The organism is Maribacter halichondriae (genome assembly GCF_027474825.1).
GTDB classification, from domain to species: Bacteria; Bacteroidota; Bacteroidia; order Flavobacteriales; family Flavobacteriaceae; genus Meishania; species Meishania halichondriae.
Window position 1 is genome coordinate 4,176,713 of record NZ_CP107030.1, and the last position, 57,671, is coordinate 4,234,383.

The following is a 57,671-nucleotide window of genomic DNA, read 5'->3' on the forward strand; positions in this document are numbered from 1 at the left end:
TGGATTATTTTTATTGCGCTTATCATTGTGTTCTTAGCACTTGACCTTGGCGTTTTCCATAAAGAAGAACATGTTATCAAAAGTAAAGAGGCCGGTATCTGGACGGCCATTTGGGTAACCATAGCCTTGTCTTTTAGTGGTGTTATTTATTGGTTGTTTTCCAGTTGGCTTATCGAAAACCCTACCGGTCTGACCCCTAACAATGCCGTACTAAAATATATAACGGGTTATTTGATTGAACTCTCATTGAGCGTAGATAATGTTTTTGTTATCGCGGTCATATTTGCGGCCTTCAAGATTCCTCCAATTTATCAACATCGCGTTTTGTTTTGGGGTATTCTAGGTGCCATCGTATTTAGGGCCTTGATGATTTTATTCGGCGTTGCGCTTATAACCCGTTTCGAATGGATCATTTACGTTTTCGGGGTTTTCTTGCTATATACGGCCTTTAAAATGCTTAAAGGAGACGAGCATGAATTTAATCCCAAAAACTCTTGGGTATTTCGGCAGATAAAAAAAGTGTACCCTATAACAAATTCGATTCAAGGGCATGATTTTTTTGTAAAGCGGATGGGCGTAAAAGCCGCCACTCCCCTCTTCGTAGCCCTTATTGTTATCGAGTTGACCGATATTCTTTTCGCGCTGGATAGTATTCCCGCAATTTTGGCGATAACAGCAGATCCTTTTATCGTCTTTAGTTCAAATATCTTGGCGATATTGGGTCTACGTTCCATGTATTTCTTGATTTCAAGAATGTTGGATAAATTCCGGTTTATCAATTATAGCCTTGTCGTGATTCTTGCTTTTGTGGGACTCAAAATGCTATTTTCACACTATGTCCATTTACCCGAATGGGTTTCGTTATCGGTAATCTCCGTAGCATTGATTGGAGGAATAGTAGCCTCTTTGGTCATCCCAGAAAAAGAAGAATCGGTTTCTGAAGAGTAAGATTCGGCTACCCAGGTTCTTGGTTAAACAGTAGGCGGTAAATTTTCCCAACGCCCCAATTACCTAACGGAAAGTAAAGGGCGAAGAACAACGCCATAGCAAGTCCGAAAGAGCGCTGCCCCACAATGGTTTCCAAAATATTTCCCGGATAAGCGTAGGAAGTCTCAAGGGCATATCCAAAGAACTCCAAAAGGCACATGGCAATTAAACCGTAGGCGTATTGTTTATGGAAAGGAAAGTTTCTCAATAACAGTGAAATGGGAACCATGTACAGAATATAGCACGTGATGACTTGCCACCAATAGGTAAATTTGGCGATTTCCATTTGGGTGCCGAACCAGTTCATGCCCAATCCCCAAAGAAAATATATGACACAATAAATTACTATCAGATGTCGATCTACCTTGAGCTTCGCCTTGGCCCACTGAATAAACTCGGTCATTATTTGGAGGAAAGTTTAAGTTCGATTATTTCCAGTGCATTTTTGACAGTCTGCATTTGGTCCATATCGTCATTTTCAAGGGTGATATCAAAAGCATCTTCAACATCGAGAATGATGTCCACCAAATTGGCCGAATTGATGTTAAGTTCATTAATAAAATGACTTTCTTCGGAAATATCGCCTACCGAAACATCTTCAGGAAGGTAAATTTTAATAATATCCTTTAATTTTTGGTAGCGTTCTTCTTTATCCATAAAAATAGATTTCCTTCAATATTCACCGGCGTGTTATGCTAAGCTAAAACACTAAACTTCTCGAAGCATCAGTCGTTAAAAGCACCAAAAATAACACATGCATTGACATCGCCAAAACCAAAACTTGCCTTGGCCAATATTCTCGGTCGATACGCCCTTGTTTTTTGAGGAATTCGGGATGCATCGACAATTTTCACTATTTCTGGATGAAGATCTTGACAGTTTAGGTTTCCGAATAGTTCTTTCTTCCCAAATTGTAAAAGGGAAGCAACACTTTCGATGCTTCCAGCGGCGGCCAGACAATGTCCGAAGTGCCCTTTAAAGGAATTTACAAAAGGGAAATCCGTTCCCTGTCTGTCCAATGCCTCGCTCCAATTCTTTATTTCAACGGTATCTTTTGCGGTTGCGGTCAAATGTCCGTTGATGACATCTACCTCCGATTTTGATATGCCCGCATTTTCGAGGGCATCTACAATACAACGTTGTACCCCTTCGCTGTTCGGTGCAGTCATACTACCTTCTCCCCGTTGTCCCCCACTGTTTACGGCACCACCCAATACTTCGGCATAAATTTTGGCCCCACGCTCCAAAGCACATTCCAAGGATTCTAAAACCAGAGCTCCTGCCCCACTCCCAGGTACAAAACCTGAAGCCGTGGCACTCATTGGACGGCTGGCAGCGGGTGGATTTTCATTATACTGTCTGGGCAGAATTCGCATGGCATCGAAACCGCCCCACACATAAGGGCCGCTATCGCTGCAGCTGCCAGTCAAAATTCGTTTTGCCTTACCGGAAACAATTCGTTCATAGGCCATCAAGATTCCCTCGGTGCCTGTGGTACAGGCCGAAGAGTTGGTGGTCACTTGATTACCACAGCCTAGAATACCGCCCAAATAGGCACTAATGCCGCTGGCCATGGTCTGTAAAACTGTAGTGCTCCCCAATCGTCGAACACTTTTATCATCCACCAAATGAATGGACTCCCGAAACTTGTCTACACCCAAAATACCTGTGCCGAAAATGATACCGCTCTCCCAGTCCGGGGATTCTTTTGGAGAAATGGGCAGTCCGGCATCCTTCCAAGCATCTGTTCCGGCAATGACCCCATAGACGATTCCACTGGCATTTAGGCCCCGAAGTTGCAATGGGGTAAAGTATTGTTCCACCAGATTATCCTTTATTAAGGGTTCCCCTGCGATTTGGCAGCCGAATTCAAGTTCTTTTAATTTGGGTTGAAAACGAATGCCGCTTTTGCCATGTTGCATAGCATATGTAAAATCAGTCAGCCCCACTCCGTTTGGAGCACAAACGCCAAGTCCCGTAATGACAACACGTTTACGCATTTTGGTTGTTTTTTATCATTCCCGCAATGGTACCCTTGCACACCAATTTATCTTCAGCATTGTACATTTTTACGTTACATTTCAGCTTATGGAATCGAAAATAAAGTTTTTCCGCACGCACTGTCACAATTTCTCCCGGAGGTACAGGTAATAAAAATTCCATTTCAGAGGAACTGAGACCAATTTTTAAATTTTCCTTTTCTAGGATTTTATCCTGCGAAAGTAGAAATAGACCGAGACAGACCACACCGATTTGGGCGCAGCATTCAGTAAGTAGAACGCCTGGTGTTACAGGATTGCTTTTGAAGTGACCCTTATAAAAATCTGAATCTTTGGAGAAAGTATAGGTACCTTCGACGGTCTTTTCATCAATATGTATAAGTTCATCTACAAAAAGGAAGGGTTCTGTATAGGGAAGTTTTTCAAGTATTTCGGATGTCATACTGAGCCTGTCGAAGTGTTTTTTATAGGTATTTTGTGCTAATTGAGGTAGTTTATCATAGTCTCCGGAAATTAAGGCTTCTTTCTTTTTCCTACTCCAACCCTTAATTTGTTTTTCTCTAGTTATGGCCTCATCTGGAGTAAGAAATTTTTGAGACCATTTTAATTGAACAGGTCTTCGCTTGAAAGTATAGGCTTTTTGATCAATTCCAATGTTGTGCTGTTCTATTCTAAAATCAATATTGTTGGTAATTCCAACATAATAGGTTGAATCGGAACATTGAACAATATAGACGTAGTAAACTTTCATAAGTGCATAATACTTAAATAGGCATTACTTCAATAGTACTTTGGCCACACTTCGACAGGCTCAGTGTGACATCTTAATTAGGTATTTGTAAATTCATAGTAAGCTTTCTCCGCCATCAACTTTAATGATTGATCCCGTTATCCATTGCGCCTCGTCGGTTGTTAACAGATAGACCACATTGGCGACATCTTCGGGGGTGGTCAATCGTCCGTTCGGATTCCGCTCCAGGGCATTTTTCTTTAAAGTTTCGCTTCCCGAATCATGGAAAACGCTTGGGTCTCGGTAGCTCCTGCCTGAATACAGTTTGCTTTTATTCCCAACGGGGCAAATTCGAGAGCTATGTTACGGGTGATTGCCTCAAGGGTCACTTTCGCTGCGGATACAGCTGCATAACCAGGCCAAGCTCTGGTGTTTCCTTCACTGGTAAACGATATTATTCTTGTATCCTCAGCGAAGAGATGGGCATCCTTTGTTTCTTTTACCCAATCATAAAGGCTAAGGGCCATAGCATTCAGGGTGATAGTAAAATCTTGATGGTTCAATGTAGCCTCGGTTTCCGATTGCATAGGTTTCATGCTTCCTTTGGCGATACTATGCACCAAAACCCCTATTCGTTCGTCTTGGCTCAAACAGGATTTGATTTCATTAAGAGCTGACCGCCTTTTTTCAGGGTTAGCAGCATCGATGTTATAGCTTTTCACGTTGACATTTTCCGTCGAACGGATTTGTTCGAACGCTGTCTCAATTATTGGCAAATTGACCCTGGCATCACGATGCACGAGAATAAGATTAAAGCCATGACGAGCCAACTTCTTTGCGGTTGCCAGACCAAGGCCGCTGCTTCCGCCCAATATCAATGCCCAAAGTCTTTTTTTAATTATTTTTTTCGAACTCATGTTCCGTACTTGATATTTCGTCCCTCGTCCTTTGATTTACCATTCCAAAAGCACTCGTTGTGCGGAGAACCCGGGACCGAAACTCAATATTAGTCCCTCTTCTCCACGTTCCATATTTTTTTCCAAAAAACGCTCCAAGACATAGAGTACGGTTGCACTACTCATATTTCCATAAAGCCGAAGAGTCTCCCGGGTATCGTCAATATTCTTCCCTAAACTACCAAAAAGTTCCTCAACGGTCTGCACGATCTTTCTTCCACCAGGGTGAAAAATCAGATGGTCGACGTTTTCAATGCTAGTTCCATATTTAGCTAAAAAAGGATGTACAATTTCTGGGAAATGTTCTGATATCGTCTCTGGAACCGCGGGATCCAAGATCATTTTCAATCCGTGGTTGGTCAAATCGAAGCCCATCAGATGGGTCGCATCGGTAAAGTGGTACATCTCTTCCCCCTTTATTTTCGGACCGGCAGCATTTTCTTCCGAGGATAAGAGTACACATGCCGCACCATCGCCAAAGATGGCCGCACTCACCATATTGGCCATAGAAAAATCGTTCAATTGAAACGTAGCCGTCGGACTTTCCACGGCAACCACCGCCGCCCTCTTCCCGGGATTGGATTTTAAAAAGTTACTGGCATAGATAAGTCCTGAAACACCTGCGGCACATCCCATCTCCGTAACCGGTAATCGGACGATGTCTCGACGCAGCCCAATATCATTAATCAAATAGGCATCCAAAGAAGGAATCATAATACCAGTGCAACTGACCGTAATAATATAATCGAGGGACTCGACAGACCAATTGCTTTGTGAAAGGGCTTTTTGAAGCACTTTGTTGCCCAGCAACTTCACTTCACGGACATAAATCGCATTCTTATCTTTGAACGAGGTTGCGGTAAATACCTCTTCGATATTCATGATTCCGTAGCGTGTATCGACACCGGCGCCCTCAAAAATCTTGGTGACCTTTCTTCGAAACCGTTCGTCTTGATCGGCGAGCCATAGTTCAACGAAGGGGAGAATATCCTTTGTTTTTCGACAATAGGCAGGCAATACTTTCGCAACTTCGGTAATGTGAACGTCGTTCATAGATTCAGCTTAGTGGGTTATGCCGCATGACCCATACATAGCGATAGGCCCATTTCCATCGGATATCATGTGAAACAGACGGGAGTCTTTGGGAATATTCCTTCAATTCGCTTTTTATAAAGCCTTTTCGAATGGAAATCAATCCGTCAATTTTAGCAACTTTTGTTTTGATAAAAATACGACTAAAGCCCCTAAAAAGATAGTAGGCCCAGCGACTTCTTTGCAAATCGTTGATTACTACACCGATGCTGGTCAGTTCTATAAACTTTTGAAGAAAAATGAGCAATTGTGCATTGGTAAAATGATGCATGGTCAGCGTAGTCAATACGATATCGCATTCAAAATTTGATGGGTCCAATGCTACTATATCTTCGACCACATAAGAAATTTCCGGATAGTCCAACGATTCTCGCCCAGCAATTTGTAAAGCTTCCTTATTAAGGTCGATACCTATAAAACGGACGTTCAGCTTCTGTTTTCGGCAATAATCGGCCAATTCACGAAGCATAGCCCCATCACCACATCCCATATCGACAATAACATACGCTTCTTTCGGATTTTCATGGAAAAGTTTTGCGACGGCCTGTACGGTAATGGCATTGCCGCCCAGCATTCTGTTTACTCGATTTATGTCATCAAAGACCATGGGGAGGTTTTCAAAACCTTCCTGCATATTATCCATGATTTCCAATTGTGCACTACGGCGGCTAAAATCTATCATTAAATTCGATTTCCATGGGTCATTTTTATCAAGTTACGCAACAAGAACGGGGAATTTGTTATCCCCGTGAGCGCTATGTTTGAGAGTGTTTCGTTCAATAAAAGGTTTTGCAACAATCTACCCGTTTTAATGCGCTTTCCGAAAAGGTGATTCCATTCTCGTTGATAAGAGCTTTCGAGTTTTGAGCGGTCGCTATTTTCTTCCCTATAATATCGATGAATATGTTCAGAAACTACTTTGGCACTATGTATAGCCATCGCCATACCATTCCCACAAAGCGGATGTATCAATCCCGCCGAATCGCCACACATCAGAATATGGTTCTCTACGGCTGCCTTTTTTATGAAATGATATTTGTGCGATACTCAATGGTTCTTCAAAAATCGGTTTTGCATCTTTTAAAAATGTACGTAAATGTGGATTTTGGGAAATAACGTTTTCATTGAACTCCTGAACACTTTTATACTTCTGAAAACTTTTATAAGTCGCTAAATAGCAAAAGTTCAAGGCCCCACTTTCGGTCTTTGATAATCCTCCGTAACCTCCTTTAAATGTATGCAGCGCTACCAAATCATCTGGAAAATCATCATAAACATAATGTGATTTTATACCCAGCCAATGTGATTTTCTTTTAATGAAAGCTCTATCGAGCGACTTATCAATATTGCTTCTTTTGCCGAAAGCCCCGATAACAAATTTTGACGTGAACGCTCTATTTATATTCGTAAATACCTTAAAACCATTATTTTGAAACGAAATGGATGCAACTTTTTGAAATAAGAAGTTCGCCCCCAATGAAACTGCCTTTTGGTATAATAAATTATCAAAGGTATAACGGCTAATACCAAAACCGCCCAAGGGTAGTTTTGTTTTTACAGATTTACCTTTGCCGGTAGAAAGTAGTAGCGTATTTATGGAAATAGGCCGAACTTCCTCAAGGCCAACCCCCAAATGATCTAGATAATCGTGTACCTCGTTTGAAACATACTCTCCACAGACCTTGTGTCTTGGAAAAGTGTCTTTTTCAATGACTAAAACACTATGTTTTTTCAAGGTCAAATCGAGGGCTGCGGTCAGTCCGGCCAAACCGGCTCCGACAATAATAATGTCATAGTGTTCCACCAACGAAAGATAGCGATTAAAACAAAGAATCCCGATGCCAAAGCATCGGGATTCCTGGTACAATTAGAAAACAGTTATTCTAGTTTCCCGTTTTTTCCTTGGCCTCTTCCTTGAGTTCTTCATTGGCTACAATCGCCAGCTCTACCCTTCGGTTCTTTGCTTTTCCCTCGGAGGTATCATTACTCTCTCGAGGTTGACTTTCCCCGTACCATTTGGTGGTAAAACGCCCTGCAGTAATTCCTTTGGCTACCAAATACTGTGTCACGGATTCCGCACGTTGTTGCGAAAGCATCATGTTGTAGTCGTCTGGCCCGGCACTATCGGTATGGCCTTCTACCAAAATATACGATTTCGGATACTCTTTGAAAATACCTGCCAATTTATCCAAAGTAGTAGCCGATGTTCCTTTGACTCCCGATTTATTGGTATCAAAATAGACACCGGCATCTTCATTGAAGATTACGTTAATTCCTTCTCCGACCCGAGTTACCTCCGCACCAGGAATTTCTTCTTCGATACGTTCCGCCTGACGATCCATGCGGTCGCCAATATAGCCACCGGCAACACCGCCTACTACTGCGCCGATTATTGCACCTAAAGCGGTATTATTGCCTTTACCGACATTATTACCGAGAACACCACCAATTACGGCACCGCTAGTCGCGCCCACGGTAGCTCCTCGTTGTTTATGACTTGAGTTCTTTACTGCTTTGCAGCTCGTTAGCAAAGCAAATGATAGTAATACATAAATACTTTTTCTTATTAGATTTTTCATGGGGATTTTGTTTATGATTTTTTAGTAAAGGAATAAACAACGTTGACTACTTTGCCATCAACGGTAGCATTTGACTTTAAGGTCATTTCTGTTTCCGTAAGATTGGTTATGTTCAAACGATAACCGAGTCCTCCGGAAATATCCTTATTCTTCTCATCGATCATTTTGAATTGCAATTGACTGGAATAATTGGCAGAAGGTTCCACAACCGACCAGCGGATAAAGCGATCACCGCCATTACATAATGTAGACGGAGCAATCGTGTATCTTCCGGTACTGTTATTGTCCCTAAAGAACCATTCACTGCCCTCGAAACAAATGTCTTCCGCATCATTGAATAAGACGGATTTGAAGTTCCCAGTGGCATTTTCGTACGAAACATCGTTTAGGGTCCATGTGCCGCTCAAAAGATTCCGTTTGCCTCGGGCGTCTTTAGAAACAGAACATGAAGCAGTCAATAAGACCAAGGAAATAACAATTAAAAGGTGTTTTCTCATCATCAATACTATTTGGGGTTTGATTATATACGATACGAATCGAAATTTCGATGTTCATACTAACGTTCAAATATCAATTATATGATGCAAGGTGCAATATTTATGATGCGGACATGTGTGGAAAGAAATCAAATAATAACGCTATCACTTAATAGGCTAAAAGGTCGAGCAAATCGCTCTCAAATCGTTGTTTTGGCAAGTAGTTATCTTCTAAAGTCTTAGCGAATGGAATAGGTGTTTCCAAACTAGCCACTCGTTTTATGGGACCATCGAGATACTCAAAGCAATGTTCCATGACCAACGCGGAAATATCACTGGCGATTCCGCCAAAAAGGCTATCCTCTTGTAGAACAATAAGTTTGCCCGTCTTTTTTACGGATGAATAAATGGATTCCATATCCAAAGGCATCAAAGTTCGCAGATCAATAAGTTCGGCTGAAATCTCGGGATGTTTTTGAAGTGTTTCCAACGCCCAATGCACTCCTGCCCCATAGGAAACGATGGTAATCGCATCCCCTTCTTTTAGAATACTTGCTTTTCCAAAAGGCAGTGTATAATAATCGGTGGGCACCTCTTGATAGATACTGCGATACAAACCTTTGTGTTCAAAAAACAGTACAGGGTTCGGGTCATTGATAGCGGTTGCGAGCAATCCCTTGGCATCGTGTGGAAAAGCGGGATAGGCCACCTTGAGTCCCGGAGTTTTTGTAAACCAAGCTTCATTGGTCTGTGAATGAAAAGGTCCGGCCCCTACGCCACCTCCACAGGGCATACGAATCACCACATCGGCCTTTTCGGCCCAGCGATAATGTGATTTTGCCAAGTAATTAACAATAGGATTAAAACCTGTACTCACAAAATCGGCGAACTGCATCTCCATCACGGCCTTCATGCCATTGATGGAAAGACCCATGGCCGCTGCAACCACAGCTGATTCACATATCGGGGTATTACGAACCCTTTCTTTGCCGAAGGCCTCGACGAAACCGTCGGTTATTTTAAAGACACCACCGTAATCGGCAATGTCTTGACCCATGATGACGAGATCGTCATGTTTTTCCATAGACTGCTTTAAACCCTGTGAAATGGCATCGACCAGACGTATGTTGTCTTTTTTATCATTAGGAACAACTTCATCATATTCGAACGAATGGAACACTTCGGCCAATTCTTTGTTCAAATTCGGTTCAACCTCAGGTTCATCAAAGGCTAATTGTAAGTTCTCGTCAATCTCGTGAATGATTCCTTTTTTGATTTCAACCTCTTTCTCTTCCGAAAGTATATTTTCATTGCGCAAGAACTCCAAATAGTTTTCCAAGGGATCTTTGGCGGCCCATTTATCCATCAAATCTTGGGGTACATATTTTGTTCCACTGGCCTCTTCATGGCCCCTCATCCGAAACGTATCGAAAATTAATAAAACCGGCGCGGGTTTTTGGCGTATTCGTTTGCAAATGGCATCGACCATGCTATAAACCTCTAGAATATTGTTGCCGTCAATCGTATACGATTCCATTCCGTACCCAATGCCTTTGTCCGCAAGTTTTTTACAGGCATACTGTTCATTTGTAGGTGTTGACAGACCATATCCATTATTCTCGATACAGAAAAGAACAGGTAAATTCCAGACAGATGCAATGTTTAGCGCCTCGTGAAAGTCACCTTCGCTGGTACCCCCTTCCCCCGAAAAAACGGCGGTGACTTTTTTCCTATTCTTGAGCACATCGGCCAGGGCAATGCCATCGGCCACTCCCAATTGCGGACCAAGATGCGAAATCATACCTACGATTTTGTAGTCTTGGGTCCCGAAGTGAAAACTTCGGTCTCGGCCTTTTGTAAATCCATTTTCTTTACCCTGCCATTGTGCGAACAATCGGTCGAGGGGAATATTTCTCGTGGTAAACACCCCTAAGTTTCGGTGCATGGGAAGCACATATTCATCGGCTTCCAAGGCGCTCGTTACGCCAACTGAAATAGCTTCTTGACCTATACCACTGAACCATTTTGAAATCTTGCCCTGACGTAGTAGAATCAACATTTTTTCTTCTATCATTCGCGGTTTGAGCATCCTTTCATAGAGAGAAATCTGCGTTTTGGTATCAATGCCCTTGTTGTTGAATTGCATGAAGTATGTCTAATGTAGCATCAAAAGTAACAAAAATGCGACCAATATCGATGCATTTTGACCTGCACCATACCCGTATATTTTATTAACTTTGAACAAACCCTAAATAGGAAGTTATGAGTGCCATACCCAGTGTAGATTTAACAGATTTTGTATCGGAATATGAAGGTAGAAAAGAAAAATTCACCAAAGAAATTGGAAAAGCATTCGAAGAAATCGGTTTTGTTGCCCTAAGCGGACATTTCCTATCGGAAGAACTGGTCGAAGACCTCTATGCCGAGATTAAAAAGTTTTTCGATTTACCTCAAGAAGTCAAGAACAACTATGAAATAGAAGGAATAGGAGGTCAAAGGGGATATACCTCGTTTGGGAAAGAACACGCTAAAGGAAGAAAAGAGGGCGATTTGAAAGAATTTTGGCATTTCGGGCAATATGTAGGAGGCGATGCCAAACTAGCGGCCGAATATCCGGATAATGTAATAGTTTCCGAACTCCCCAAGTTCAACGAAGTTGGTAAGGAAGCTTACAAAATGTTGGAAAAGACCGCGAAATATGTACTTCGAGCCTTGGCATTACATTTAGGTCTCGAGGAGAACTATTTTGATGAATATATCAAAAATGGCAATTCCATTTTACGGCCTATACACTACCCGCCTATCACCTCGGAACCAAAGAACGCTGTAAGGGCCGCAGCGCACGGCGACATCAATTTGATAACCTTGTTGATGGGCGCTCATGGCCGGGGACTCCAGGTCAAAAACCATAATGGGGAATGGGTCGATGCCATCGCTCGGCCCGATCAACTGATGATCAATGTGGGCGACATGCTATCACGACTGACCAACAATAAACTAAAGTCAACTATCCATCAGGTCGTGAACCCTCCACGAGAGCTTTGGGGCACTTCACGTTATTCCATACCGTTTTTTATGCACCCCATTAGTGAGATGTTACTGAATTGCTTAGGGGAATGTGTAGATGCCGAACATCCCAAACAGTTTAAGGACATAACCGCAGGGGAATTTTTGCATGAACGATTGATTGAGCTTGGGTTAAAAAAAGCCTGATTTAACGGCATTTCTTCTTTTATCTCTGCAACAATAAGGGAAGTGTGTCGTTTTCTTAATAATTCGATTTGAGGAATCAAACGACAAAACCCCGAACTAACCACCATGAAAAATCTATCTTTTGTTGTAGTTGCTTTGTTATTTTTTACCAATATTAATGCCCAAATCAACTTTGAACCGGCTTATTTTATTAATAATACAGATGTTAAAACGGATTGTTTCATCCGAAATGTGGATTGGAAAAACAACCCAACAAGTTTTGAATACAAGCTTGGCAAAGATGACGATTCAAGAATAGCTTCCCTTTCAGATATCAAAGAATTTAAGGTAAACAACGAATCCCGATATGTAAGGGCCAAGGTAAGAATGAACCGTGCCACGGATAATAATAATGCCTTGGATACTAATAAAGATATCGTTTTCAAAGAAGAAGAAGTTTTTCTAAAAACACTTAGCGAAGGCGATGCGTTACTCTACTATTTTGAGGATAATAATTTACGAAAGTTTTTTTATCAGGTCGATAACTCCAATATCGAACCCCTAATATACAAGAGATATCGAAAGTCGTTAACTGAAATAGCAAGTATAAACACTTTCAGGCAACAGTTATGGAACGAATTGAAATGTGATGAAATATCAAGGAATTTTGTGAACTCGGTCAACTACAAAATTGACGACTTGATCGATATATTTGAGAAATACAATGAATGCAAGGATCCGACCTATGCCAATGATCAAAAAGGAAGACAAAACCTGGGTTCAACTTATCCGTAAGACCCGGAATCGACTATACCTCTCTTTCAATTACCAACACCAATGCAAGAACCAGAAATGTTGATTTTGATGCAGAAATGAACTTCAGATTAGGAGTCGAATTGGAAGGCATATTGCCCTTTAACAAAAATAAATGGAGTATGTTCATTGAGCCGACCTTTCACTCCTATTCCTCAGAGAAGCAAACGGAACCGACTGCGTTCAACTCGAATACGAGCCTGGCAACCGTTGATTACAAATCAATTGAGATTCCCATGGGTTTTAGGCACTATATGTTTTTAAACGATAACGCCAAGCTTTTTGCAAATGTTGGGTATGTCGTAGATATCCCGTTAAATGCAAGTGTTGCATACGAAAGTAATTTTGGCACTACTCGTATTGAGTTTGGGTCAAATGGTAGTTTTGTCTTCGGGGTAGGCTTCAAGTATAACAATAAAATAGGTATTGAAGCTAGATATATAGGAAAGAGGGAAATTTTTGGCAACGGGGCTTTCGTCTCCTACTTTTCGGATTATCAGGGATATTCCCTTATTTTTGGATATACATTATTCTAATCATGGATTTAAAGGACCAACTCAAAAATTTATTTCCAGAACATATTTCCGAAGAACAGGAAGCTCCGACATCGAAAAGCGATATTTGGTTACAAGAAGAACCTATAATTTGCAAATACGAAAAGCGAAACGGGAAACCGATTACCATTTTGGAAAACTATAATGGCACCGATGCTGATTTTAAGAAATTGACCAAAGAGCTCAAGACCAAACTAAGTGTTGGAGGTACCTTTAAAGAAGGTAAAATCATCATTCAAGGAGATTATCGCGACCGTATCATGGCCCTTTTACAAGAAAAAGGATTTTCAACAAAGCGTGTTGGTGGATAACTAAAACAATATTGCAAAAATTAAAATGAAAAGGTTGCGCACTTTTCTGTTAATTTTTTTGTTTTTTTCGATTAAATGTTACTTTTAGAAGCCAAAACACAAACAGCCTCGCCCATGAGTTCCCTTTTGCACATTACCAACGGTGATAGTTTTACAGAAAAGCTCAAAGAATTAAATTTAAAAGGGGACATTATCACATGGCGGGAAATGCTTTGTGAGGGCAGAACGGAGACCAATGTGGGAAGCGAATCCTTTTGGAAAACACGCTTCGAATTTCTTCACAAGAACTACAAGGTTACCAAATCTATCTTCATTGAAAAGACTTTAAAAGAGTACCGATCTTTGTGCAATCATAAACAACAAGATCAAATCGTCCTCTGGTTCGAATATGACCTATTTTGTCAGGTTAATATGTTGGCCGTGCTCAGTTGGTTAAAAGCCAACCGAAAATATGCCGAAATATCTTTGGTTTGTAGCGGTAAAGAAGATGACACGGACAAATTATACGGTTTGAGCGAACTTAACAACGAACAATTGCTCAAACTATACGAGAATCGTATTGTGTTGACCCAAGATGATGTTGAATATGCCGACTATGTTTGGCAACTATATTGTAGCGATAACCCCATTCGATTGGAAAATCTTCGAGACTTCGGTCAGTTTCAATTTGAATATCTTTCCGAAGCTATCAAAGCACATCTTCAACGATTTCCTACGATTAAAAATGGTTTGAATGCTTTAGAAAACCACGTATTGGACTTTTCATTCTCCAAAAAACCAAAATCAAAAGTAGAATTGCTTGGCGGATTGCTAAAGAACCAAGGCAATTATGGTTTTGGAGACACGCAGTTCGATAGAATTCTGACCACGCTGAAACCTCTGTATACTTCGTTTAATCCGGTAAAATTATCCAAAAAAGGAAAGGATATTTTGGAAGGAAAAACAAACTACTACTCGCATATTCGAGATAATGAAGCCTACTTAGGCGGCGCACTCAAATATAACTACCTCTACAATACCACTTCGAACAGAATATTAAAATTATAATATGGGGCTTGGGCCTTCGGAGCTTATCCTAAATGCCGACGGCAGCATTTACCATCTCAACCTGTTACCCAAAGATATCGCCGATACTATTATTACGGTTGGCGACCCTGATCGCGTTGTGGATGTTTCAAAATATTTTGATTCCATCCAGGTAAAAAAAGGAAAACGGGAATTTCATACCCATACCGGAATACTAAATGGACGGCGCCTTACTGTTATTTCGACCGGTATAGGAACCGACAATATCGATATCGTACTGAACGAGCTTGATGCCTTGGCAAACATTGATTTCAAGGATAGAACCGTAAAGAAAAATCATATACGATTACGCATTGTCAGAATTGGGACTTCCGGTGCAATTCAACCTGAAATTCCAGTCGATTCTTTCGTTTTGAGCGAATATGCTTTAGGACTTGATGGGCTTCTTCATTTTTATAAAAGCGATTCAATACAGGAAAAAATGATTTCAGATCACTTCGTGAAGCACTCGGGTTGGGAAACGAAAAAGGCAGCTCCATACGTCGTCAAATGTGATGAAGAATTGGCCCGAATTTTCAACTCAAATCATATACGATTTGGAGTGACTGCAACAAACGCCGGTTTTTACGGCCCGCAAGGTAGAAAGTTAAGATTGCCCCCCGACAATGAGCGAATGAATCAAAACCTTTCCACTTTTATCTTCGAGAATATGAAAATCACAAATTTAGAAATGGAGACAGCAGGAATTTACGGGCTAGCAAAACTTATGGGGCACCAAGCGATTTCCTTAAATTGTATTCTGGCCAATCGTGCCACAGGTACATTTTCTAAAAACCCTTCAAATTCCACGGAAGAACTCATTAAATTTACCTTGGACAAGTTAACTTCTTAAATTTTCAATCCCAAAAATCCGTCTGTACAATTCCTGAATTTCAAAAATAGCAATTGGAATTTGGAATTTGTTTTTTGGAATTTACTATTCTTGTATGAGGTTTTCAAAATCCAAATTTCTAATTTTTACAAGCAAGTTGATCCATGAAAAAGGTAAAAATAGTCGGCGTTCCTGAGCATTTCAATCTGCCTTGGCATATGGCCATCGAAGAAGGAGCTTTTGAAGAACGTGGAATCGATTTGCAATGGAAAGATATTCCGGAAGGCACGGGAAAAATGTGCCAGATGCTTATGGATAACGAGACCGATCTCGCCATTATTCTTACCGAGGGCATTGTCAAGAGTATTACAGAGGGTAATCCTGTGAAAATTATTCAGGAATATATTGCCACTCCACTACAATGGGGCATACATGTTGGGGCAAAAAGCAATTTTAAATCCATTCCCGATTTGGAAAACGCCACGGCGGCCATTAGTCGCTTTGGAAGCGGAAGCCATCTTATGGCCTATGTCAATGCCCAGAACCAAGGATGGAATACCGAGCATCTTGAGTTTAAAGTCATTAATAACCTAAAAGGGGCTGTCGAAGCCTTGACAAAAGGCGAGGCCGATTACTTTATGTGGGAACACTTTACGACCAAACCTTTGGTCGATAAGGGCGTTTTTAGAAGACTGGATGACTGCCCTACCCCATGGCCTTGTTTCGTAATTGCCGGTACTGATAGTTTTTTAGCGGAACACAAGGGAATTTTAGACCATATTCTCGAAGTCATTAATGGTTATACTTCGGAGTTCAAACAAATACCTAGTATTGATAGAACTTTGGCCAATCGCTATGGTCAACGGTTGGTCGATATTCAAGAATGGCTATCGTTGACGCGCTGGAGCCAAGAAAGATTAGATCCACAAATACTGAATTTGGTGCAGGAGACACTGCTGGACCCTGCATTGATTAAGAAAAAGTTAAATCCTGAAGAAATTTTAGCATCTTTTGACAAATAAAGTATTTCGTAGGTCTACCCTATGCATCAAAAATGAGTTTCAGCTAATATTAGCGAGGTATTCGTGTGGTAAGAAACTACCATTGAATGGGCGTTCGCCCTTGGTTTTTTAAAAATGTATTTGCTCGGCTAAAATGCTTGTTGCCGAACCAAAACCCTCGATTGGCACTGAGAGGCGAAGGGTGGCCTGAGGTCAATATATGGTGTTTGGTTTTATCGATCAATACGGACTTCTTCTTGGCAAATCCGCCCCATAGCAGGAATATAAGACCCTTCTTTTCCTCTGAAAGTTTGTGGATCACGGCATCGGTAAAAGTTTCCCAGCCTTTGTTTTGATGGCTTCCGGCTTGGTGTGCGCGAACAGTCAACGTAGCATTCAATAAAAGTACGCCTTGATCAGCCCAACGTTCCAAATTGCCGCTTTTGGGGTATGGCACCCCTAAGTCCGTCTCAATTTCCTTAAAAATATTGATTAATGAAGGTGGATGCGGAATTCCTTCTTTGACGGAAAAACAAAGTCCGTTGGCCTGATTTGGGCCATGATATGGATCTTGCCCTATAATGACTATTTGTGTTTTATCGAAAGGTGAATGGTCGAAGGCCGAAAAGATATCCTTACCTTTTGGATAGCAGGTGTATTGTTTGTATTCGGTCTTAACAAAATCTGCTAAATCTTTGAAGTATGGTTTTTCAAATTCCAATATCAATTGAGATTTCCAACTTTGATCAATGTTTACTTGCATTTTAACTCAATTCAAAAACTATGTAAGAATTCCAAAAATAAGGGATTGTCACGTTGACCAACAATAATCTAAGTGATATTTCTCGCAAATTGTGTGATTCCGAAGAATTAGGATTATTTTTTTAATTCATAATTTTTGCAAGAAATAATCCATCGGAAGCTGATAGAATTATACACTTGCTAAGTACAAAATAAGCTTTTGGGCTTATAATCCTACTTTATAAGCTTTAAGACTTATAACCATCTATTATAAGCTTTAAGACTTATAATCATGCATTATAAGCTTTTAAGCTTATATTTTTATATATTTGTATCCAACATTCCTAAAAAATATGAACAAAGCTGTTATTTCAGGTGATATTGTAGCCTTTACAAGTTTGTCAAAGAGCAACAAAGAGTTGGCAGAAAGTCATATAAAACTACTTTTGCAAGAGCTTGGCACTAGGTACGATTGCTATGCCAGATTGGTCAAGGGCGATTATATCGAATGTGTTGTGCCAAATCCGCAAGATGCCCTGACCATTGCCCTATTGATAAAAACCAAGATAAAGTCGATTCCGATTACCTCTGAAAAGAACGGGGACAACAGAGTCCAGTACTTCGAAAACTATGGTATCCGTCTTGCCATTGGTTATGGTACCCTGCAACGTTTTGACACCGAAAAAGGAATCATCGATGGCGAAGCAATCTACATGTCTGGGCGAAAAATCAACGAAGAAGATACGCATACGATGGACCGTATCAGTATAAAGAACACGTTGTTCTTCGTCTCTAGGGATGAGTCGTTAAATAATAGTTTAGAGTCTATGTTGCTTCTTCTCGACTTTGTAATGAACAAGGCAACCGCTAGGCAATCGGAGGTACTGTATTACAAATTATTGAGCAATAACGAAGAGACTATCGCCAAAAAAATGGGCATTTCGCAACCAGCGGTCAATCAGCACTCGAATAGCGCAGGTTGGAACGCCATTGAAAAAGCCGTTCAATACTTCCACGAAACCCTTAAAAACCGTTAAATGGATAGCTACCAACTTGTACTACTACAATTTCTGGCCCACTTGCTTACGGATTATACTTTTCAGACCGACAAAAGTGCCGCCAGCAAGAATAAAAAAGGTTTTAGAAGCAAATACCTTAAATGGCATGTATTAATCATGTTCGTGACCTCTTGGGTACTTTCCTTTCAACCCACCTTTGTTTTAGGAGCGCTCACAATTGCCGGCACCCATTGGGTTATTGACGGCATAAAACCACAGCTTAACCAAAACAAATATTTGGGTCGCCATGCTTTTTTTATCGACCAAGGCTTGCATTTGTCAATAATTGGACTCATAGTATATTTTTATAATTCTTATTTTCAATTAGATACGTTATTTAACATACAGTTTAACTCTAAATATTTGATTTTGATTATTGCCTACCTTTTTTGTGGAAAACCTGCCAATATTCTTATCAAGGAAATTTTCAAGGCATCAAGAATAAAGTTCCAGGGTATGAACAAAGAAGAACTGCCTAACGCTGGAAGACTCATCGGCATAATCGAAAGATGGCTAGTACTCACATTTATACTAATCAATCAATTCAGTGCCGTAGGCTTTTTGATTGCCGCAAAATCGATTTTAAGGTACAGGGATGGCGAGAAAATTTTCAGCAAGACCGAATATGTGCTTATAGGTACCTTGTTGAGTTTCGGAATTGCAATCGGAGTGGGCATTTTGATAGGCTGGTCCATATCGCCCGATAATTGAGAAAACGGCTCAATGTCCCCAACTACTATTCAAATTGAAGATAGGCCAATTGACTTTTTAAAAGCTTCTTGTCGTCAATGCGCTTTTTTAATATGTCGATATATTCTAGATCTTCTCCATTGTTGTCATATTCATAGGCTTTCGATGCCCAAGACAACGCTTCCTCCAAGTTATCGACTCTTTCACTAAGCACCGCCAAGTTATGGCAACTTCTTCGGCGTATTTTTGCATCTTGATGCTCTACGTCCAATTCCAATACTTTCTTGGCGCCTGACCAATCCTCATTTTCGGCCAGTTCATTGGCCAAAACAAGATTGTCCGTACCCTTTATGTAATATTCCCTAGAAACACTATTCTTGAAAGGCAACAACCGCTGTCCGTATTGACTTCCGTTCGTTCGACTTTGTTGCATTAAGGTTTCTTTTCTATCTCCAATGGCCTGATATGCAGCTAAGGCATCTTTGCCCTTGCCAGTAGATGTGATTTGGTCATTGAAAACAATCTCATCGATGACCTGTCTATTTTGCGGATAATATATGCGCCATCCATTCTCTATCAAAGTTTCAAGGGTAATCTCTTGCGCCTTTACCTTAACCTGGTCTCGAATCAGATTTCGGTCCAACATCGATGTCTTTTTAACCGATACCTTGGTGTCGGTTTCATAGAAAGCCATTGCAAAAACTGCATCAACGTTATTTTTCGTGCACAAAGACTCGATATTCGACCAAGGAATGCCACTTGAATTCGACCCAAAATCAGAGGTTTCACCTGACCCCTGTTCCAACATTTTTACTTCCTCAAAACGATTGTCTTTTAACAATTCATCGAAGAGGCCATTTATAGCGGCATCCTTACCCTTTTTGGTCAACCACTTCTCTTGGGCTAGGACCAAACGGTTCATACCGTTCGTTTCACCTTCCATATCCGTTGTGGATTCGGCATTGGCAATTACGCCTATTCTCTTAATCTGATTGGAAAGCTCAACAGGCGAAGGTTCCGTTGTATGAAGTACGATCTGCTTCGTAGTTCCACAACTGGTGAACAATATTATAACGGCAAATACAGTCAAATAAAAGCCATGCTTTTTCATGATAGATAGGTTAAGTCTATTTACCAAAACATTTTTAAGGCCAATTTATTGCGTTAAGGCGTTATTACATAACACTTTAAACCAATTTTATTTAAGGGGGTGATTCCGTAATGAATAAGTTCGAGAAATCGGTATAATTAATGCAAAAGTTAGTTCATAGACCTCTTGAAAACCAGAGATTTTTCAGCTAACTTCGTTATCATGCGCTATAAGGAATTGAAACTCCTCCTACCTCAACGATAGCGAAACCTCTTAAATCCAAGTATTTTCCCTACCAATCCATACCTTTGCCATCGGTTTTATATTTATAGATGGGCAAAATACACCAAAAGACACTTCAAGACCTTGAATTTCCTACCGTATTGCAGCAACTTATGGCACGTTGTAATACCGATTTGGGAAAGGAGCGTGTTTTTGACATTGCCCCGCTTTCAGACTCCGAATCCATTTTACAGGCATTGGGCCAAACGGCCGAATACCTATCTTCCCTAATAAGTGAAAACCGTATTCCCAATCATGGTTTCGATTCCATTGGCGGAGATTTAAAATTGCTTAGAATCGAGAATACCACTTTGGAAATTAGTGGATTCAAAAGAATCGCCTCGATTTGTAATACAGTTACCACCCACAAAAAGTTCTTTAAAAAATTCAAGGAATACTATCCGTTGCTCTTTTCGGCTTCCGATGAAATTGAAACGAACACTGAAATTCCCAAACAAATCGATGCCGTAATCGACCGCTTTGGGGAAGTCAAGGATAAGGCCTCCGACTCCCTTTTTCAAATCAGAAGGCAAATGAACCAGGTGAAGGGAAAAATCGGTCAAAGCTTTGCTTCGGCCTTGAACACCTACCATGGCTCGGATTATTTGGACGATATACGGGAGTCTGTTGTCGAGAACCGTCGGGTTTTGGCCGTAAAGGCGATGTACCGTAGAAAAGTAAAAGGCTCCGTCATGGGTACTTCGAAAACCGGAAGTATCGTTTATATCGAACCCGAAGTGACCTTAAAATATAGTAGGGAACTTAATAATTTAGAATTCGATGAAAGGGATGAGATACAGCGTATTTTAAACGAACTAACGGCAAACATAAGGCCTTACGGCTCTCTTTTGTCCAATTTTCAGGAGTTTCTAACCCGTATCGACATTACGGCAGCAAAGGCGAAATATGCTTCGGACACCAATTCGTTGCTTCCTGAAATCAATACAGAGAAGCGGTTGTACCTTCGGGATGCGTACCACCCGTTGCTGTATCTGAGTAATAAATTAAAAAAGGCGAAGACCTATCCGCAGACCATAGAATTGCATCCCGAAAACAGCATTATCGTAATCTCCGGGCCGAATGCAGGAGGAAAAAGTATCACCCTTAAGACCATTGGTTTGCTTCAGGTGATGCTGCAATCAGGACTTCTAATTCCCGTTCATGAAAGAAGTTCGGTTTGTTTATTTGACACTATTTTGACCGATATTGGTGATAATCAGTCCATCGAAAACCATCTGAGCACTTACAGCTACCGTTTAAAGAACATGAACAGTTTCTTGCGAAAATGTAATGAGGACACCCTATTCCTAATTGATGAATTCGGCACTGGAAGCGACCCAGAACTCGGAGGTGCCTTGGCCGAAGCTTTTTTGGAAGTCTTTTATGAGCGCGGTGCCTACGGTGTCATTACCACCCATTACGCAAATCTAAAAGCCTTGGCCGACGAGTTGCCCCATACCACGAATGCGAACATGCTTTTTGACGCCAAGAGTCTTGAACCCACCTTCCAATTGATGTTGGGCGAAGCAGGTAGTTCCTTCACGTTTGAGGTAGCGCAAAAAAACGGAATCCCCTACTCCCTTATCAACAAAGCAAAGAAGAAGATAGAGCGCGGCAAAGTCCGTTTTGATGCCACCATAGCCAAACTACAAAAAGAACGCAGCAAAATGGCTAAAACAGGCTCCAGATTGCAAGAAGAGGAGTCCAAAGCCAGGGAAGAAGCCGCACGTTTGGAGAAATTGAACGCCAAGGTCAAATCAAAGCTTGAGAACTATCAAGAACTGTATGATCATGACCAACGCATGATCCAATTGGGAAACAAAATCGATAAAGCGGCCGCAAAGTACTTTCAGGATAATAAAAAACGGATTTTGGTCTCCGAACTCATTCGGATCGTGGAGACCGAAAACAGCAAGCGTAAAAAGAAAACGGCCAATCAAGCCAAGGCCGAACGTGCTAAAAAGGCACAGGTAGTACAAGAGGTACAAAAAGAGGTCCAAGTTATTCGTGAGAAGAAAAAAGTGGAAAAGAAAAAGGCCATTATCAAGGAAAAGAACAAACCACGTCCGATTTTTAAGGTCGGTGATCGGGTTCGCATGCATGATGGTAAGGCCGTAGGAAGTATCGATAGCTTGGAAAAGAACAAGGCCATTGTGAATTACGGTATGTTTACGACCAATGTGAGTGTGGACCAACTAGAACTAGTAAAGAGTTAATCTACCAAACATGAAAAAGAAAATACAAGTTAAATTTTTTATAGTGGGCATCATGCTCTCTATTTCCTGTAGTAGCGATGATAAGGTTGCCATACCACCCGCCGAAGATAATTTAAGTATCAACGCTCAAGTCGATGAGTATCCAGTGGCAGGGGACGAGGTTGCCACGGTAAATTCAAAATTGACCGGTGAACTGATCTTTACCTTACTTGGTGTCTCGGTAGATAATGCCCTTGAAATAAATTCAGAATCAGGGGTTTTGACCGTGGTCAACGCTTTTGCCTATGATTATGAACGGAGCGCTGAAATAACCGGGGATGTGGTTGTCTCCAATGGGTCGGAGACCGAACTATGGTCTTTGATAGTGGCGATAAGGAACATCGATGATATTGAATATTGGCTTACCGATTCAAAAATAGCATATCAATCGGCGAATTCTGGAAATTGGATTCCCGTTACCGAAGACGAATACCTTGAATTATCATTGCAAATGAGCGGTATCAGTAAATCGGGCACCACCGATATTTTGTATGAACAAGGCCTAAGCGCAGGAATTTATGAAACCTATAGTAGCGCTACTGTGGCGAACGACCTTTCTAGCCTTCCGGAAGACAGTTATGTTTTTGCCATTAAATACCTTGCCATCGGCAATCAAATAGCAGGCAACAAGGTAAAAGTCTCGGATAGTTCGGTAAACGAAGGGTTTACCGATTTGGGAAACGCTTTACCATCGCATAATGAGGGACAACACTATTTTGTTTTGAAAGGTGCTGGAAAATCGACCACGACAAGCCGCGGATTTTTAGGAATCTACTCGCAGAACGGCTTATCTTATGATGTCGAAGGCAATGCACAGGGCACCCACTTTTTCGGTGAAGGCGATACGAATATGCTCGACGATGAATCAAATTCCGTGCAGCGTGTCTGCATCTACCAAGGCTTAAGTACCCCCATAAAGCAATGGGACTAAAAGTCCATAAACCACTGTAAAAACAACAGCCGATACCCAAGTTGTTGAATCGCAACTTTAGATACCGACTGTGCAAACTTCAAATAAAATTCCCCCGATTTTTATTTAAAGAAATTAACTTTTTTAAAGATCAAAAGGCCCAATAAAACCCCAACCCAAGCTTTCGTTGGAAATTACATATTGTGTACCTGCCTTGTTGAATAATAGATATTGACGGTTATTGCCTAGGTCGAACCCAATTCCTGCACCAACGCTTTCAAAAGGTAGCGTACCATTTCCCCATTCAGAAATGTCATTTAGGCCATTAAATTGATTCGGATTGTTCGAATACCTTGAAAATTGGGTTCCATCCCGATTGATCATGTACCGGTCGGAAGGACCGCCATTATAGCTTCTAAATACAATTGCTCCGATGCCGTTGACTGCAAATGGGTTGTCTCCTGCCGCAAGATTTTCGATATTGTTGAGATTATTTCTCCATGTCTGACCGTCTAAAACATAATTGTAGAAAAGCCCACTTTGCGACATGAACATAATTGTCGTGTCCTGCGAACTCCCCAAAGAGGTATTACAGGCGGCCCCGATACCGTCATTGCCAAAAGGGTACTCGCCTTCATAGAGATCCTCGATTGGGAAAGGGCCTTCCAATTGGGCATTTGCGCTGCGCATAAACTCTTTTCCGTCAGCGCTTATCAGAACAAATTCGGTGCCTTGAACACAGTATGCCGCACCGACAGCTCCCATTCTAGATAATACCTGGCCTTTCCAGTGGGCGGTATGTATAGGTTCGCCGCCAGTTCCTGAGGCAGGTGTGCATTCTGTTACATCGTACTTGGTAGCCAACTGTACCCCCACAATTTGATTGGTGTTGACGCTTCGCACGACATAACTTAAGGGCAATCCGGTCGATATGGTACTACTTTCTGCAAGAAGGTCGACGAGTTCGGAAAGGTTTCCGCCTATCGTTCTTATGGTAGACTCTGATTCTCCCCCGAAGGCCATGACCTTAATTTTCACTTCACTAAGATCGTTCAAATAAGAAGCATCGATTTCCACATCCGTTTTACCGGCCACGGCATTGAATTCTGCCTCGACAGCAGCATTCATTTCGGTGTAGGTGGATGTGGATTCCACCAGCATATAGTAAATTCTTCCGTAAGAAACATCGCTAATATAGGTTGCCGGATTGCCGGCCTGTACATATTTTGCTAAATCTTCGGGTGTCACCGAATCGGCGAACAGTCCTTTTAGGCTCGTGGGAATGTCAAAAGACATCGTATAAAAATTTTGCTTTAGCTCGACCAAAATTCGGTTGTACTCCCTTTCGGTGCTAAAATCGAAATCTGCACTGACCTCGGCAAAAGCATTCTCGAAATCGACCCCTAAGCTCAAGGCTAGGGCTTGCCTGCTTTGCACCTGACTGTAATTAAAGGAAAAATTTGCAGGAAGATCCTGTGGAGCGTTTGCAATGATATTGTTCATGGCGTCTTGAATGGAGCTTTTGGCCACTTTGTCAACTGCAAAACTTGAAGCAAGGTTGCCGTTATTCAAATTGTAGGACACGGTTCCGCCAGCTCTTTCGACAGCAATAACATCGGGGGTCGCTTTTTTAAGCGATTTTCCCTGCAGTAAGCTTCCAGGGTATATTACCGAGGCATTTGGATTGAAAAGTGGGAAACCATCTCTCCCCGTTCCACCACCCCGAAGCGCATCATAGGTTTTGGTCGTACAGTTCCACACCTCACCGTCTATAACTTCATTAGTCTCTTTTTCTTCAAAAAGATCTTCAGATGTTTCCGGTTGCTCGAAGTCCCCTGCATCGGTTACCACTTTTGAGAATTCCGCTTCTAGGTTTTCCTGTTCTGGTATCGGGTCCGGGTTATCACCTCCACTTTCCTTACTGCATGATATACTAACGATTAGTAATAAACCTAGGATAATTTGTTTCAAGGTAATCGGTCTTGTTTTCATATTGTTTTGTTTTTATGGATTCAACACCTCAAAACTATCTGCATATCATACTCCTACCTAATTTTGTCCATGGACAAAGTATGGACAACCCATATAGATTTAACTAAAAAAGAGTATGGACACTCGAATTTTGATACGTTTGAAAGAAAACCTGAAACATTAATAAATACTACACTTAAAAGGATTTATATATAAAATAACCCTTGTCAAAACAGTGATTTTCTATGGACAAGCAATTCTTAAGCTATGGAATAGACCGTAATGGGAAAGAATATAATAGGTATCTTGGTTAAAGAAGATAGAAAATGATATACATCGTCTAAATTAAATGCCTTATGAAATCCATTTCCAAACTATTAATACTAGTAAGCTTTTACCTTTCCGTCAATGTGCATTCACAAGAATATAAGAACGTTGACAGTTTAATTACGGAGTATAATAATCATATCAATGATACTACCAAGGTAACCCTAGGTTCGCTAATCTATCAGAATCTAAGCTTTACCAATCCAGAAGAATCATATAAATATGCCCAAGAAGCGGTTTCTATATCCAAACAAATTAAACATGAGAGCGGCCTTGGGCAAGCTTACAATAATTTGAGTTTTTATTTTTTAAATAAAGACCAACTTGATTCTGCGCTTTACTATAAAAAAAGCCTCGTTGGATATAGTCACCAGATTGCAAAATATAAGAGGTATTCTGACAGTAAATATGGGCCTTGCTGTATTGTATAACAAGAAAAATAACTTTGATAAAGCAGAAGAATACTTAAACGAGAATATAGAAATTTTTGAAAATAGAGATACAATTAAAAACGCAAGGGAAATTGACTTCAAATATATAGGATCTACTTATCATGCACTTTCGAATATTAATGTAAGGAAAGGCCAACACAATTTGGCATTGAAAAATGGGTTGAGGTCACTTGAGTTATACAAAGCGAGGGCCAAAGACCCTTTATTTGAGGCGGATGCATATTTCACCTTAGGTCAAACGGAAATGGACTTGAAAAACTATAAACAAAGCCTTGTTTACCTTGAGCAAGCATTAAAAGTCTATACCGACTTTAAAGATTTGCTTTGGGAAAGTGATGTTCTAAAAATTATTGGAGAAAACTTGGTATTGCAAAATAAGCCAGATGAGGCCCTAGAATATCTTATGCGTTGTATTGAAATTGCTAAAGAGAACAAATTTCAACTAACAGAAGCAATTGCACATAATATTTTGGGGAATGCTTATAGTGAATTAAGTCGTAATTCAGAAGCATTGCAAAGTCTAAATAAATCAGTTGAGACATACGGTAAAATGGAAAATCCAACTGAGGTTAATGAAGCATATATTAGTTTAGGTCGTTACTACAATAAGATGAACCAGCCACATCTTGCTATTCCTTATTTTGAAAAAGCAATTATAATTTCCGATAGTATTGGAGCGACCCCCATGGCCTCAGAAGCTTATTTTAACAGATCTAAATCCTTCCAACGGTTAAAGGAATATGAAAGAGCCTTAGAAGATCTCGAACTGCACACTAAATTAAAGGATAGCATATTTACAATTAAAAAGTCACAACAAATAGAGGAAATGCGAACCATTTTCGAAACCGAAAAAAAGGAAGCAGAAATCGCACTTCAACAGGAAGAAATCAAAAACCTTTACCAGGAAGTCGAAATCAGCAATCTCAGAAAAGGCCTTTATGCAGGTGGCATGGCCTCTGCCCTAGCCTTATCTGGGCTTTTGGTCTTTGGCTTTCGACAACGTACCAAAAAGAATAGAATAGCTAGGGAAAAACAAGAAGAAATCTACAGACAAGAAATTGCCCATAAAAAGAAGGAACTCACTTCACAAACGCTTCATTTAGTGCAGAAGAACACCTTTATACAAGAATTGATGGATAATTTAGAAAATGTAAAGAATTCTCCTGAAAAGTTCAAAACAGAGTTTAGGCGAATTGTCATGCTGTTAAAAAAAGAGAATGCCTCTGACAAAGACTGGGAAGTATTTAAGACCTATTTTGCCGAAGTTCATAATGACTTTGATCAAAAGTTAAAGACAATCTATGCCGATATTTCCGAGAAAGAAATTCGTCTGGCCGCTTTTTTACGCATGAATTTAACCACCAAAGAGATAGCGGCTACTTTAAATGTACTACCAGATAGCATACTGAAATCAAAATATCGACTTAAAAAGAAACTAAATCTTGATAAGGATACCGATTTGACCAGTTTCTTAAATACCTTATAAAATTCACTACGACCATTTTTACCTATTGTATCTTTGCATTGTGAAAAAAGACAAGAAAATCATTCTTTTTGACGGCATTTGCAATCTCTGCAACCGCTCTGTGCAGTACATCATAAAAAGGGACAAAAAGGACGTCTTCCGCTTTACGGCCTTGCAAAGTGAGATTGGCGAAAAGTTGGTTTCTGAACGCAAAATCGATACGTCAAAAGTGGATTCCATTATTCTTATCGATCCGGGAGTTGCCTATTATACCAAATCGGAAGCCGCTATCGAGATTGCCAAAGAGATTGGTGGGTTATGGTCGGTGTTCCGCCTGTTTCAATGGGTTCCCGCTTCTATCCGAAATATCGTATACGATTTTGTGGCACGTAATCGGTATTCTTGGTACGGCAAAAAGGACCAATGTATAGTTCCTACCCCCGAAATAAAGGCCAAATTTCTCTAACTTCAAAACTTAGTTAAGTACGGCATCCAAAGCATCAAAATATACCTTCTCAAAGTTTGAAAGATTATTGTGCCCACCACCATCGATAGGATAGAATTTCTTGCTCGGGGCCACAGAAAGCCTAAACAATTTTTCTCCATGGTCAAAGGGAACCAGATTGTCGGAAGTTCCATGGATAATATGGATCGGAACACCGATTACTTCAACGTTTTGAAGATTTTGGAACTTATATTTCAGCAAAAGTCCTGCAGGAAGATAAGGATATTGATTTCTAGCGATATCCAAAAGACTGGTCGGGGTCGATTCCAAAATCAACCTGTGAGGATTTGTTTCCTTTGCAATGTGCGTAGCAAAAAAACCGCCTAAAGACCGGCCAAAGATACTTATCTGATTTTCAGTAAAGTGTCTCTTGCAGTATTCATAGAACAGGAAACCATCGTTCAACATTAAATCTTGGCGTCTCTTGCCCTTACTTTTTCCGTAACCACGATAATCCCAGATAACGACATCATATTGATATCTATTGGAAAGTTCTTGTGCCCAATTGCCCCAATCATCCAATTGGCCCGCATTGCCGTGGCAATATAAAATAACACCTTTTGGATTTTCTTGCCTGAAATGAAGGCCATTGAGCACTGCCCCATCCTCTGCGGAAAGAAAAAGCTCTTCAAACTCCGATTCAAATTGAAAAACATAATCTTGAGGGATTTCACCGCTATGAAAAATCAGTTTTTCCTGAAAAAAGTATAACATGGTCAATACAACAATTATTGATAGTACTAAAAACTTTAAAAAACGTATTAACCGTCTCATCTTAACGTTTTTTTCTTCTAAAGTTGAGGCTACTGGTCTTTGGGTCTATTTCTTTTGGAAGTTTGGCGTGCAAAATCTCGTCTAAAAACCGATGGTACTGCGGAAAGGTGTGCAAATTGTTGTGTCCGCCTCCAATAATGGGGTACAACCGTGTGCGTTCAGCATTTATCTTCGAAAGTTTTATGCTGGTCTTGAACGAAATCAGTTTATCATTGGTGCCATGTATTATTTTTATAGGACACTTCACATACTGGATCCATTTGTAGGTTTTAATCGGAAAACGCATGATAATGGACAAGGGCATGACCAACATATAGCGTTTGGCCATGTGTGCCATGCTATAATACGGGGCATCTAGCACCACCATTCTTGGGTTGTTGGTAGAAGCGAGCTTTGTAGCGAAACCTGAGCCTAAAGACCTTCCATAAAGTACGATATACTCCTCTTTGACCTGTTTTTTGAGTTCGTCATAAACGTATTGCAGGTCTTTTTTGATACCCTCTTCTGTGCGGATGCCGGTACTTTTCCCAAATCCGCGGTAATCGACCATCAAGACATCGAACCCGTGACGGGTAAAGTCGATGGCAAATTTCCCCCATCCTTTTAAACTCCTTGAATTACCCTTTAGGTAAAGCACAATACCCTTGGGTCTCCGAACTTTGAAATGCACGCCATTGAGATTGACACCATCGGCCACTTCGATATTGTATTCGTCAAAAATCTGATTTTCGTACTTGAACTCGAAGTCCTCAGGAAGTTTTTCGGGTTTGAAAATAAGACGCTCCTGTAAAAAATAGGCGGCTATGTTCAGCAGAATAAATACCGCCGTGCCAATCGAAGCTATCAGGAGCCAGTTCATCTATCTTACTTCATCTAAATGATCGTCCCAATTCTGGGCTTTTGGATTATCATGCAACTTTCCGACCGATTTAGCTACAATCGTAGCAACGGTAGCATCACCAGTAATATTCACGACCGTTCGTAACATATCTAGAGGCCTATCTACAGCAAATATCAAGGCGAGACCAATTGCATATTTATCCGGTGGAAATCCAACAGATTCCAAAACGATCACCAACATGACCATTCCTGCTCCCGGTACGGCAGCCGTACCGATCGAGGCCAACAGGGCTGTAAGAACAATGGTCAACTGTGCACTTAAAGGAAGGTCGAAACTAAGTGCTTGTGCGATAAAAACAGCTGCAATGCCCTGGTAAAGACTTGTGCCATCCATATTGACCGTAGCACCAACGGGGAGTACGAAACTTGAAACCTCCTTATCGACACCGATATGTTCTTCCACCCTTTCCATGGTTACCGGTAAAGTCGCGGCACTTGAACTGGTCGAAAACGCTAGCAGCTGGGCTGGACTTAGTTGTTTTAAAAACCAAAATGGGTTCTTTTTCGCGAAAACCGAAACCAAAACACAGTAGAAAACGATCATCAAGAACAGTCCTAAAACCACTACTCCCGCATACTTGAGCAAGGCCAATAAAATTTCCGGGTCGCTCGATGAAACCACAACGTTTGCCAACAGGGCAAAAACCGCAAAAGGCGCTGAAAGCATTATCAAATCGACCATTTTCAAAACCACATCATTAAGGGAATCGAAAAAATCCTTTAATGGTTTGGCTTTTTCTTCCCCGATCAACAGCATTGAAATTCCCATGAAAATGGTAAAGAAAATAACCTGTAACATCAATTGATTATTCCCTAGGGCACCAACCGCGTTATCGGGAACCATGTCTTCCAAAAATTTCAAAGGTCCGCTTTCCTTTTGGCGCGAAGCTTCTTCAAGTTTGGCCGTTACCCCCTCGTCATTGGCATAAGTCGATGTCAGTTTTTCGATAGTTTCTTCAGAGATACCATTCCCAGGTTCCATCAGGTTTACTAAAACCAGACCCAATATTATGGCTACCGTTGTGGTACCAATGTAAATGCCAATCGTTCGCAATCCAATATTCCGAAATTTCGATATATCCTTTAAATCAGAGATACCTTTTATCAAAGACGCTAGAATCAGCGGTACGGCAATAAGTTTAAGTAATTTGATAAAGATGGTACCAAGAGGGGCAATCCAATCGGTGACAAACTCCTTACCCCAATCGAAATAGGTCATTCCGAAGCCGAAAAGCAGCCCCAAGACCATTCCAATCATTATCTGCCAATGCAATTCGAGCTTCCTCATAAAAGTTTAGTTTGATTATGCCGGGTAAGATACCATTTTGCAAGGTAATGTGCCAAAAAAGAGAATTTATAGCTTGATCGTACGATTCAACAATGTAAAATCGGCCAGAACCAATGCCATCATTGCCTCAACAATAGGCACGGCCCTTGGTACGACACAGGGATCGTGACGCCCTTTACCTTGGGTCTGGACTTTATTGCCCTCTTTATCAATGGTCTCGTACGGTTGGATAATGGTCGCTACCGGTTTGAAAGCAATATTAAAGTAAATATCCATACCGTTGCTTATACCCCCTTGAATACCACCACTATAGTTGGTTTTTGTAGTGCCATCTGAATTGAATTGGTCATTATGTTCCGAACCTTTCATTTTGACTCCTTCAAAGCCACTGCCATATTCAAAACCCTTGACGGCATTGATGGACAGCATGGCCTTGCCCAATTCAGCATGGAGCTTGTCAAAAACAGGCTCTCCCAAACCAATAGGCACGTTACGGGCCACACAAGTAATGACCCCACCAATGGTATCACCCTCTTTTCGGACATCTTTGATATGTGCCTCCATCCTTTCTGCCGTTTCTGGATCCGGACAACGAACGGGGTTAGATTCGGTCAGGGACAAATCAAGGTCTTGGTAACTTTTTTCCAGTTTTAGCGCACCGACTTGCGAGACAAAGGCATTAATTTTTATATCCTTTAAAAATTGTTTTGCAATGGCGCCGGCCACTACCCTACTAGCCGTTTCGCGTGCCGAACTTCGGCCGCCTCCGCGATAATCACGAAATCCGTATTTCTGGTCATAGACATAATCGGCATGTGACGGGCGGTACGAATCCTTAATGTGTGAATAGTCCTTTGATTTTTGATTTGTATTTCTAATTTGAAAGCCGATTGGGGTTCCGGTGGTCTTTCCCTCAAAAATTCCGGATAGGAATTCTACTGTATCCGGTTCTTTACGTTGGGTTACTATGGCCGACTGTCCAGGTTTTCTTCTATTCAACTCCAATTGAATCGCATCAGGGTCGATCTCAATTCCTGAAGGACATCCATCTAGAACACCTCCGATGGCAATGCCATGCGATTCTCCGAATGTGGTTAGTTTAAATAAATTTCCAAAGGAATTCCCCGCCATATTTTTGTTGGTTATTTAGACACCTCAAAGGTAATTTTAAATCGATAGATATGGAAATCAATTGAGGAGGGCATCTTTTAATATTGATATTGGATGCAAAGCCTGCCTTTGTGTGCCATCATAGATTTGATGTCTACAACTTGTACCATTGGCAGCTATGATAACATCTTCCTTGGATTTTCGTATCGAGGGAAACAGCTTCAACTCCCCAATTTGCATACTCGCTTGGTAATGTTCCTTCTCATAACCAAAGGAACCGGCCATTCCACAACATCCTGAAGTGATGATGGATACCTTATAATTTTCCGGAAGATTGAGCATGTCAAAAGTCACTTTTTGATTGCTCAAGGCCTTTTGGTGACAATGGCCATGAATCTTAATGGTTCGGTATTCATTATTAAAACTTTCAGCTGTCAGTTCGCCTTTCTGTATCTCTTGCGAAAGAAATTCTTCTATTAAAAAACAGTTATTCGCGATAGCGTTCGTCGTTTCGGAATCACTTGAAAAGCGTTTATATTCATCCCTAAAGGTCAAGATTGCCGAAGGTTCTAGTCCAATTAGGGGAATTTGACCATCCGCGAACTCCTTTAATTTCGGAATATTCTTCAAAGCCAAGGTCTTGGCCTGTTTTAAAAAACCCTTAGAGATATAGGTGCGCCCACTTTCTGCATAAAAAAGACTGACATCATAACCCAACCTGATTAACACTTCAATTGCGTCTTTTCCTAGATCAACATCTAAAAACTTTGTGAACTCATCGATGTATAAAAAAATCTTTTTATTTGATGCAACATTTTTATTTTTAAATGATTGCAATAATTTATCGAAATCAAAACTATAAACATTTGGAAGGCTACGCTGCTTGGCAACTCCGACCGATTTTTTCAGCAAACCTCCGAAAACACTTGAGGAATACATCGCGTTAGTAAGTCCTGAAAACCTACTTGCGAATCGGTTCAATTTTGTGTTGTGCGCAAATAGTCTGGCACGTAAAGGATATCCGTTCGCTTCTTGATATTGATATTGAAATTCCGCCTTCAAAGTGGCCACATCGACATTGCTAGGGCATTCGCTACCACAGGCCTTGCAACTCAGGCAAAGATCAAAAACTTCTTTCAACTCTTTTTGGTCGAATTTGTTCTTCTGCTCAGAATGGGTCAGGAACTCACGTAGGGCATTGGCCCTACCACGGGTAGTGTCTTTTTCATTTTTCGTGGCGTGATAGCTTGGGCACATTGTGCCTGACATATGATGTGTCTTTCTGCAGTCTCCGCTACCATTACATTTTTCGGCTGCTTTAAGGATACCCTCGCTATCAGAAAAATCCATAATAGTTTCGATTACAGGTTCTTCACGGTCGATTTGGTAACGCAAGGATTCATCCATGGGATAGGCATCCACAATTTTTCCTGGATTGAAGATGTTGTGGGGGTCAAAATAGGATTTTATCCGTTTTAGCAACTCATAGTTTTCCTCCCCGATCATCAAAGGAATAAATTCCGCGCGAACAATGCCGTCACCATGCTCGCCACTAAATGAGCCCCTGTATTTTTTGGTAAGTTTGGCAACATCGGTGGTAATCTTTCTAAAAAGGGCTACATCGTCTGATTTTTTGAGGTTCAAAATAGGTCGCAAATGAAGTTCTCCCGCCCCTGCATGGGCATAATAGACCGCATCTTGCCCATAATCTTTCATGATTTGGGTAAACTCCCCTATAAAGTCCTTTAGATCTTCGAGGGCTACCGCAGTATCTTCTATGCACGCGACAGCCTTACGGTCTCCAACGATATTGCCTAAAAGGCCCAATCCAGCATTTCGTAGCTCCAAGGCCTGATTGATTTCCGGCCCTTTCAATATCGGACTAGCATAACTCAATCCTGAAGAGTCTATAGTGCTTAGCAGTTCTTTTAATTGTTGTTTCAATCCCGTTTCGGTATGATCTTTAACCTCCAACATGAGCAAGGCCGCAGGATCTCCTTCAACAAAAAAGCGATTCTTAAGCTGCTCTCTATTATTTTTGGTGCAATCGAGAATCACCTTGTCCATCATTTCACAGGTGTGTAGATTATGATTCATTACGGGAACAACATCTTTCAAACAATCTTCAAGCCTTTCATAATGCGCGACCACCATAGCCGATAATTTAGGGGGCAGCTCGTCCAATTGCAATGTAATTTCGGTGGTAAAGGCCAATGTGCCTTCGCTACCACTTAGTAGTTGACAGAGGTTGACATAATCGTTCGAGCCTCCGAACGGTTTGAATGCCAGTAAGGCGTCAATGGCATACCCGGTATTTCTCCGATGGATTTCCGGTTTAGGAAATTGGTCGATAATGTCTTTTTGTAACTTTTTATTGGTTAGTTCTTTATATATATTCCTATAAATCGATGCTTCAAATGTATTGTCGTATTGTTTTTTGTCGAAATCGGGTTGAGTGAGTATGGAGAACTCCGCTTCGGTGCCATCGGCAAGAAGGGTTTTGAGGGCTAATACTTTATTTCGAGTAACCCCATATTGAATGGAGGTGGTTCCTGAGGAGTTGTTGCCGACCATCCCTCCTATCATACAACGGTTCGATGTAGACGTATTTGGGCCGAAAAACAATCCAAAGGGTTCTAAATATTGGTTCAATTCATCACGAATTACCCCGGGCTGGACTGTTACTTGTTTTTTATCCTTATCAAGTGAAACGATATTCGTAAAATATTTCGAAATATCCACTACGATACCATCTCCTACACACTGTCCGGCCAGCGAAGTTCCGGCGGTTCTTGGTATAAGACCGATTTTGTTTTGTCGAGCAAATCGAATAAGTTTTTGAATATCGGCAATCGTCTTCGGGAAGGCCACAGCCATCGGTGTCTTTCGATAAACAGAGGCATCCGTTGAATATAGGGCGGTCACTAGAGCACCTTGCTGAACATCCCCATCAAGACCATTCCCTAAATCATTTAACAACTTTTCTATCAAGACAGACAATTTTAGGTGCTAAATTAAGTTTTTACTCTTGAACCCTATGTTTTAAAAGTTTAAACTTTATTCTAGACTATATGAAAATCACAAAATTAGTTTCTTTACTTATTTTTTTCGCTACATGTACCATCGGAGCGCAGGAAATCGCGGATCACGCTCTTGGGCTTCGTCTTGGTGATAGCGATGGCTTCGGAGCCGAAATTTCATATCAAAAATCGATTGGCCGATATACCAGGGCTGAAATAGATTTTGGTTGGCGCGACAGCAGAAGATATGATGCCTTCAAGCTCGCCGCCCTTTATCAATGGGTGCGTAGTATTGATGGAGGATTTCAGTGGTATTATGGTGTTGGTGGCGGCTTGGGAAGTGTTAGTTTTGAGCCTACATTGCAAAATAATCTCCCGTATCAAGCTGACGGCGGACTATTCGTTTTTGCCGCTGGAGATGTTGGTATCGAATATAAATTTGATTTTCCCCTATTATTATCCTTGGACTTCAGACCCGAAATTGGGATTTTAGGATATAGTGACTTCAATGATAGCTTTGATTTTGATATAGCTTTGGGCGTTCGTTACACCTTCTGAGAAAATATATTAAATTGCTATTTGGCCCTTGTTCCGTTGAAGTCAAGGGCTTTTTTTATATCCTATTATATACCTACCTTTGCGATTCTAAAAATGAAAAAAATGAAAAAATTTTTATTGTCCTTGGGAATTGTACTTGCCATCATGGCCTGCAATCAAAAACCTGATGGATATACATTAAAGGGAAATCTGACCGGCGAGGTCGAAAACGGCACCCAAGTATTTCTAAGAAAAATGGGCGATAACATGCAGCCCGTAGATATAGACACTACAACCATTGAAAATGGCCAGTTTACTTTTTCCGGGGCGTCTGTTGATTCCCCTGAAATGCATTTTCTCTTCGTGGATAAATTGTTGGGATACACCGCCGTAATTCTAGAAAATGGAGAGGTTCAAATAACAGCGCATAAAGACAGTCTTTCTGGTGCAGAAACAAAAGGAGCACCTCAAAACGACTATTTTGCCAAATACATGGATAATTCAAGGGCCCTATCAAAACAAGCCATGTCCATTCAAAATGATATTCAACAAGCTACCATGGGCCAAGACCAGGCCGTATTGACTTCGTTGAACGAGGAGATGGCCGATTTACAGGAACAAGCGCAGGCCTATGAGCTTACGTATATCAACGAAAATCCAGACGCTTTAATTTCCGTTTTATTGCTTGAAAGGGTTATTACCTCGCGACAACTTCCTTATGAGGAGGTACAGGCCATGTATGATGGGATTTCTCCCGAAATAAAGGAAACTTCGGCGGCAAAAAAGGTCGTAGAGCAACTTGAACAATTGAAACAACGTGCTGAATCTGAAAAAAATACGGAAGTCGGCGCAAAAGGCTCCCCAGTTTTCGGGTCCAACGCCTGATGGAAAAACACTCGCCTTGAACGATGCAATGGGCAAAGTAACCCTTATCGATTTCTGGGCGGCATGGTGCAAGCCTTGTCGGGCTGAAAACCCGAATGTAGTTCAAGTCTATAAAAAATATCATGAAAAGGGACTTAACATCGTCGGAGTGTCTTTGGACAAAACGGCCGAGGATTGGAAAAAAGCCATCCAAGATGACGGATTGACTTGGAATCAAGTATCCAACTTGGCATATTTTAACGACCCGATTGCGAAGTTGTACAATGTAGATGCCATTCCCGCTGCATTTCTAATCGATGAAAACGGGGTCATTGTAGGCAAAAATTTAAGAGGTCAAGCTTTGGAAGAAAAAGTGGCAGAGCTACTGAACTAATAAAAATATAAGCTAAATAACAAGGCCCGATGTTCGAACATCGGGCCTTGTTATTTTATTTATGAAATGAAACTTATTTAGAACTTATTCTGAACATCAACAAAGTTTCCAGTAACGTCGACAGTTCCTGTTTTTTTAACACTTCCGAAAATGTTCACCACAGAGGAAGAGCCCAAGAACTCGACCTTGGCACCGTCTTCTAGTATTAGATCACCATAAATCGTTAGGTTTCCTTCCACTCTGAATATCGCGTTTTTTCCAACGGTGATATTTTTCCGCTTATTATTGCGACCGACCACAAAAGTTCCGTTCATTTCAAAAAGACCATTATCCGCGATGGTATTGCTATTGTTGGTTGTCCATGACCCACAGAGCAACAGAGAGCCTTCTACATTAATTCTGTTGAATCTTTTAGCTCCGCGATACTCTTTGGTATCACCTTGGGACACGGTTAGATTGGCACTGCCCTCATATGCCAAAAGGGATGCACAGCGTGAAACGAGACTTTCGCTAGGTCTGTTCAATTTAATTATTTGAAGCCCTTCCTTTCCAGAAGCTGCAAAAGCGTAGTCTCCGTTTGAGGCAACGAAATTGATCGATCCGTCCAATTCTATGATTCCGACCAATTCGGTTCCGTTATCCTGCTCTTCAGAGAGACATAGCCCTGCTCCGCCGTTGGCCATAAGCATCATATCTTCGTTAATTGCTACTGCATTGGTAACGACATCGCTTGTCGCTACTCCTTCAGGGTTGATCAATATCGGTATATACTCCAAGAGATTTCCCGTAGTGGCATCGTATACTCCGGCACCTTTTGACCCTTCAGAAACGATTATATTTTCAGTAGAAAAGTCCAAAGTTCTTTTTGAGGCATTTCCGAAATCGGAATCGATTGGAATTTCTTTAGTAATGTTCAAGCTTTGGTCCAATAGGCTAACTCCTTTTGAAGCATCCAGCGCAGCAATGACACCATTTTTGGAGACCACTGAACGTAAGTCCGGAAAAGGCAACTCATTCTGAATTGTTAGACTTCCTTTATCGTACACAGTCAAAAATCCGTCTTTACCACTTGAAACGATTACGGAATTTGCGGTTATGGTAATATCGGTGGCATTGAATCCTTCCTGAAAACCATAGGTGATACCTGCACCGATATCCATTTTTCCATTGGAAGCCGGAATACGGGCTACAAAGGAGTTCGAGGTTGCACGAACCGACTTTTCTGAGTCCACACCTCCTACGGCATAAACATATCCATTCTCATATTTAATGGAATTGATGTCCGCATTGACATAATATAATCTTGAAGTAACTCGGGGTTTGTTCGGGTCGCTGACATCTATGATATCGATACCCCCTACATAACCATCTTCGACAGTGTTATATGAAACATAGGCATAATCACCTTCAACAAAGACATGCGAAGCGGTAAGATTTTCTCCACCATTGAAGGATGGCGGCTTAACTTGGGCCACAAGGGTCAAGGGGTAGTCACCCGCCTGTTCGTTCTTGGCGGTCAGTGAAAATTTTCCAGTAACGCCATCTTCCTCATAGATATCGAGTACTCCAGATTTGTCATACGCAATACTATTCTCTAATATGGATTGGCTATTTTCTAAAAGGATGTCGTTTTGAGGATCCCTATATACCGTAGTTTCGTCACTACAGGACGCGATAAAAACTAAAGTGGTCATTGCCACTAGGGATATTCTTTTCATCATTAAGTAGGTTTTTCAATTAGATTTGGGTTCTAACGTAACGGCAAAATTAGAAAGAAGTTATATTTTCCTACTTTTTTTCGACGAACTGCATCATTAGCTCGCCATTTACGGATATCTATAGTAAAAAACAGGGCTACGGGTTAAATCTTCCCCATCTTTTCCATTATAAATAGTATTACAATAGGAACGGCAAGTAAAATGACCATCAAGGTTTCGGTAAACAGTAAGTCAGGTTTAAAGAGCAAGGTAGTAGCAAAACCACCGATGGCACCACCAAAATGCGCCGTATGTCCAATATTGCCCAATCGGCTTTTCATTCCGTATATGGAATACAATAGATAGCCAATACCCAGAATATAAGCGGGAATTGGAATGGGAATAAACATGATGCCTAATTGCATATCAGGTTCCAATAAAATGGCAGCGTACAGAACACCTGTCACGGCGCCACTTGCCCCGACCGCACTATAATAAGGTTCGTTTTTATGAAAGAAAAGCGCCAAAAGACTGCCGGCAAGTAGACTGACAAAATAGATGATCAAAAATTTTCCGGCCCCGAACCAATTGATTACCCGATCCGCAAAAAAATAAAGCGTAATCATATTGAATAGCAAATGGGTGAAATCCACATGCAGAAAACCAGAAGTTAGCATACGTACTTTCTGTCCTGCACGAATAGGTCCAATGCCAAATTTGTAACGTTCGAAGAAAGACTGGTCGTTAAACCCTTTTAAGGAAACCAGTACGTTGGCCGCGATAATCGCAATGGTAGCAATATGTAAATCGTACATAGGGGTAAACTTAGCTTTGGTGTCAAATATAGCTATATTTGCACATTGATAGGTCATTGCATGCAACTACTCGTCTTTATTCTGGTCTACCCGATCATTTGGCTCATTTCCATTTTACCCTATCGCCTTTTTTATGGTTTTTCGGATTTTGTATATTTCTTGGTTTACCGTGTTTTCGGATACCGCAAAAAAGTCGTTAAAGAGAATTTGAATCTTATTTTTCCAGAAAAACCGGAAGCCGAAATCAAGTGCATCGAAAAGAAATTTTATAAGCATATGTGCGATATGTTTCTGGAAATGATAAAGACGATGAATCTCTCCAAAGAAGATATTAAAAAAAGATATCACATTATCAACGTAGATGTAATTCAGGAAATTGAAAAGGAAAAGAGCATTTTGGTGCCCTGCTCTCACTATGCCAATTGGGAATGGAACGTTAGTTTAAACCTTTATGTAAAAAGTAAGGGCTACGCCGTATACCAAAAGGTAGCGAACAAGTATTTCGACAAGCTGGTCAAAGATTTGCGTTCAAAATGGAATACTATCCTTATTACCACACACGAAACCGTAAAAACGGTCATTCGGAACGAAAAAAATGGGATCACGAGTATTTACGGTATGGTCAGCGACCAATCGCCCATGGTCGTGCACGCCCATTATTGGGACAAGTTTATGGGCATTACCGTTCCTATATATAACGGTACCGAAACCTTGGCCAGAAAACTAGATTTAGCGGTGGTATTCTTAAAAGTATCAAAGGTCAAAAGAGGATTTTACCAAGCAGAGTTCATACCGATTACGGTATCAGGAAAAGAAACCGAACCCAATGAAATTACCAAAAAGTTTATCGCGCTGACCGAAGAACAAATCAGAGAACGCCCCGAACATTATCTGTGGACCCATAAACGTTGGAAGCATCGCAATAAGGTGCCAGAGGCGTTTCAATCGCCTTAATTTTTTTGGGTATGGTCTTCAATTTCATTGGTAGTCCAAAAAGTTTATTTTTATTCTTCCGTTGTCTCAAAAAACCGACCCATGGAACTACTCGAAACTCTTTACAATGAGATTATTGGCTTTTTAGGCATTTCCCAAGCTTGGGAAATTCTAAAAACCGGCGATTATAGTGTCTTTAAAACCTATGAGGGCATTGTTTCCTTGATTTACCCTATCATTCCTTTTTTATTACTACTTGAATTGATTTTAGGCTTGATTTACAAAAAACCACAAGCAAAGGTTTATAAAGTAAACTTCTTGATTTACCTCTTTAATCGTATCGTAGGCAGGTTCATTGCCATTGCGATGGTAACTTTTTTGATAGGGGTTTTACAGCCAATTGCCCTATTTCAAGCGGGCATAACTTGGTATTGGCTAATTTACGGCTATATTGTATGGGAGTTTGGGCATTTTCTCTATCACTATTGGGGCCATAAAGTCCGCCTGTTTTGGTGCTTGCATTCTACACACCATGCACCAGAGGATATGAACCTTTCCGTATCCCACGCTCACTTTTTCTTGGAAGCACCTTATGCGGATACCATCAGGACTACGGTCTGTCTCTTGTTGGGACTATCGCCCGAGCTACTCTTTTTAATCATGTTTATCGACGGCACCTACGGGGCGTTCATCCATATTGGAGAAAACTTGTTGAAAGACGGTCGTTTGGGATTCTTGAACAGAATAGTTTTGACACCTTCCCATCACCGCGTTCACCATGCAAGAAATCCACTGTATATGGACACTAATTTCTGCAACCTATTGAATGTTTGGGACAAAGTTTTCAAGACCTATCAAGACGAAGATCAAAATGTACAAATCGAATATGGCATTACCAGAAAAATGGATTCGGGGAATTTCTGGGATGTCTATTTCGGAGAAATCGGAGCCTTAGTAAAAGACGTAGTTCGCGCCCCTGGATTCATGAACAAACTGAAATATATCGTGATGCCGCCCGGTTGGCACCACGAGGGGAAACACCAAACCGCAAAAGTGGTTCGAGAAGCCTACCTGAACAAAAGTCGAATCAACCAAAGTTATCCTGAAACCGAATAGCACATTTATAAACTAAACCAATATGACCGATATTGATATCGCACGTAAAGCAGCGCTCCGACCCATCGCACAAATCGCTGAAAAATTAGGACTTCCAGAAGATTCCATAGAACCATATGGAAGGTACAAGGCTAAGATTCCCTTGAAATTTATAGATGCTACCAAAGTTGCGCAATCTAACCTCATTCTCGTTTCCGCAATATCCCCTACTCCTGCAGGTGAAGGCAAAACAACGCTGTCCATCGGATTGACAGAGGGATTGAATCGTTTGGGTAAAAAAGCTACCGTTGTGCTGCGGGAACCTTCTTTAGGGCCTGTTTTTGGTATAAAAGGAGGTGCAACTGGTGGGGGTTATTCACAAGTACTTCCCATGGAGGACATCAACCTTCATTTTACTGGGGATTTTGCGGCCATTGAGAAGGCACACAATTTGTTATCGGCGATAATCGATAATAACATACAAAGCAAAACTACTTCTTTGAATCTTGACCCCAGAACCATTTCATGGAAACGGGTCATCGACATGAACGACCGTTCGCTACGTCAAGTCATCGTTGGCTTGGGAGGTACAGGTTCAGGTATTCCAAGAGAAACTGGATTCGATATCACTGCGGCCTCTGAAATCATGGCGATTCTTTGTTTGGCCAATGATCTGATGGATTTAAAAAAACGCCTAGGCAACATTTTCATTGGATACACTTTTGACAAAACTCCGATTTATGCCCGAGATTTAAAAGCCGAAGGCGCGAAGACCGCTTTGTTGAAGGATGCCATACAACCCAATTTGGTACAGACCATAGAAGGAAACCCCGCAATCATTCATGGTGGGCCTTTTGCCAATATCGCACAGGGTACCAATTCGGTCATTGCGACCCGAATGGGGATGACTTTTTCCGATTATACCATTACCGAAGCCGGATTCGGTTTTGACCTAGGTGCGGAAAAGTTTTTCGATATCAAATGCCAAAGTGCGGGATTATCACCCAAAGCAGTTGTGTTGACAACTACCATACGTGCTTTGAAGTACCATGGCGGGGCAAAATTAGACGAACTCACTATTGAAAATTTGGAAGCTTTGGAGAAGGGAATTCCCAATCTGGAAAAGCACATCGAGAATATCAAGCAATTCAATGTCAAGCCCATCATCGCCATCAACCGTTTTGTATCCGACTCCGATGCTGAAATCGAATTGATATGGGAAACTGCCAAACGTTTAGGCATTCAAGTGGCTTTAGCGGATGTTTGGGCAAAAGGTGGTGAAGGTGCTCTGGAACTTGCCAAAAAAGTAGTGGAAATTGCAGAAGCTTGTAACCAACAATTTAAACCCATGTACCCATGGGAAATGTCCGTAAAGGATAAAATCAAAACCATCGCCACTAAAATATACGGCGCTGAACATGTAGATTATGCCAGTCAGGCCTTACGAGATTTAAGAACCATTCATGATTTAGGCTTGAATGAATTGCCCATATGCATTGCGAAGACTCAAAAATCTCTCTCGGACAACCCGAAACTATTGGGTAGACCGAAGAACTTTATCATTACGGTTCGGAATATTGAGATTGCTGCTGGGGCGGGATTTTTAATTCCTATTACGGGGAATATTATGCGTATGCCGGGGCTTCCTCCAAAACCTGCTTCTGAGCATATTGATATTGATGAACAAGGGAATATTACAGGGCTTTTCTAGTGGGTTCTATAGACCCGCAACAGTTTTTATTTCTCCAATAATACGATCTGCAAGTCCGTCTGCCACTGATTGGCTTTTTGCTTCTGTATAAATACGAATAATAGGTTCGGTATTCGATTTGCGAAGGTGTACCCAGTTTTCCGGGAAATCGATTTTTACGCCGTCGATAGTGGAAATATCTTCGTTTTGGTATTTTTCGGCCATAGCTTTAAGAATTCCATCTACATCCAAACCAGGAGTCAATTGAATTTTCTTTTTGCTCATAAAATACGAAGGGTAGCTAGCCCGAAGTTCGGCTACGGTACCTCCTTTTTCGGCCATCAACATTAAGAACAAAGCCGTGCCGACTAAAGAATCACGACCGTAATGACTTTCAGGGTAAATGATGCCCCCGTTACCTTCGCCACCGATTATGGCATTTGTGGCTTTCATTGTAGTGACCACGTTTACTTCGCCCACCGCAGCGGCTTCATAAGTACCTCCGTGCTTTTCAGTAATATCTCGCAATGCTCTTGAAGACGATAAATTTGAAACGGTGCTACCTTTGGTCTTTCCCAAAACATAATCTGCACAGGCGACCAAGGTATATTCCTCGCCAAACATCTCGCCGTCATTGCTGATAAAGGCCAAGCGATCTACATCGGGATCTACAACGATACCGAAATCGGCATTTTCTTTAACCACTAGTTCACAAATATCTCCCAAGTGTTCTTTCAACGGTTCAGGGTTATGAGGAAAATGTCCCGTTGGATCACAATACAGTTTTACGACTTCTACGCCTAAGGCCTCCAAAAGCTTGGGTATGGCAATTCCCCCTGTTGAATTCACCCCGTCCACAACCACTTTAAATTTGGCCTTTCGAATGGTATCCGCATCGACCAAGGACAGATTCAAAACTTCATCGATGTGAATGTCGATGTAAGCATCGTTTTTGGTAATACTTCCTAAATCATCGACTTCCGCGAAAGTGAAGTCTTCTTTTTCGGCAATCTCTAAAATCAATGCTCCTTCTGCCGCATTTAAAAACTCCCCTTTTCGTTCAGCAATTTCAACGCGTTCCATTGTTTGGGGTTATGGCTTGCGGTCAAAATGATACCGCCATCGGCATTCTCCAACGGAACCGCAATTTCAACAGTTGGTGTCGTCGAAAGATCTAGGTCGATGACATCGATGCCTAATCCGACCAAAGTTGAGACTACGAGATTTTGTATCATTTCACCAGAGAGGCGGGCATCACGCCCGATGACCACTTTCAAATCGTTTTTGTTTGAATACTCCTTCAACCAGTTACCATAGGCGGCCGCAAATTTCACGGCATCTATGGGGGTCAGGTTATCCCCTGGTTTCCCTCCAATGGTTCCGCGTATTCCTGAAATCGATTTGATTAGTGTCATAAGTCTTGAAAAGTTTTTGCAAATATAAACGGTTGCAGTATAAACCTATTGCGCTTCTTTGTAAATTATGCCGATGAATTTTTTGGCACATATTTATCTATCCTTCGGGGATGATGAAATTACCTTGGGAAACTTTATAGCCGATAGTATTCGGGGCAACAAGTTCAAGCATCTTCCGGCTAGGGTTCAGCAAGGTATTGTTTTGCATCGCGATATTGATACCTATACCGATGCGCACTACATCCCTAAAATAAGCAGCAAACGTCTACATAAAAACTACAGTCATTATAGTAGGGTCATCGTTGATATTTTTTACGACCATTTTTTGGCCAAAAACTGGAACTCCTATTCCGATACACCTTTGGATGTGTTCGTAGAGCACTTCTATGATTTATTAGAGGACAACTACGAAATACTACCAGATGGGGTGAAACGGATGATGCCCTATATGATCTCCGATAATTGGATCTACAACTATTCCAAAATGGAAGGCATTGGTAGAGTTTTAAGCGGAATGAACCGCAGGACAAAGAACAAATCGAAAATGAACTTTGCCATTTTGGACCTCGAAGAACATTACGAGGCGTTCGAAACGGAGTTTACCGATTTTTTTGAAGAATTGATTATCTTTTCCCGCCAGAAATATATATCCTTATGAAGAAATTTTTATTCCTGCTTCTTCCTCTCCTACTCTTTTAAATTGCAGAAAACAGCCAGCCGCACCGACTGGGTTGGTTACCGAAAATGCGATGGTCGTATCGGCCCGCGTCGAGGCTTCCCAAATAGGTTCCGATATTTTGGCAAAGGGCGGAAACGCCTTTGATGCTATGGTAGCGACCGAAATGGCCTTAGCCGTAACCTACCCTTTTGCCGGTAATTTAGGGGGTGGCGGATTTATGGTATACCGCAAAAGTAATGGTGATGTTGGGGGAATCGATTACCGAGAAAAAGCACCCTTATCGGGCCACAAGGATATGTATCTGGATTCCCTTGGCAAGGTAATTCCCGATATGAGTACCAAAGGTGCTACCGCGGTCGGGGTACCGGGTACGATAGCCGGAATCTTCGAAGTACATGAAAAATTCGGTTCGCTTTCCATGGAAGAATTACTCGCACCGGTCATCGCCTTGGCCGAAAAAGGGGTTGTGGTGACCGAAAACCAGGCCAATCGCTTCGAAAATTACCGGGAATCAATTTTGGAAGTCAACGACGGAATTACCAGTTTTCCTATTGGATGCAAGGCCGGAGACACGCTTAAATATCCCGTTTTGGCCAATACGCTCCGAAGAATTTCCAAAGAAGGGCGTGACGGATTTTATAAAGGCGAGACCGCCAAAATACTTTCGAATTTTATTCAGGAAAAAGGAGGTTTTATCACCGAGGAAGACTTGGCAAAGTATGAGGCCAAATGGCGACAACCCATCATTTTCAATTATAAGGATTTAAAGATTATTTCCATGAGTCCGCCCAGTAGCGGAGGAGTGACCATCAATCAGATTTTCAAGATGATGGAGCCTTATGATATTGCTGAATTCGGACATAACTCCGCAAAAACGATTCAATTGTTCACCGAAGCTTCCCGCAGGGCCTACGCCGACCGAAATTATTTTTTGGGAGATCCCGATTTTGTTGAAATTCCGTTAGATGTACTTTTGAGTCAATCCTATTTAATGGAAAGAATGGAAAATTTCTCCTTTGATTCGGCAACGAAATCGGCCGATGTTAGTCATGGGGAAATCGAAATCTTGGAGAGTATGGAAACGACCCACTACTCCATCATCGATGCCGAAGGAAACGCCATTTCCGTCACCACGACATTGAACGGGGCCTATGGCTCCAAACTCTATTGTGACGAACTGGGCTTCTTTCTCAACAATGAAATGGACGATTTCAGTGCCAAGCCCGGTGTACCAAATATGTTCGGACTCATAGGGGCGGATGCGAACAGTATCGCGCCCGAAAAAAGGATGCTCAGCAGCATGACTCCAACGATTGTTGAAAAAGACGGACAATTATATATGGTCGTCGGCACCCCAGGAGGTTCTACGATCATTACCGCGGTAGCTCAAACGATTCTGAATACTTATGAATTCAATATGAGCATGCAAGAGTCGGTAAACGCCCCCGTTTTCATCATCAATGGTTACCGGATATGGTCATTTTCGAACCCGAAGGGTTTTCGGACACACTCAAAAAAGAACTAGAAACAAAAGGCTATATCATCAATCAAGACCGTACTCCGATCATTGGGAAGGTAGACGCTATTCAGGTATTGCCCGACGGTCGCCTTGAAGGTGGTGCCGATAAACGCGGCGACGACACTGCCGTAGGCTTCTAAATGAAATGAAGAAATTTTTAAAAATACTATTTCGAATAGTACTTGGCCTAATAGCTTTTGTATTGCTAGCATTTGGCATTCTATATGCTATGTACAACCAAAAACTTCCGGAAGGGAAATCTGGAGAAGAAGCAGATAAATTAGCGTCAACCATGCTGAAAAGTTTGGACTACGAAGCATATCAAAATACCCGCTTTCTCGAATGGTCCTTCGCTGGGGGTGCCCATCATTATAAATGGGATAAACAAAATGGAAAAGTGGAGGTCAAATGGGACGACTACTCTGTAAACCTTCATCTCGCCAACACTTCGAAAAGCACAGTTTTTAAAGACAACTTGAAAATAATCGATGATTCTAAGAAAGAATTGATAGAAACCGCCACCAACTATTTTAACAATGATTCTTTTTGGCTCGTTGCCCCGTTCAAAGTTTTTGATACCGGTACAAAACGTGAGCTGGTAGTTTTAGAAGACGGCTCAAAACGTCTTTTGGTCAGCTATACTGAAGGAGGTACCACTCCCGGCGACGCCTATTTATGGAAACTGCTTCCCAATGGTTTTCCGGAAAGCTACCAAATGTGGGTCAAGATTATTTCGATCGGAGGTCTTGAAGCCACATGGGACGATTGGAAAAAAATGGAAACAGGAGCCTTCTTGCCCGGCTCTCACAAAATAGGACCAATGACCTTGCACATGGGAAATGTAAAAGCCTATAATTGAATTCCATTTAAAGTTCCGTCAGCCCAAACTCATTGAGCACGATTTGCCATTCTTGGGTTTCCATGATTTCCAAAATACGTTGTGAAGTAGCCTGTTCAAGTTCCGTTTTCTCCTTTGCGATTCCAAAAGCATAGAATTGTACATCAAATTTGATGGGCAGAACTTCTATCTTGGTAAGCGATGAATCTTGTTTTATCCGATATTTTAAAATGGGTTCGTCGTACATAAAAGCTTTAATATCGTTCTTCCGTAGTGCGCTTAGGCCCGCCTGAACATTATCGTACAATCGAACATCATCAAAAAAATGGGACTTCAAAAATTCGGTAGTTCCCGTATTCTTAACGCTTCCTACGGTCTGCTCTTTAAACCCCGAAAAACTTTCCACATCATTGCTGAGTTCGTTTACGGTCAGGTTCGAAGCGATGCTCGCCGTGAGTCCTGAAATAAATAACAATCCCGTAAACATGAGCAAGAGTGCCGCTACCTTTCCAAAACCGCTTTTGGGGGCCTTATCGCCATAACCCACGGTTGTCAATGTGACTGCAGACCACCAGAGTCCGTCCCACAGGCCTTTGATGCCCGAACGGAAATGTTCGGGATTGGCCCGTTTTTCAAAATACCATCCTGCAAAACCGAATAGAAAAATGATGCCGAAGAGCAACAGAAGCCCCCTGAGGAAATTCATATTGAAAAAACCTTTTAAAAACTGCATCAATTTCTGGAGGGAGGAGGATTTAGCCACGGCCACGGTAGAATTGGATGCAAAAAAGGAATGGGTAAACTCCATTTCTTTACTGCGCTCACTGGTGATGGTCAAAGGGTTGATGCTCACATCGATGGCACCCGACTTTAGGGAATCCAACATCTCTGAAAATCCCATGGGAATCAATTTATATTCCAATCCCAAATCGTTGGCGACTTTTTTCCATAACCATATATTGATGCCTTCCAATGATTCCCCTTCTTTAATAATAAAAGGAGGTGCCGTGGTATAGCCAACTGCTAAGACGGAATCATTCTCGGTCTGTGCAACGTTGGTTTGTAAGGCAAAAACCAATACCAGCAGTGAAATCAAGGCCTTCATATTAAATGTGTTTGTGCAACATCTAAATATACAATAATTGAAAGTTAGTAGGAAAATGATGCATGGAGCTATACTTTTATAGTTCCAGTAAAAAATAGAATGATGACCATTGAGATTTTAAAGGAAAACGATATTGAAATGTCGCTCCAAGAGGAAATTGTTGAACTTTACAACCAATTGAATTCCACTATAGAACAGCTTTCCATTTCCAAAGTGCTGGAGAACAATCCGAATATCGTAGTTGTATTATGTAGGGAAGAAAAAACGGTTATGGGCATTGCCATGATGGCGATGTACAAGGTTATTTCAGGGCATAAGGGTATGGTCGAAGATGTGGTCGTCCATAGCGACCATAGAGGAAAAGGAATCGGCAGAAAACTAATTGAAAAACTACTTGAGGAAGCCCAAAACCGAAAATTGAGCGAAGTATTACTCTTTTCAGGCCATCATAGAAAACCTGCCATCAACCTCTATAAAAGTTTGGGCTTTCAGTTAAAGGATAGCGGATTGTATCGTTTGATATTGGATTAACTTGCATGTTGTTTATTAAACTGACTTTTAAGTTCCTCCATCGACTCTTGCAGTTGTTTTAACAACCCTTTTTCGGTAGTCGCATCCTCACCAAAAGTAATCTTACTGCTTACTTGCCAAATTTCCTGAATTTGAAATGGTTTTATTTCATAAGGAGGATAAGCTTCGTTCAACGAAACCAAGGTAATGTTGTTTGAATTGGGGCGTTTTTCAATTTTCTTGACCAACACGGCATCCTGTAAAACGACTACGTACATTTTATTGGGGCTCACATCATCGATATGTTCTACGGCGCGGGCCAAGACCCACTCTCCCGGTTTCAGATTGGGCAACATACTATCGCCTTCCACCTGAAACCCACGATAGGTGGCATTTCTAAACTCCGGTATCGGCAAATCGAATGCCGGCAATTGTTTGTACCAGCTTGCATCTTGAATATTTTGTGGGTACCCCGCAGCTGCCTTGGCATTGACCAAGACCATATTCTCCTGATCCGACGAATCCACCGTCACAACTTTGGGAATTACGCTGGTATTCGAGGTCTCTAAATATTGTTGTTCACTCTCCCCGAACAACCACAGTGGATTGATCTTGAATTGCCGCAACAATTCCGCTACCACCTTGCCCGATAATTTTGTTCGGCCTCGTTCGATATCAGCCGTAGTGTTTGATACCCCTAAGAGGTTCGCAAATTCAGCTTGGGTATAGCCCAATTCTCTACGGATATCGGTAAAGCGTTTTAGCGTAAGTTCATTTTCCATCAATAGAAACATTTATTGTCATTCTCGCGAAGGCGGAATCTTTTCTCTTTTCCAAATATACGAAATATGGAATATATCCAAAATATTATTTGGATTATTTCCATAATTAGGAATTATTCCATAATTTTGGATATATTACAAAAATGCTATGTCCTTAGAAAGAATCAAAGAAAAATTGAACATTTTGGCCGATGCCGCCAAATATGATGTTTCCTGTTCCAGTAGTGGTAGTAAAAGAACCAATACCAATAAAGGCTTGGGCGACAGTTCGGGTATGGGCATTTGCCACAGTTATACTGAAGATGGGCGATGTGTTTCTCTCTTAAAAATCTTAATGACCAATTATTGCATTTTCGATTGCGCCTACTGTGTGACCCGAAAAAGCAATGACATAAAACGAGCCGCTTTTAAAATTCAGGAAGTTGTCGATTTGACCATCAATTTTTATCGCCGGAATTATATTGAAGGGTTGTTTTTGAGTTCGGGAATTTTCAAAAGTCCGGATTACACCATGGAGCGTTTGGTGGCTGTATCAAAAAAGCTTCGGTTGGAAGAAAATTTTAATGGATACATCCATCTAAAATCGATTCCTGGAGCAAGTGATGAACTAATGTATGAGGCCGGATTGTATGCCGATAGGTTGTCGGTAAACATCGAAATCCCCACAATCTCTGGCCTTAAATTATTGGCGCCCGATAAAAAACATGAGGACTTTACAAAGCCGATGTTAAAAGTCAAAAACGAAATCATTCAATTCAAATCGGAACGGAAAATTATCAAAAGCACCCCAAAATTCGCTCCTGCCGGACAAAGCACACAGATGATCATTGGAGCCACGGGAGAATCTGACAAGGATATTATGTACTCGGCCACACATTATTACAAAAACTACAATATGAAGCGGGTGTATTATTCCGGGTATGTTCCGGTCGCAAATGACAAAAGATTGCCTTCCATAGGAACGCAAGTGCCGATGCTTCGAGAGAACAGACTGTATCAAACCGATTGGTTATTACGATTTTACGGTTTTCAAGTGCAGGAAATCCTCAATAACGAACATCCGAACTTGGATATCGATATTGATCCAAAATTAGGATGGGCACTGCGGAATCTGGAATATTTCCCAATCGACATCAATACCGCCGACAAACAGTTGTTGGCACGTATTCCTGGCTTGGGTATGAAATCCGTTCATAAGATTATCAGCGCACGACGCTTTAGAAAATTGAATTGGGAACACCTAAAGAAAATCGGTGTGGCCCTGAATAGAGCCAAATACTTTGTTATTTGCGATTCGGCCCGATGGGAGCATCGAGACCTTGAAGCAGAAAAAATAAAGGGAATGATTTTACAGAATTCCTCAGGGAAGTTTAGAAAAGAGTATAGTACACAACTTAGTTTATTCGCTTGATTATGAACGATTCAAAAACATTTATCTACGACGGAAGTTTTAACGGGTTTCTGACTGCGGTTTTTATCGCATTTGAGGAAAAGGTTCACGTAGCTGACATTCAAAAAAACTCGGTAAGCCAAAACGGACTTTTCTCCGACACGGAAACGATTTTCACCAGTATCGAAAAGGCAAAACGTGTGTGGAACGGTATTCAGGCCAAAAGCAGCTCGGCCATCAAGAATATCTACTTTGCCTATTTAAGTGAGACCAAGGGTATCGAGCTCCTACTCTATCGATACATTCGGAAGTTATTTGCTTCCGAAAGATCCATTCATTCCGATTATTCGGATGGCATCGTTTTGAAAATCAGTCAACTGGCTAAAAGTGTGGGGCGTGAAAAGCATAGAATGGAAGCTTTTGTCCGGTTTCAGTTGACCCAAGACGAAGTCTATTTTGCCAACATCGAACCCGATTTTGATGTGCTACCGTTGATTTCAAAACATTTCCGGTCGCGATATGCTGACCAGCAATGGATCATTTATGATGTAAAACGCAAATACGGTCTTTTTTACGACCTTCAACGTGTGGAAATCATTTCGTTGGATTCACAGGAAATCCATACCAATAGCATTCGAAAAAGCGACACCTTTTCGGGCGAGGAATATGATTATCAAGATTTATGGAACAACTATTTTAAAAGCACGAACATCAAATCGCGTATTAATAGGAAACTACATGCACAGCATGTTCCGAAGCGCTATTGGAAGTATTTGAGCGAGAAGAAGGAGGCGGTTTGATAGTCGTCAGTTCACTGTTCACTCAATTAACAAAGTTATAATCAAACCCCAGTTCCATTTTACTTCCCAAAATCGTACTTTTGCATCCTTGCTTTGAAAAATGATAAATTACGAGGAAAATATTGAGGTACGAGGGGCACGTGTCCATAACCTTAAAAATATAGATGTAACCATTCCCAGGGAAAAATTGGTAGTGATTACGGGGCTTTCGGGAAGTGGAAAATCCTCCTTAGCCTTTGATACCATTTATGCTGAAGGACAACGCAGGTACATTGAGACATTCTCAGCCTACGCACGTCAGTTTTTAGGCGGCTTGGAACGACCCGACGTTGATAAAATAGACGGGCTCTCACCCGTTATCGCCATTGAACAAAAAACGACTTCAAAATCACCCCGCTCTACGGTTGGTACCATTACCGAAATCTACGATTTTCTGAGACTGTTGTTCGCTAGGGCGGGCGATGCCTACAGCTATAATACGGGCGAGAAAATGGTAAGTTACAGTGATGAACAGATCAAGGGTCTGATCAAAGCTGATTATAGGGGTAAAAAAATTAATGTCCTTGCCCCAATAATCAAATCACGTAAAGGTCATTATCGTGAACTTTTCGAACAGATAGCCAAGCAAGGTTTCGTTAAAGTTCGGGTAGATGGGGAAGTGTTGGATATCGTCAAGGGCATGAAGGTGGATCGCTATAAGACACACGACATTGAAATCGTAATCGACCGTCTTAAAGTTGTGGATACCGATGATATGGACAAAAGACTTTCGGAAAGCATCAACACGGCCATGTATAGTGGCAATAATGTGCTTATGGTCTTGGAAGAAGGGCAATCGGAAGCTCGATATTTCAGTCGCGACCTGATGTGCCCGACCACGGGTATTTCGTATCCCGAACCTGAGCCGAACACGTTTTCGTTCAACTCCCCCAAGGGAATGTGCCCCAATTGCAATGGTCTAGGGCATGTGTATGAAGTGAATGAGAAGAAAATCTTTCCGAATAAAAAATTATCCATAAAATCCGGTGGAATAGCCCCTTTGGGAGAGTATAAAAAATCATGGGCCTTTAAGCAGATCGAGACCATAGCACAACGCTATGAGTTCGAATTGACCGATCCCATTTCAAAAATTCCGGATGAGGCGATTGAAGTTTTGTTAAACGGTGGCCATGAAACCTTTGAAATCGAATCAAAAACGCTGGGTGTTAAGCGAAACTATAAAATCGATTATGAGGGCATAGCCCATTTTATCAAAAACCAGTTTGAAGAAGCAGCATCTACTTCGATAAAACGTTGGGCGAAAGAGTATATGGACAAAATCGTGTGCCCGACTTGTGAGGGTTCGCGCCTACGAAAAGAGTCACTGAACTTTAAGATTAGCGAAAAGAATATTGCTGAATTGGCACATCTAGATATCGCCGAACTTGCAGGATTTTTTGATGGCCTTAACGACTCTCTTGAGGGAAACCAAAAAATAATCGCGGAAGAAATAATCAAAGAAATTAGTACTCGAATACGATTTTTACTTGATGTGGGGCTAGATTATCTATCCTTAAACCGAAGTTCAAAATCACTTTCCGGAGGTGAAGCGCAACGAATTAGACTAGCCACCCAAATCGGATCACAATTGGTCGGTGTTCTATATATCTTGGATGAACCCAGTATTGGGTTGCACCAACGCGACAACAATCGATTGATAAAATCTTTGGAGTCGTTGCGCGATATCGGAAATTCTGTCATAGTCGTCGAGCATGATCGCGATATGATCGAACGCGCCGACCATGTTATCGATATCGGTCCGAAGGCCGGAAGACATGGAGGCGAGATTATTTCGGAAGGGCTTCCGTCTGAACTTAGAAATCACAATACGCTTACGGCCGACTATATTACAGGAAGAAGAGAAATTCCAGTTCCCAAAAAACGGCGGAAAGGCAACGGCAAGAAAATCACACTGTCAGGTTGTACGGGCAACAACCTTAAAAATGTTACCGTTGACTTTCCTTTGGGGCAAATGATAGGGGTTACCGGGGTTTCGGGTAGTGGAAAATCCACTTTAATAAATGAAACCTTGTATCCGATAATGAACGCCCATTACTTCAATGGTGTCAAAAAACCAATGCCATATAAAAAAATTAAGGGGTTGGAGCATATCGATAAAGTCATCGATATCAACCAATCCCCGATTGGTCGTACGCCAAGATCCAATCCTGCTACCTATACTGGTGTCTTTAGTGAGATACGTTCGTTATTCACGAAAACCCCCGAAGCGGCAATCCGTGGTTACAAACCAGGAAGATTCAGTTTTAACGTTAAAGGAGGAAGATGTGAAACCTGTCAAGGGGCGGACTCGGGTGATAGAAATGAACTTCCTGCCCGATGTATATGTCGAATGTGAGACTTGTAATGGTAAGCGTTTTAATCGTGAAACCCTTGAAATTAGATATAAGGGCAAGTCTATCTCCGACGTACTGGAAATGACGATCAACGAAGCAGTAGATTTTTTTGAACTCATTCCGAAAATACATCGTAAGTTAAAGACCATACAAGATGTTGGTTTGGGTTATATCTCCCTAGGTCAGCAATCCACTACCCTTTCCGGTGGGGAAGCACAACGTATCAAATTGGCGACCGAATTATCGAAACGAGACACTGGAAATACTTTTTATATCTTGGACGAACCCACTACAGGGCTTCATTTTGAGGATATTCGGGTACTAATGGAAGTTTTGAATCGTTTGGTAGACAAAGGAAACACGGTTCTGGTCATAGAACATAATATGGACGTCATAAAAATGGCGGACTACATTATCGATATAGGCTACGAAGGAGGTCGTGGTGGAGGTATGATTGTTGCTACCGGCACCCCCGAAGAGGTTGCAAAAGATAAAAAAAGTTATACGGCAGCGTTTTTGATAAAAGAATTGGAAAATTCGAAACCCAAGAAAGGTATGGCCATGGCCTCGAAATAATTAAATCAAGTAATATTCCTATCCCTCTCTGCCGAAAAGCAAGTTTACTGGAATAATAATACAAGTTTATGTATGAGAAAAGAGCAGCATCATAAAGGTTGGAACGAGATAAAGACCAACGATTCTTGGGCCATCTTTAAAATTATGGGCGAGTTCGTCAATGGGTATGAACGTTTGAGCGCAATCGGACCTTGCGTTTCTATCTTTGGTTCGGCCCGTACCAAAGAAAACGAAAAGTACTATCAGTTAGCTGTAAGTATTGCCAAGACCATTTCTGAGGCGGGTTATGGAGTTATTACAGGAGGTGGCCCAGGCATTATGGAAGCAGGAAATCGAGGAGCCCATTTAGCAGGCGGAACTTCCGTAGGCCTAAATATCGATTTACCGTTCGAACAGCATGACAACCCTTATATCGATGGGGATAAAAGCCTCGATTTTGATTATTTCTTCGTTCGTAAGGTCATGTTCGTAAAATATTCACAGGGGTTCGTGGTTATGCCAGGTGGATTTGGAACATTAGATGAACTTTTTGAGGCCATCACTTTGATACAAACGAATAAAATTGAAAAATTCCCTATCATTCTAGTCGGAACTGATTTTTGGAAGGGACTTTTCGAGTGGATCAAAGGTACCATGTTGCAAGCTGGTAATATTAGCCCCCATGACCTAGACTTGATAAGGTTGGTCGATACTGAAGATGAAGTGTTGGAAATCATAGATTCTTTCTACAAAGGGCGCTCCTTAAGTCCAAACTTTTAACTATTGACTTATTGATGAAGAAGGTGATTACGAGAAATGTTGTAGTGATTGTTGCCTTTTTTTTAGGCATATCGGTCTGTTGTTCGCAGCATACCAATATTCTTACGGCGACCTTGGACGGTGAAACGAAAGAAATTCGTATTCAACAGGAATTAGAGTATGTCAACAGTTCGGATGATATTTTAGAAACGGTTTACTTTAACGATTGGGCCCACGCCTACTCCGACAAAAACACGGGACTCGCAGAACGTTTTGCCCAGGAATTTAAAAAAGTCTTCACCTGGCCAAAGACAATGAACGTGGTTATACAGAAATCTTGAGTGCCGTCGATGATGAATATCGCGGTCTTAAATGGATAAGAGTCACCGGCAAGGATATTTTAAAAATCGAGTTGAACAAGCCATTGCTACCTAATCGATCGGTTAAGTTTTTTATCACTTATATCGTAAAACTTCCATCCAATAAATTTACCCCATACGGCTACAGTAATAGAAACGAATATTATCTAAAAGATTGGTACTTGACACCTGCCGTATATGATGGTAAGTGGCATCTATACTCCAACAAAAATTTGGAGGATCTATATACCGATGTAACGACGACCACAATCGATATTACCTACCCAAGAGGTCTAACCATGGCCACTAACTTTAGAATACTAAGTAAAACCTCTTTGACAACGGGTCAAGAGGCTTTATTGGAAGGTATCAAGCAAAAAAGCTGCGAATTAATTTTGAAACCTGTTCAAAATTTCAGGACCCATGTCACGCCTGACATGACTGTGGTCACAGACCTTGTGGCACCGAAATACGATTTGATTTCACAAGATATTTCGATTAATCGAGTTACTCAATTCATTGCCGAAAATCTCGGGGAATTTCCCCATGAACAACTTTTGGTCAGCGAACTCGACTACAACAAAAACCCTCTTTATGGGATTAACCAACTTCCTTCATTTATAAGACCGTACGAAGAACAATTTCAGTTCGAAATGAAGTTTTTGAAAACTGCCCTCATCAATATTCTTGAAGAGACCATTTTTCTTGATCCGCGCAAAGAACAGTGGGTAAGCGATGCCATAGCGAACTATCTCATGATCGCCTATGTCGAAAAGTACTATCCAGACCAAAAACTTTTGGGTAAACTTTCGAAAATCTGGGGTGTTCGAAGTTTCAACCTCGCCAAAATGGGTTTTAATGAGCAATATCCATTTCTCTACATGTTAATGGCAAGAAAGAATCTTGATCAACCTTTGACTACATCAAATGACTCATTGGTGTGGTTCAACCAAAAAATCGCAAATAAATATAAGGCAGGTCTTGGGCTTTCGTATTTGGCAAGCTATATCGGTAAGGAAAAAATTGATGAAGGTATTAAGACATTTTATGAATTCTATAAACTAAGCCGTGTCAAAATTCTAGACTTTGAATCGGTTATAAAAAGGTCCTCGAACG

The 57,671-nt window shown here is 41.3% G+C and carries 51 protein-coding genes and 4 pseudogenes (2 of these 55 running past the window's edge); 31 read left to right on the top strand and 24 right to left on the bottom strand.

Going from position 1 to position 57,671, the window contains the following annotated elements:
- Window positions 1-948 carry the 3' portion of a TerC family protein gene (locus tag N8A86_RS19605; protein ID WP_273566921.1) on the top strand. Its footprint begins 9 nt before the window's first position, so the window shows 948 of its 957 coding nt (coding positions 10-957); its start codon lies beyond the left edge, outside the window; the stop codon is at window positions 946-948.
- Between the two features lie 7 nt (window positions 949-955).
- On the opposite strand, the gene N8A86_RS19610 is transcribed toward N8A86_RS19605, so the two are convergent.
- From N8A86_RS19610 to N8A86_RS19665, 11 genes and pseudogenes are all read right to left on the bottom strand, one after another.
- Window positions 956-1,390 carry a hypothetical protein gene (locus tag N8A86_RS19610; RefSeq protein WP_273566922.1) on the bottom strand — a complete coding sequence of 145 codons (435 nt, stop codon included), beginning with the start codon at window positions 1,388-1,390 and terminating at the stop codon, window positions 956-958.
- Window positions 1,390-1,644: an acyl carrier protein gene (locus tag N8A86_RS19615; protein WP_273566923.1), complete on the bottom strand. Its 255-nt coding sequence runs from the start codon at window positions 1,642-1,644 to the stop codon at window positions 1,390-1,392. The genes N8A86_RS19610 and N8A86_RS19615 overlap by 1 nt, the downstream gene beginning before the upstream one ends.
- Window positions 1,645-1,712: 68 nt before the next feature.
- On the bottom strand, window positions 1,713-2,987 hold the full coding sequence (locus tag N8A86_RS19620; protein WP_273566924.1) for a beta-ketoacyl-[acyl-carrier-protein] synthase family protein: 1,275 nt from the start codon (window positions 2,985-2,987) through the stop codon (window positions 1,713-1,715).
- Entirely contained in the window at window positions 2,980-3,738 is a 759-nt protein-coding gene (locus N8A86_RS21810; RefSeq protein ID WP_337251672.1) for a GIY-YIG nuclease family protein, read from the bottom strand. Before N8A86_RS21810 ends, N8A86_RS19620 begins: the two co-directional genes overlap by 8 nt.
- Window positions 3,739-3,831: 93 nt before the next feature.
- Window positions 3,832-4,634 (bottom strand): annotated as a pseudogene (locus tag N8A86_RS19635) (SDR family oxidoreductase).
- Window positions 4,635-4,670: 36 nt separating this feature from the next.
- Entirely contained in the window at window positions 4,671-5,726 is a 1,056-nt protein-coding gene (locus tag N8A86_RS19640; RefSeq protein ID WP_273566925.1) for a type III polyketide synthase, read from the bottom strand.
- A gap of 4 nt (window positions 5,727-5,730) precedes the next feature.
- On the bottom strand, window positions 5,731-6,447 hold the full coding sequence (locus tag N8A86_RS19645; RefSeq protein ID WP_273566926.1) for a methyltransferase domain-containing protein: 717 nt from the start codon (window positions 6,445-6,447) through the stop codon (window positions 5,731-5,733).
- 243 nt (window positions 6,448-6,690) lie between these two features.
- Window positions 6,691-7,569, bottom strand: a complete 879-nt coding sequence (locus tag N8A86_RS19650) for an NAD(P)/FAD-dependent oxidoreductase (protein ID WP_337251818.1) — start codon at window positions 7,567-7,569, stop codon at window positions 6,691-6,693.
- A gap of 79 nt (window positions 7,570-7,648) precedes the next feature.
- A complete protein-coding gene (locus N8A86_RS19655; protein WP_273566927.1) occupies window positions 7,649-8,344 on the bottom strand; it encodes a YiaD family glycine zipper/OmpA-like lipoprotein in 696 nt (231 codons plus the stop codon).
- 11 nt (window positions 8,345-8,355) lie between these two features.
- Window positions 8,356-8,844 carry a lipocalin family protein gene (locus N8A86_RS19660; protein WP_273566928.1) on the bottom strand — a complete coding sequence of 163 codons (489 nt, stop codon included), beginning with the start codon at window positions 8,842-8,844 and terminating at the stop codon, window positions 8,356-8,358.
- A 145-nt stretch (window positions 8,845-8,989) separates the two neighbouring features.
- Entirely contained in the window at window positions 8,990-10,966 is a 1,977-nt protein-coding gene (locus N8A86_RS19665; RefSeq protein ID WP_273566929.1) for an alpha-ketoacid dehydrogenase subunit alpha/beta, read from the bottom strand.
- Between the two features lie 116 nt (window positions 10,967-11,082).
- On the opposite strand from N8A86_RS19665, the gene N8A86_RS19670 reads away from it, so the two are divergent.
- From N8A86_RS19670 to N8A86_RS19700, 7 genes are all read left to right on the top strand, one after another.
- Entirely contained in the window at window positions 11,083-12,033 is a 951-nt protein-coding gene (locus N8A86_RS19670) for an isopenicillin N synthase family dioxygenase (RefSeq protein ID WP_273566930.1), read from the top strand.
- A gap of 105 nt (window positions 12,034-12,138) precedes the next feature.
- Complete coding sequence (locus N8A86_RS19675) at window positions 12,139-12,807, top strand: hypothetical protein (protein ID WP_273566931.1); 669 nt, start codon at window positions 12,139-12,141, stop codon at window positions 12,805-12,807.
- A gap of 29 nt (window positions 12,808-12,836) precedes the next feature.
- Entirely contained in the window at window positions 12,837-13,361 is a 525-nt protein-coding gene (locus N8A86_RS19680; RefSeq protein ID WP_273569105.1) for an outer membrane beta-barrel protein, read from the top strand.
- Window positions 13,362-13,363: 2 nt separating this feature from the next.
- Window positions 13,364-13,690, top strand: coding sequence for a translation initiation factor (locus N8A86_RS19685; RefSeq protein ID WP_273566932.1), 327 nt, complete (start codon window positions 13,364-13,366; stop codon window positions 13,688-13,690).
- 114 nt (window positions 13,691-13,804) lie between these two features.
- Window positions 13,805-14,737 carry a DUF1835 domain-containing protein gene (locus N8A86_RS19690; RefSeq protein ID WP_273566933.1) on the top strand — a complete coding sequence of 311 codons (933 nt, stop codon included), beginning with the start codon at window positions 13,805-13,807 and terminating at the stop codon, window positions 14,735-14,737.
- Window position 14,738: 1 nt separating this feature from the next.
- Window positions 14,739-15,608: a nucleoside phosphorylase gene (locus N8A86_RS19695; protein ID WP_273566934.1), complete on the top strand. Its 870-nt coding sequence runs from the start codon at window positions 14,739-14,741 to the stop codon at window positions 15,606-15,608.
- A gap of 143 nt (window positions 15,609-15,751) precedes the next feature.
- The gene (locus N8A86_RS19700; RefSeq protein WP_273566935.1) at window positions 15,752-16,609 is read left to right on the top strand and encodes a substrate-binding domain-containing protein; all 858 of its coding nucleotides are present in this window, start codon (window positions 15,752-15,754) and stop codon (window positions 16,607-16,609) included.
- A gap of 76 nt (window positions 16,610-16,685) precedes the next feature.
- Here the strand turns inward: N8A86_RS19700 and N8A86_RS19705 are convergent, their stop codons facing one another.
- A complete protein-coding gene (locus N8A86_RS19705; RefSeq protein WP_273566936.1) occupies window positions 16,686-17,351 on the bottom strand; it encodes a uracil-DNA glycosylase in 666 nt (221 codons plus the stop codon).
- Window positions 17,352-17,682: 331 nt separating this feature from the next.
- Between N8A86_RS19705 and N8A86_RS19710 the strand changes: the two genes are divergently transcribed.
- Both N8A86_RS19710 and N8A86_RS19715 read left to right on the top strand, forming a co-directional pair.
- Window positions 17,683-18,366, top strand: a complete 684-nt coding sequence (locus N8A86_RS19710; RefSeq protein ID WP_273566937.1) for a fumarate hydratase — start codon at window positions 17,683-17,685, stop codon at window positions 18,364-18,366.
- Window positions 18,367-19,098, top strand: a complete 732-nt coding sequence (locus tag N8A86_RS19715) for a DUF3307 domain-containing protein (protein ID WP_273566938.1) — start codon at window positions 18,367-18,369, stop codon at window positions 19,096-19,098.
- Between the two features lie 25 nt (window positions 19,099-19,123).
- Here N8A86_RS19715 and N8A86_RS19720 read toward each other — a convergent pair whose 3' ends face one another.
- On the bottom strand, window positions 19,124-20,188 hold the full coding sequence (locus N8A86_RS19720) for a DUF6340 family protein (RefSeq protein ID WP_273566939.1): 1,065 nt from the start codon (window positions 20,186-20,188) through the stop codon (window positions 19,124-19,126).
- A gap of 311 nt (window positions 20,189-20,499) precedes the next feature.
- Here N8A86_RS19720 and N8A86_RS19725 point away from each other — a divergent pair, with 311 nt between their 5' ends.
- Both N8A86_RS19725 and N8A86_RS19730 read left to right on the top strand, forming a co-directional pair.
- A complete protein-coding gene (locus N8A86_RS19725; RefSeq protein WP_273566940.1) occupies window positions 20,500-22,665 on the top strand; it encodes an endonuclease MutS2 in 2,166 nt (721 codons plus the stop codon).
- Window positions 22,666-22,675: 10 nt separating this feature from the next.
- Window positions 22,676-23,635, top strand: a complete 960-nt coding sequence (locus tag N8A86_RS19730; protein ID WP_273566941.1) for a cadherin repeat domain-containing protein — start codon at window positions 22,676-22,678, stop codon at window positions 23,633-23,635.
- 123 nt (window positions 23,636-23,758) lie between these two features.
- On the opposite strand, the gene N8A86_RS19735 is transcribed toward N8A86_RS19730, so the two are convergent.
- Entirely contained in the window at window positions 23,759-25,606 is a 1,848-nt protein-coding gene (locus tag N8A86_RS19735; RefSeq protein ID WP_273566942.1) for a thiol-activated cytolysin family protein, read from the bottom strand.
- A 335-nt stretch (window positions 25,607-25,941) separates the two neighbouring features.
- Between N8A86_RS19735 and N8A86_RS19740 the strand changes: the two genes are divergently transcribed.
- The 3 genes from N8A86_RS19740 to N8A86_RS19750 are packed head-to-tail and all read left to right on the top strand — an operon-like array spanning window position 25,942 to window position 28,295.
- Entirely contained in the window at window positions 25,942-26,343 is a 402-nt protein-coding gene (locus N8A86_RS19740; protein ID WP_273566943.1) for a hypothetical protein, read from the top strand.
- A complete protein-coding gene (locus tag N8A86_RS19745; protein ID WP_273566944.1) occupies window positions 26,270-27,850 on the top strand; it encodes a tetratricopeptide repeat protein in 1,581 nt (526 codons plus the stop codon). Before N8A86_RS19740 ends, N8A86_RS19745 begins: the two co-directional genes overlap by 74 nt.
- A gap of 40 nt (window positions 27,851-27,890) precedes the next feature.
- Window positions 27,891-28,295, top strand: a complete 405-nt coding sequence (locus tag N8A86_RS19750; protein WP_273566945.1) for a thiol-disulfide oxidoreductase DCC family protein — start codon at window positions 27,891-27,893, stop codon at window positions 28,293-28,295.
- Between the two features lie 9 nt (window positions 28,296-28,304).
- Here N8A86_RS19750 and N8A86_RS19755 read toward each other — a convergent pair whose 3' ends face one another.
- From N8A86_RS19755 to N8A86_RS19775, 5 genes are all read right to left on the bottom strand, one after another.
- Entirely contained in the window at window positions 28,305-29,108 is an 804-nt protein-coding gene (locus N8A86_RS19755) for an alpha/beta hydrolase (protein WP_273566946.1), read from the bottom strand.
- A gap of 1 nt (window position 29,109) precedes the next feature.
- The gene (locus N8A86_RS19760; RefSeq protein ID WP_273566947.1) at window positions 29,110-29,967 is read right to left on the bottom strand and encodes an alpha/beta hydrolase; all 858 of its coding nucleotides are present in this window, start codon (window positions 29,965-29,967) and stop codon (window positions 29,110-29,112) included.
- Window positions 29,968-31,296 carry a dicarboxylate/amino acid:cation symporter gene (locus N8A86_RS19765; protein WP_273566948.1) on the bottom strand — a complete coding sequence of 443 codons (1,329 nt, stop codon included), beginning with the start codon at window positions 31,294-31,296 and terminating at the stop codon, window positions 29,968-29,970.
- 66 nt (window positions 31,297-31,362) lie between these two features.
- Window positions 31,363-32,427, bottom strand: coding sequence for a chorismate synthase (aroC, locus tag N8A86_RS19770; RefSeq protein WP_273566949.1), 1,065 nt, complete (start codon window positions 32,425-32,427; stop codon window positions 31,363-31,365).
- 57 nt (window positions 32,428-32,484) lie between these two features.
- Window positions 32,485-35,397 (bottom strand): FAD-binding and (Fe-S)-binding domain-containing protein, encoded by a 2,913-nt coding sequence (locus tag N8A86_RS19775; RefSeq protein ID WP_273566950.1) that lies wholly within the window; start codon window positions 35,395-35,397, stop codon window positions 32,485-32,487.
- An 80-nt stretch (window positions 35,398-35,477) separates the two neighbouring features.
- Here N8A86_RS19775 and N8A86_RS19780 point away from each other — a divergent pair, with 80 nt between their 5' ends.
- The 3 genes from N8A86_RS19780 to N8A86_RS19790 all read left to right on the top strand — a co-directional run bounded on the left by N8A86_RS19780 (window position 35,478) and on the right by N8A86_RS19790 (window position 37,221).
- Complete coding sequence (locus N8A86_RS19780; RefSeq protein WP_273566951.1) at window positions 35,478-35,984, top strand: hypothetical protein; 507 nt, start codon at window positions 35,478-35,480, stop codon at window positions 35,982-35,984.
- Window positions 35,985-36,086: 102 nt separating this feature from the next.
- Window positions 36,087-36,848: a DUF4369 domain-containing protein gene (locus tag N8A86_RS19785; RefSeq protein WP_273566952.1), complete on the top strand. Its 762-nt coding sequence runs from the start codon at window positions 36,087-36,089 to the stop codon at window positions 36,846-36,848.
- A gap of 16 nt (window positions 36,849-36,864) precedes the next feature.
- The gene (locus N8A86_RS19790; protein ID WP_273566953.1) at window positions 36,865-37,221 is read left to right on the top strand and encodes a TlpA family protein disulfide reductase; all 357 of its coding nucleotides are present in this window, start codon (window positions 36,865-36,867) and stop codon (window positions 37,219-37,221) included.
- A 77-nt stretch (window positions 37,222-37,298) separates the two neighbouring features.
- Here the strand turns inward: N8A86_RS19790 and N8A86_RS19795 are convergent, their stop codons facing one another.
- On the bottom strand, window positions 37,299-38,942 hold the full coding sequence (locus N8A86_RS19795; protein ID WP_273566954.1) for an LVIVD repeat-containing protein: 1,644 nt from the start codon (window positions 38,940-38,942) through the stop codon (window positions 37,299-37,301).
- A 140-nt stretch (window positions 38,943-39,082) separates the two neighbouring features.
- Entirely contained in the window at window positions 39,083-39,733 is a 651-nt protein-coding gene (locus N8A86_RS19800) for a rhomboid family intramembrane serine protease (RefSeq protein WP_273566955.1), read from the bottom strand.
- Between the two features lie 60 nt (window positions 39,734-39,793).
- Between N8A86_RS19800 and N8A86_RS19805 the strand changes: the two genes are divergently transcribed.
- The 3 genes from N8A86_RS19805 (at window position 39,794) to N8A86_RS19815 (ending at window position 43,472) form a co-directional block, all read left to right on the top strand.
- Window positions 39,794-40,687, top strand: a complete 894-nt coding sequence (locus N8A86_RS19805; RefSeq protein WP_273566956.1) for a lysophospholipid acyltransferase family protein — start codon at window positions 39,794-39,796, stop codon at window positions 40,685-40,687.
- Between the two features lie 81 nt (window positions 40,688-40,768).
- The gene (locus tag N8A86_RS19810) at window positions 40,769-41,782 is read left to right on the top strand and encodes a sterol desaturase family protein (RefSeq protein ID WP_273566957.1); all 1,014 of its coding nucleotides are present in this window, start codon (window positions 40,769-40,771) and stop codon (window positions 41,780-41,782) included.
- Between the two features lie 22 nt (window positions 41,783-41,804).
- Entirely contained in the window at window positions 41,805-43,472 is a 1,668-nt protein-coding gene (locus tag N8A86_RS19815) for a formate--tetrahydrofolate ligase (RefSeq protein WP_273566958.1), read from the top strand.
- A gap of 6 nt (window positions 43,473-43,478) precedes the next feature.
- On the opposite strand, the pseudogene glmM reads toward N8A86_RS19815, so the two are convergent.
- Window positions 43,479-44,866: pseudogene (glmM, locus tag N8A86_RS19820) on the bottom strand (phosphoglucosamine mutase).
- Window positions 44,867-44,939: 73 nt separating this feature from the next.
- Between glmM and N8A86_RS19825 the strand changes: the two are divergent.
- From N8A86_RS19825 to N8A86_RS19835, 3 genes and pseudogenes are all read left to right on the top strand, one after another.
- Entirely contained in the window at window positions 44,940-45,524 is a 585-nt protein-coding gene (locus tag N8A86_RS19825) for an acyl carrier protein phosphodiesterase (protein ID WP_273566959.1), read from the top strand.
- A pseudogene (ggt, locus tag N8A86_RS19830) lies at window positions 45,521-47,204 on the top strand (gamma-glutamyltransferase). Before N8A86_RS19825 ends, ggt begins: the two are co-directional and overlap by 4 nt.
- Before the next feature lie 5 nt (window positions 47,205-47,209).
- Window positions 47,210-47,923, top strand: coding sequence for a hypothetical protein (locus tag N8A86_RS19835; RefSeq protein ID WP_273566960.1), 714 nt, complete (start codon window positions 47,210-47,212; stop codon window positions 47,921-47,923).
- 7 nt (window positions 47,924-47,930) lie between these two features.
- Here the strand turns inward: N8A86_RS19835 and N8A86_RS19840 are convergent, their stop codons facing one another.
- Entirely contained in the window at window positions 47,931-49,007 is a 1,077-nt protein-coding gene (locus tag N8A86_RS19840) for a transporter substrate-binding domain-containing protein (protein WP_273566961.1), read from the bottom strand.
- 99 nt (window positions 49,008-49,106) lie between these two features.
- On the opposite strand from N8A86_RS19840, the gene N8A86_RS19845 reads away from it, so the two are divergent.
- Window positions 49,107-49,538 carry a GNAT family N-acetyltransferase gene (locus tag N8A86_RS19845; protein WP_273566962.1) on the top strand — a complete coding sequence of 144 codons (432 nt, stop codon included), beginning with the start codon at window positions 49,107-49,109 and terminating at the stop codon, window positions 49,536-49,538.
- Here N8A86_RS19845 and N8A86_RS19850 read toward each other — a convergent pair.
- Complete coding sequence (locus N8A86_RS19850; protein WP_273566963.1) at window positions 49,535-50,299, bottom strand: XRE family transcriptional regulator; 765 nt, start codon at window positions 50,297-50,299, stop codon at window positions 49,535-49,537. The genes N8A86_RS19845 and N8A86_RS19850 overlap by 4 nt on opposite strands.
- Before the next feature lie 148 nt (window positions 50,300-50,447).
- On the opposite strand from N8A86_RS19850, the gene N8A86_RS19855 reads away from it, so the two are divergent.
- The 6 genes and pseudogenes from N8A86_RS19855 to N8A86_RS19875 form a co-directional block, all read left to right on the top strand.
- Entirely contained in the window at window positions 50,448-51,710 is a 1,263-nt protein-coding gene (locus N8A86_RS19855) for a putative DNA modification/repair radical SAM protein (protein WP_273566964.1), read from the top strand.
- A 2-nt stretch (window positions 51,711-51,712) separates the two neighbouring features.
- On the top strand, window positions 51,713-52,489 hold the full coding sequence (locus N8A86_RS19860) for a TIGR03915 family putative DNA repair protein (protein ID WP_273566965.1): 777 nt from the start codon (window positions 51,713-51,715) through the stop codon (window positions 52,487-52,489).
- 100 nt (window positions 52,490-52,589) lie between these two features.
- A pseudogene (uvrA, locus tag N8A86_RS19865) lies at window positions 52,590-55,458 on the top strand (excinuclease ABC subunit UvrA).
- A gap of 72 nt (window positions 55,459-55,530) precedes the next feature.
- Window positions 55,531-56,217: an LOG family protein gene (locus tag N8A86_RS19870; RefSeq protein ID WP_273566966.1), complete on the top strand. Its 687-nt coding sequence runs from the start codon at window positions 55,531-55,533 to the stop codon at window positions 56,215-56,217.
- Between the two features lie 14 nt (window positions 56,218-56,231).
- Window positions 56,232-56,537, top strand: coding sequence for a hypothetical protein (locus N8A86_RS21820; RefSeq protein ID WP_337251676.1), 306 nt, complete (start codon window positions 56,232-56,234; stop codon window positions 56,535-56,537).
- On the top strand, window positions 56,534-57,671 hold the beginning of the coding sequence (locus N8A86_RS19875) for a gluzincin family metallopeptidase (protein WP_337251677.1). Its footprint extends 1,406 nt past the window's final position; 1,138 of the gene's 2,544 nt are visible here — the first part of the coding sequence; its start codon is at window positions 56,534-56,536; its stop codon lies off the right edge, out of view. The genes N8A86_RS21820 and N8A86_RS19875 overlap by 4 nt, the downstream gene beginning before the upstream one ends.

What these genes read in the sequence shown, in the direction of transcription:
- N8A86_RS19610 (WP_273566922.1), bottom strand. Translation starts at nt 1,390, where the DNA reads ATGACCGAGTTTATTCAGTGGGCCAAGGCGAAGCTCAAGGTAGATCGA.
- N8A86_RS19615 (WP_273566923.1), bottom strand. Translation starts at nt 1,644, where the DNA reads ATGGATAAAGAAGAACGCTACCAAAAATTAAAGGATATTATTAAAATT.
- N8A86_RS19620 (WP_273566924.1), bottom strand. Translation starts at nt 2,987, where the DNA reads ATGCGTAAACGTGTTGTCATTACGGGACTTGGCGTTTGTGCTCCAAAC.
- N8A86_RS21810 (WP_337251672.1), bottom strand. Translation starts at nt 3,738, where the DNA reads ATGAAAGTTTACTACGTCTATATTGTTCAATGTTCCGATTCAACCTAT.
- N8A86_RS19640 (WP_273566925.1), bottom strand. Translation starts at nt 5,726, where the DNA reads ATGAACGACGTTCACATTACCGAAGTTGCGAAAGTATTGCCTGCCTAT.
- N8A86_RS19645 (WP_273566926.1), bottom strand. Translation starts at nt 6,447, where the DNA reads ATGATAGATTTTAGCCGCCGTAGTGCACAATTGGAAATCATGGATAAT.
- N8A86_RS19655 (WP_273566927.1), bottom strand. Translation starts at nt 8,344, where the DNA reads ATGAAAAATCTAATAAGAAAAAGTATTTATGTATTACTATCATTTGCT.
- N8A86_RS19660 (WP_273566928.1), bottom strand. Translation starts at nt 8,844, where the DNA reads ATGATGAGAAAACACCTTTTAATTGTTATTTCCTTGGTCTTATTGACT.
- N8A86_RS19665 (WP_273566929.1), bottom strand. Translation starts at nt 10,966, where the DNA reads ATGCAATTCAACAACAAGGGCATTGATACCAAAACGCAGATTTCTCTC.
- N8A86_RS19670 (WP_273566930.1), top strand. Translation starts at nt 11,083, where the DNA reads ATGAGTGCCATACCCAGTGTAGATTTAACAGATTTTGTATCGGAATAT.
- N8A86_RS19675 (WP_273566931.1), top strand. Translation starts at nt 12,139, where the DNA reads ATGAAAAATCTATCTTTTGTTGTAGTTGCTTTGTTATTTTTTACCAAT.
- N8A86_RS19685 (WP_273566932.1), top strand. Translation starts at nt 13,364, where the DNA reads ATGGATTTAAAGGACCAACTCAAAAATTTATTTCCAGAACATATTTCC.
- N8A86_RS19690 (WP_273566933.1), top strand. Translation starts at nt 13,805, where the DNA reads ATGAGTTCCCTTTTGCACATTACCAACGGTGATAGTTTTACAGAAAAG.
- N8A86_RS19695 (WP_273566934.1), top strand. Translation starts at nt 14,739, where the DNA reads ATGGGGCTTGGGCCTTCGGAGCTTATCCTAAATGCCGACGGCAGCATT.
- N8A86_RS19700 (WP_273566935.1), top strand. Translation starts at nt 15,752, where the DNA reads ATGAAAAAGGTAAAAATAGTCGGCGTTCCTGAGCATTTCAATCTGCCT.
- N8A86_RS19705 (WP_273566936.1), bottom strand. Translation starts at nt 17,351, where the DNA reads ATGCAAGTAAACATTGATCAAAGTTGGAAATCTCAATTGATATTGGAA.
- N8A86_RS19710 (WP_273566937.1), top strand. Translation starts at nt 17,683, where the DNA reads ATGAACAAAGCTGTTATTTCAGGTGATATTGTAGCCTTTACAAGTTTG.
- N8A86_RS19715 (WP_273566938.1), top strand. Translation starts at nt 18,367, where the DNA reads ATGGATAGCTACCAACTTGTACTACTACAATTTCTGGCCCACTTGCTT.
- N8A86_RS19720 (WP_273566939.1), bottom strand. Translation starts at nt 20,188, where the DNA reads ATGAAAAAGCATGGCTTTTATTTGACTGTATTTGCCGTTATAATATTG.
- N8A86_RS19725 (WP_273566940.1), top strand. Translation starts at nt 20,500, where the DNA reads ATGGGCAAAATACACCAAAAGACACTTCAAGACCTTGAATTTCCTACC.
- N8A86_RS19730 (WP_273566941.1), top strand. Translation starts at nt 22,676, where the DNA reads ATGAAAAAGAAAATACAAGTTAAATTTTTTATAGTGGGCATCATGCTC.
- N8A86_RS19735 (WP_273566942.1), bottom strand. Translation starts at nt 25,606, where the DNA reads ATGAAAACAAGACCGATTACCTTGAAACAAATTATCCTAGGTTTATTA.
- N8A86_RS19740 (WP_273566943.1), top strand. Translation starts at nt 25,942, where the DNA reads ATGAAATCCATTTCCAAACTATTAATACTAGTAAGCTTTTACCTTTCC.
- N8A86_RS19755 (WP_273566946.1), bottom strand. Translation starts at nt 29,108, where the DNA reads ATGAGACGGTTAATACGTTTTTTAAAGTTTTTAGTACTATCAATAATT.
- N8A86_RS19760 (WP_273566947.1), bottom strand. Translation starts at nt 29,967, where the DNA reads ATGAACTGGCTCCTGATAGCTTCGATTGGCACGGCGGTATTTATTCTG.
- N8A86_RS19765 (WP_273566948.1), bottom strand. Translation starts at nt 31,296, where the DNA reads ATGAGGAAGCTCGAATTGCATTGGCAGATAATGATTGGAATGGTCTTG.
- aroC (WP_273566949.1), bottom strand. Translation starts at nt 32,427, where the DNA reads ATGGCGGGGAATTCCTTTGGAAATTTATTTAAACTAACCACATTCGGA.
- N8A86_RS19780 (WP_273566951.1), top strand. Translation starts at nt 35,478, where the DNA reads ATGAAAATCACAAAATTAGTTTCTTTACTTATTTTTTTCGCTACATGT.
- N8A86_RS19785 (WP_273566952.1), top strand. Translation starts at nt 36,087, where the DNA reads ATGAAAAAATTTTTATTGTCCTTGGGAATTGTACTTGCCATCATGGCC.
- N8A86_RS19795 (WP_273566954.1), bottom strand. Translation starts at nt 38,942, where the DNA reads ATGATGAAAAGAATATCCCTAGTGGCAATGACCACTTTAGTTTTTATC.
- N8A86_RS19800 (WP_273566955.1), bottom strand. Translation starts at nt 39,733, where the DNA reads ATGTACGATTTACATATTGCTACCATTGCGATTATCGCGGCCAACGTA.
- N8A86_RS19805 (WP_273566956.1), top strand. Translation starts at nt 39,794, where the DNA reads ATGCAACTACTCGTCTTTATTCTGGTCTACCCGATCATTTGGCTCATT.
- N8A86_RS19810 (WP_273566957.1), top strand. Translation starts at nt 40,769, where the DNA reads ATGGAACTACTCGAAACTCTTTACAATGAGATTATTGGCTTTTTAGGC.
- N8A86_RS19815 (WP_273566958.1), top strand. Translation starts at nt 41,805, where the DNA reads ATGACCGATATTGATATCGCACGTAAAGCAGCGCTCCGACCCATCGCA.
- N8A86_RS19825 (WP_273566959.1), top strand. Translation starts at nt 44,940, where the DNA reads ATGAATTTTTTGGCACATATTTATCTATCCTTCGGGGATGATGAAATT.
- N8A86_RS19835 (WP_273566960.1), top strand. Translation starts at nt 47,210, where the DNA reads ATGAAGAAATTTTTAAAAATACTATTTCGAATAGTACTTGGCCTAATA.
- N8A86_RS19840 (WP_273566961.1), bottom strand. Translation starts at nt 49,007, where the DNA reads ATGAAGGCCTTGATTTCACTGCTGGTATTGGTTTTTGCCTTACAAACC.
- N8A86_RS19845 (WP_273566962.1), top strand. Translation starts at nt 49,107, where the DNA reads ATGATGACCATTGAGATTTTAAAGGAAAACGATATTGAAATGTCGCTC.
- N8A86_RS19850 (WP_273566963.1), bottom strand. Translation starts at nt 50,299, where the DNA reads ATGGAAAATGAACTTACGCTAAAACGCTTTACCGATATCCGTAGAGAA.
- N8A86_RS19855 (WP_273566964.1), top strand. Translation starts at nt 50,448, where the DNA reads ATGTCCTTAGAAAGAATCAAAGAAAAATTGAACATTTTGGCCGATGCC.
- N8A86_RS19860 (WP_273566965.1), top strand. Translation starts at nt 51,713, where the DNA reads ATGAACGATTCAAAAACATTTATCTACGACGGAAGTTTTAACGGGTTT.
- N8A86_RS19870 (WP_273566966.1), top strand. Translation starts at nt 55,531, where the DNA reads ATGAGAAAAGAGCAGCATCATAAAGGTTGGAACGAGATAAAGACCAAC.
- N8A86_RS21820 (WP_337251676.1), top strand. Translation starts at nt 56,232, where the DNA reads ATGAAGAAGGTGATTACGAGAAATGTTGTAGTGATTGTTGCCTTTTTT.